The sequence below is a fragment of the Burkholderia sp. IMCC1007 genome (genome assembly GCF_027257875.1).
GTDB lineage: Bacteria > Pseudomonadota > Gammaproteobacteria > Burkholderiales > Burkholderiaceae > Burkholderia.
Window position 1 is genome coordinate 26324 of record NZ_JAPVQY010000033.1, and the last position, 56599, is coordinate 82922.

Here is a 56599-nt window from a genome sequence, read left to right on the forward strand (position 1 = left end):
GCCCGCCGGGCGCGCGGGCGGCCTTCAGGGGGGAACGCGCCGAGGAACGGTCCGGGGGCGCGCGGCGGATGCCGCGCGCCACGTCGATGCAAAAACGCGCGCGAAGGCGCGCGACAAGATCGTCAGGCCGCTCGCCTGAATAGCCGGATCACGGACAGCAGGATCACCGCGCCGATCACCGCCACGATGACCGAGCCGATGAAGCCGCTGCCGATACCGATGCCGAGCAGCGCGGCCAGCCAGCCGCCGATCACCGCGCCGACGATACCGACGATGATGTCGACGATCAGGCCGAACCCGCCGCCCTTGACGAGCACGCCAGCCAACCACCCGGCGATTGCGCCGATGATGAGCCACATAATCAAGCCATGAGTCATGGTGATCCTCTCCTATGTTGAGTCGAAATGACCGGACGTCGGCTTGCGACTGCCGCGCCGCCCACGCAATGTAACGCGATAGACGGGTCGGAATCGTTAAGTAATGTTATGCACGCTTAACGGGTTTTTCCAGGCGATTCGTCTGCCTACGGCGCGGCGCACGCGCAGGCTAGGCGAGATGAAATGAACTTGTAATGAACGGGCGGCGGAAGCGGCGCGATTGCGTCGCACGTCATCGTCCGGGTGCTGGCGCCGGTTCGGTTGGTGCGGGCAGGCCGTGGCCGGCCTCGTCGATCAATCGGGTGACGGTCGCGACGTCGCCGATCGTTTCGATTGCGAGCAGTGCGAAACGGGCAAGAAGCAGCGATGCGTCGGTTTCGCCGATGCGCGTCATCGTGCGGCACAGATCGGTATAGAGCATGTCGCGCTCGGTGTCGGTCATCATGCGTTCTCCTGAAGATCGGGCGACGTGCGCGGGTGCAGCGCGCGTTCGAGTGCGTTGCCGAGGTCGTCGGCGCGTGCGTCGTGCCAGCGGCCGAGGACATGGCCGTCGGGCCGCACGAGATAGACGGTGCCCTCGCGTGCGCCGTACAGGTCGAACAGCCGGCCGTCGGCATCGTAGCCGCGGCACGCGCGGTGTCGCGGTGCCGCCCCGCGCGCCAGCGTGACGAGCGAGAACGGTAGTCCGGTGCGCTGCAGGCGCCGTTCGAGGTCGACGAGAGGCGGGCGCGGCATGCCGTCTGACGTGAAGCAGAGCGCGGTGAAACGCGGGCCGACGAGTTCGGTCAGGTGGCCGCGGGTCGGGCTCGCGTCGTTGCCGTCGTCATGCGGTGCGTGCAGCATCAGCGGACATTCCGCGAGTACCGTGCCCGGGGCCGGTCCGGCCGAAAACGCATCGCGCTCGTGCGCATTGAGCGGCGACGCGGCATACGCGATCGCGGACGTCTGGCGCGGATTGATCAGCGAACGCAACGCCGGATGCCGGACCGCGAGCGTCAGCACGGCCTTGCGCATCAGGTCGAACGCAAACGACGGCGGCGCCATGAACTCGGTGCTTTTCGTGCCGTAGCGCAGGTTCTCGTGCGTCGCGAACACGCGTTCGTCCGAATAGCTGTCGAGCAGCGCATCCGACGCGAGGCCGCGGATCACGAGCGCCAGTTTCCACGCGACGTTGTCGGCGTCGTCGATACCCGAATTCGCGCCGCGCACGCCGAAGATCGGCACCAGATGCGCGGCGTCGCCGCAGAACAGCACGCGATCGTGCCGGTAGCGCTCGAGCGTCAGTGCGTTCGCCTTGTAGATCGTGATCCAGATCGGCGCCCACGCGCCGCGCTCGCCCATCATGTCGAGCAGGTTCTGCACGCGCGGGATCACGTTCTCGGGCTTCACCGCGACTTCCGGATCCTCGTCGTCGCGCAACTGGTAATCGATACGCCAGACGTTGTCGGGCTGCTTGTGGACGAGCACCGTCGAGCCGGGGTTCGACGCCGGGTCGAAATACGCGAGCCGTTCGGTCGGCCGGTCGCTGTCGAGCGCGATGTCGACGATCACATAGCGGCCCTCGTAGGTCGTGCCGCGCAGCGACAGACCGAGCGCATCGCGCATCGTGCTGCGTCCGCCGTCGCTCGCGACGATCCAGTCCGCGTCGAGCGCGTAGCCGCCGAGTGGCGTAGCGACGTCCAGACGCACGCCGTCCGGGTGCTGCGTCACGCCCGCGACCTTCGTCTGCCAGCGGATCTCGATGAGCGCGGGGCGGCGCAGCGCGGCATCGAGCAGGAACTGCTCGATGTGATATTGCGCGAGGTTCACCATCGGCGGCAGCTTCTGGTTCTCGTCCTGCGGCATCGTGAAATGCAGCACTTCGTCGTGACGGTAAAAGCTGCGCCCGCCGGTCCACGGCAGCCCGACGCGCAGGAAGTCGTCGAGCGCACCGAGTCGCTCGATGATCTCGAGGCTGCGTCGCGAAATGCAGATCGCGCGGCTGCCGTGGCAGACCGAATCGTCGGCTTCGAGCAGCACGCTGCGTATGCCGTGGTTCGCGAGGCCGAGCGCGACGGCGAGCCCGACCGGGCCGCCGCCGACGATCGCGACGCGGTGTCGCTGCGTATCGACGCCGTCGGTGCAGGCCGGCAGGTGCGCCGGGTAGCGTTCGGCGACGAACGGGTATGGCTTGAATTCGATGCCCATCGTTGGCTTCCAGGTTGCGGTGATCGAACGCGCACGCAATCACGCGATGCGGGCGGCAGGTCAATGCAGTATGGAAGCCGCGCGGGGCTCGGCTGTCCCCATTCCGGGTACGGCGAACGACAGTCGGCGGGCCGGGATTTACCCCGATACGGTCAGCGCGGGCAGGCCGTGTTCACGGTTGCAGGCACAGCGCAAACAGTTGGCGCTGGCTCGAGATGCCGAGGCGCCGGTACGCGCGCTTCTGGTAGGTGACGACGCTCGATGCCTTCACGCCGATCGTTTCGCCGATCTCGTGCGCGGTCTGGCCTTCGAGTACGCCGCGCAGCACGTCGAGCTCGCGCTTCGACAACGCCGGGCATGCGGCGCGCAGTCGCGCGAGCATCCGTTGCGGGATGCCGATCTGCGCCGAACCCGTGAGCGTGTAGTGATGCTGTGCGGCCTGCGCGATCAGCGGCGCGAGCGTTTCGACGGCCGCGATTTCGCGCGGCTGGAACGCACCGCTGCGATGCGCGCGATACAGGTTGATCGACAGCCACGCCGAATCGTTCGGCTGCATCAGCAGCGCGAGACGGTCGGAGACGTCGGGGCCGCGATAGCAGGCCGCGCGGTATGCGTCGTGGCCGATTTCGTCGCTGGCCTGCTGATGCAGCAGCACGTCGCGGCGACGCGTGCCGCGGTGTGCGGCCGATACGATCTTCTGATTGCCGTCGAGCGTGTAGAAATGTCGTGCATAGGTGTCGGCGACATCGCGCAGGTAGCGGCCGCCGCGATGATCGGCGACCGATATCGTGCGCGGCCGGTTGCCGAACTCGTACGCGAAGATCGTGCACTGCGTGACGGACAGCGCATCGTCGAACAGTTTCAGGACTTCGCCGGCGAACGCGTTCGGCTCGCTGCCGCCGATCGCGGCGACGAGACCAGTCGCGCGGGATACATCCAGCTGCCCGCTGAGGTTCGGTCGCTCGAGACGCCAGGTGCGCATGATGCTCGGGAAGGGCGGGTGATGCGGCGATTGTAATCGGCGGTGCGCGGCGCGTGAGTCGGGGGATGCCCGCAAGCGGTGTTGGCGGGGAGAGGGCGGGCGCACGATTTCGGGTAGCGGAAATCGCAGCCGGAAATGTGGTTTGAGTGGCTGGCCAGAGCAGCCGGAAAAGAGAAAAGGCCTGACAAGCATCACTTGTCAGGCCTTTATATCTTGGTGCCGGAGATAGGAGTCGAACCTACGACCTTCGCATTACGAATGCGCTGCTCTACCAACTGAGCTACACCGGCAGCAGAGAAATGAAATTATATGGTCAAATCCGAGATCTTGGCAATAGGTTTTGCGAAATTTTTTCAGCTTGCTGCTGCTGCTTCGCGAAACCATCGATCCGGCGGACTGCCCGCTTTCACTTCACTGCGATGCGGCCGGTTAGGGCCACATCGCGAAGGCGCGATTCTACTGACGTCTCGCACCTTCGTCTAGTGCTGCAGTGCAAATTTATTTGCCTTCGGTGTGATAGCCGGTCACACGCTCGACTTCGTTCTTCGAACCGAGGAACACCGGCACGCGCTGATGCAGGCCGGTCGGCTGCACTTCCATGATCCGCTGGGTGCCCGTCGTCGCGGCGCCGCCTGCCTGTTCGACGATGAACGACATCGGATTCGCTTCGTACATCAGGCGCAGCTTGCCCGGACGATCCGGCGTGCGCTTGTCGGCCGGGTACATGAAGATGCCGCCGCGGTTCAGGATCCGGTGCACGTCGGCGACCATCGATGCGATCCAGCGCATGTTGAAGTTGTCGCCGCGCGGGCCATCCTTGCCGGCATTCAGTTCGTCGACGTAGCGCTGGACCGGTTCGTACCAGTGGCGGGCGTTCGATGCGTTGATCGCGTATTCGCGCGTATCGGCCGGGATCTGCATGTTGCTCTGCGTGAGCACCCACGAGCCGACTTCGCGGTCGAGCGTGAAGCAGTTCACGCCGTTGCCCGTCGTCAGCACGAACACGGTTTGCGGGCCGTACACCGCGTAGCCGGCCGCGACCTGTTCCGTGCCGGGCTGCAGGAACGATTCCTCGGTGGCCTGCTTGCCGTCCGGGCAGCGCAGCACCGAGAAGATGGTGCCGATCGACACGTTCACGTCGATGTTCGACGAGCCGTCGAGCGGATCGAACACGAGCAGGTATTCGCCGCGCGGGTAGTTCGCCGGGATCGGGAAGAACGTTTCCATTTCCTCCGATGCCATCGCGGCGAGGTTGCCGCCCCATTCGTTCGCGTCGAGCAGGATCTCGTTCGACAGGATGTCGAGCTTCTTCTGCACTTCGCCCTGGACGTTTTCGCTGCCGGCGGTGCCCAGCGCTTCGCCGAGCGCGCCCTTCGACACGTTGTAGCTGATCGCCTTGCACGCGCGGGCGACCACTTCGATCAGCAGGCGCAGGTCGGCGGGGAGGTTGTTGGTCTCACGTTGCTGTTCGATCAGGAACTTGGACAGCGTGGTGCGGCGGGCAATGGACATGACTTGACTCCGAAAGGCCAAAAAACCTTGAATTGCCGCAATTTTACCTGCCGTGCTTCCCGACCCGCCGGCTTTTTTCGTCCCGTTACACGGCCGGGCGGCCGCATCGGGCGAGCTGCGGCCGAACTGCGGCAGGGTTGCGGCGGGGAAGACGCGGGGCTGACGCGGTGAATGCGCGCTGCGGCGGCGGGAAATCCGGGCGGCTGAAGCGGTGTCCGGCTCCGACCCCGCCCGCGTTCATGCAATCACTCGAGCAATAAAAAAGCCGGCGCCGCAACGGGGCGCCGGCTTCGTCGCGCACTCACGCGATGCGACAGTGCGCGTTACGCGAGCGCCTTCTCGACGATCTCGCGCACGTCGCGCGATTTCGCCCCGGCCGCGACCTGCTCGAGCGCTTCGCGCATCCGGTCGCGCAGCGCCGGCGTGAAGCGGCGCCACAGTTCGAGCGAGCGTGCGAGGCGCGCGGCGACCTGCGGGTTGATCGCGTCGAGCGCGAGCACCTGTTCGGCCCAGAACGCGTAACCGGAGCCGTCCGCCGCGTGAAATTGCGCGGGGTTCGCCGCGCAGAAGCTGAAGATCAGCGAGCGTGCGCGGTTCGGATTCTTCAGATTGAACGCGGGATGCGCCATCAGCCTGCGGACCTTCGCGAGCGTCGGCTGCGCGGGCGTGCCGCGCTGGGCGGCCTGCATCGCGAACCACTTGTCGATCACGAGCGCTTCCTTGTCGAAGCGGCGGTAGAAGTCGTCCAGCGCCCGTTCGGCCGCATCGTTCGCGCCCGAGGCCGCAGCCGACAGCAGCGCGCCGAGCGCGGCCGCGCGATCGGTCATGTTGTTGGCGTCGTCGTACTGCGCGGTCGCGATGCGCACGGCGTCGGCCGGATCCTCGAGTTCGGCGAGATACGCCAGCGCGAGGTTCTTCAGCCCGCGGCGGCCGGATGCTTCGGGAGTCGGCGCGTACGCGCCTGGCGTCTGGTGCTGCTCGTACGCGGCGAGCCACTCGGCGCGCAGCGCGGTCGCGAGCTGACGGCGCACGAACTGGCGTGCGCGGTGCACGGCAGCCGGATCGGCCTCGGCCATCTGGTCGGCCAGATAGGTTTCCGACGGCAGCGTCAGCGCGAGTTCACGGAACGCCGGCGACAGGCTCGCGTCGGTCAGCACGCGGCGGAACGCGGCGACGAAGTTCTCGCTGAGCGTGAGCGGCTCATGCGCGGCGGCGCGCGACGCGAGCGTCAGCAGCGCGCGCGTCGCGAGGCGCTGGCCGGCTTCCCAGCGGTTGAACGGGTCGCTGTCGTGCGCGAGCAGGAACGCGAGGTCGTCGTCGCTGTAGTCGTATTCGACGATCACGGGCGCCGAGAAATTGCGCAGCAGCGACGGCAGCGGCGCTTCCGGCACGTCGACGAACGTGAACGCCTGTTCGGCATCGGTGAAGTCGAGCACGCGCGTCGTGCCCGCCGCGGCCGCTTCGCCGTCGAGCCGCAACGGCAGGTCGCGGCCGTCGCGGCCGATCAGGCCGATCGCGAACGGAATCAGCAGCGGCCCTTGCTGCGTTTCGCGCGCGGCCGCCGACGCAGCGCCGTAGCCTTGCGCGAGCGTGACCGTATAGCGGCGCGCGGCTGCATCGTACGCGGTGCGCACCGACACGCGCGGCGTGCCGGCCTGGCTGTACCAGCGCTCGAACTGCGCGAGGTCGCGCCCGTTCGCATCGGACATCGCGTGGCGGAAGTCGTCGCAGGTCACCGCATGGCCGTCGTGGCGCTGGAAGTACAGGTCCATCCCCTTGCGGAACCCGTCGCGGCCGAACAGCGTCTGGTACATCCGCACGACTTCCGAGCCCTTCTCGTAGACGGTCATCGTGTAGAAGTTGTTGATCTCGACGTAGCTTTCCGGGCGCACCGGGTGCGCCATCGGGCCCGCGTCCTCGGCGAACTGCAGCTGGCGCAGCACGCGTACGTCCTCGATGCGCTTGACCGCGCGGGCCGCCGAGTCGACGTCGTCGCCCGCGGCCATGTCGGCCGAGAATTCCTGGTCGCGGAACACCGTCAGGCCTTCCTTCAGGCTCAGCTGGAACCAGTCGCGGCAGGTTACGCGATTGCCGGTCCAGTTGTGGAAGTACTCGTGGCCGACCACCGATTCGATGTTCGCGAAGTCGGTGTCGGTCGCGGTCTCGGGGTTCGCCAGCACGTACTTCGTGTTGAAGATGTTGAGCCCCTTGTTCTCCATCGCGCCCATGTTGAAGTCGCCGACCGCGACGATCATGAAGCGGTCGAGATCGAGCTCGAGGCCGAAGCGCTTCTCGTCCCAGCGGATCGAGTGGATCAGCGAATCCATCGCGTGACGGGTCTTGTCGAGATCGGCCGGTTCGACCCACACCTGCAGCAGCTTTTCCTTGCCGGAGCCGGTCGTGATCTTCTCCTCGATCGCGACGAGCTTGCCCGCGACGAGCGCGAACAGGTAGCTCGGCTTCCTGAACGGGTCTTCCCATTTCGCGAAGTGGCGGCCGTCGGGCAGCTCGCCCGAATCGACGAGGTTGCCGTTCGACAGCAGCACCGGGTACGCGGCCTTGTCGGCGCGCAGCGTGACCGTGTACGACGCCATCACGTCGGGGCGATCGAGGAAATAGGTGATGCGGCGAAAGCCCTCGGCCTCGCACTGCGTGAAGAAGTTGCCGCTCGACACGTAGAGACCGGACAGCGTCGTGTTCTGGTCCGGCGCGCATGCGCTGTCGAGCGTCAATTCGAATGCATCGGGCACGTTTTCGACCGTCAGCCCGTGTTCGTGCGCGCGCACCGCGCCGTACGGCGCCCCGTCGAGATGCGCGCCGACGAATTCGAGCGCTTCGCCCATCAGTTCCAGATGCGGGGCGGGTGCCGCGTCCGGATTGCGGCGCACGCGCATCGTATTCCTGACGATCGTACGGGCCGGCGCGAGATCGAATTCGAGTGCGACGGAATCGATGAGGAACGCCGGCGGCGTGTAGTCGGCGCGGCGGATCACGGTGGAGGAGGCGTTGTCGGACATGGTCGTCGAGATCGGTGGAGTGGGGATCGGGCCGGCAACACGGGCCGGGCGAATCGGCCCATTGTACAAAGGCTTGCGGCCGCGTGTCGGGCGAACTTTTTACCGGTTCCGGCAGTCCGCGTATTATCGGCATCCCGTGCGCTTCGCGCGGTGCGACGAACGGGTGACGGATCGACGAGGATCGACATGAAACGCGAATGGATTCAACGCGGTGCGGGCTGGGCGGCGGTGCTGTGCGTGGCGCTGCTGGCGGGCTGCACGAGCTACGTGACAACGCAGGTCACGGCCTTCTCCGACTGGAGCGGCAGCGACGCGACACGCACTTATGCCTTCACGCGCACCGATGCGCAGAAGCACAGCATCGAACAGTCGACCTACGAGCCGATCGTCGCGAACGAGTTGTCCGCGTATGCGTTCCGGCAGGTGCCGACCGCGCAGGCGCGCTACCTGGTCGGGCTGACGTACGGCGTCGGCAGCGATCTCGTGACGGTGCCGCAGCCCGTCTACTACGATCCGTGGTTCATGGGGCCGGGGCCGTACTGGCGAGGCGGGCCGTGGGGCCCGTGGGGGCCCTGGGGGCCGGTGCCGGCCGGCTACGTCGCGCAGACGTACCAGGTCTTCGACTACACGCTCGGCATCCGGATCACCGAGCGCGCGACCGGCAAGGAAGTCTATAACGTGACCGCGCGCACCACCGGCGACAACGGCGCGCTGATGTATGCGATGCCGTTCCTCGCGCGCAGTGCGCTTGCCGATTTCCCGCTCGCGAACGGCGCGATCCGCACGGTGCGGCTGCCGGTCGACAAGCGCGGCGGGCCGGCGGTGCCGCCGGCCGCGAACGAACGTGCGGTGCCCGCCGTGCCGGCATCGGGTGCGGCGGCCGCGAAGTAACGCGCGACATCGACATCGGCGCGGCCGCCCGGCCGCGCCACGCCCGCATGCGTCAGGTCCCGACGCCGAACAGCGCCAGTGCGCCGAGCACGACGAACAGCACGGCCGCGATGCCGTGCACGAGCTTCGTCGGCAGGCGGTGCGCGAAACGGTCGCCCAGCAGGATCGCGGGCACGTTCGCGAGCATCATCCCCAACGTCGTGCCGGCCACGACGCCGATGTAATCCTGGAAGCGTGCGGCAAGCGCGACGGTCGCAATCTGCGTCTTGTCGCCCATTTCCGCGAGGAAGAACGCGACGAGCGTCGCGCCGAACACGCCGAGGCGCGAGCGCGTCGCGTTGGCTTCGTCGGCATCGAGCTTGTCCGGCACGAGAATCCACAACCCCATCGCGATGAACGAGAACGCGAGCGCCCAGCGCATGATCGACGGCGTGACGAGCACGCCGAGCCATTCGCCGAGCGCGCCGGCGAAACCGTGGTTGACGAGCGTCGCGACGAGCACGCCGAGAATGATCGGCACCGGCTTGCGATAGCGCGCGGCCAGCACGAGAGACAGCAGTTGGGTCTTGTCGCCGATTTCAGCGAGGGCGACGGCGCCGGTGGAGATCAGGAAGGCTTGAGACACGTATGGGGTTCCACGGGCCGATGTTGTGCGTGCGAGCGACGATCCGCCGCGCGCCGGGCCCTGAAGCGGCGCGCAGTGAACCATCGGTCTCGCCAGGCCTTGGTGGCTGCGTCCGCCATGGCCGAACGGCCAAGTCTGTTGACGGACGCCTCCGTCACGATGCGCGCCGGGAGCGCGGGACATCGAGCGGAGCGGCTACTCCCCAATGAGGGCCGAATTCTAGCACGACGCGTGCCGCGCGCGGTGCGTCGCGCGAATCCATCGGCTCCGGCACGCGCGACAGCGTACGCTGGAGCAGGGGAAGGCAAACGGCGTTACGCGGCGGCGCCGCGTGCCGCGCCGCGCTCGTGCACGAGCCGGCCGGCCGCGTACGTGCGGTACACGGCGCGGTCGTCGCCGAGCAGCGCGAACGCGAACAGCAATTCCTCGAGGGAATCCGCGCGCTTGGTGCGGCGCGCGAGCAGCGGGGTCGCCTGCGGGTCGAGCACGACGAAGTCCGCTTCCGTTCGCGGCGCGAGCGTGCCGACCGTGTCGACGAGATCGAGCGCCTGCGCGGCGCCGGCCGTCGCGAGCCAGAACATCCGCGTCGCGGTCAGGTGGTGGCCCGACAGCCGCGCGACCTTGTGCGCCTCGTTCATCGTCTGCAGCATCGAGAACGACGTGCCGCCGCCGACGTCGGTCGCGAGCGTGACCGGCACGTCGTATTCGCCGGCCTTGTCGAAGTCGAACAGGCCGCTGCCGAGGAAGAAGTTCGACGTCGGGCAGTGTGCGACGACGGTGCGCGTTTCGGCCATCCGGCGGCGGTCTTCGTCGTCGAGGTGAATGCAGTGGCCGTACACCGCGCGCGGGCGCAGCAGCCCGTAGCGATCGTAGATGTCGAGATAGCTGCGGTGGCCGGGGAACAGCTCGGCCACCCATTTCACTTCATCGACGTTTTCCGCGACGTGACTCTGCACGAACACGTCCGGGTGGCGGCGCGCGAGTTCGCTGCACGCCTCGAGTTGCGCTTCGGTGGAAGTCGGCGCAAAGCGCGGCGTGAGCGCGTACATCTGGCGGCCGTTGCCATGCCAGCGGTCGATCAGCTCGGCGCTGTCGTCATAGCCCGATTGCGCGGTGTCGCGCAGGAACTCGGGACAGTTGCGATCCATCAGCACCTTGCCCGCGATCATCCGCAGATCGCGCGCGTCGCTCGCCGCGAACAGCGCATCGGCCGACTGCTTGTGCACGGTGCAGTAAACCAGCGCGCTCGTCGTGCCGCACGCGAGCAGTTCGTCGACGAAGAAATCGGCAACTTCACGCGCATGCTCCGGATCGCCGAACTGCCGCTCGGTCGGGAACGTGTACTTGTCGAGCCACGGCAGCAGGCCGGGCGCCGGCGACGCAATCATGTCCGTCTGCGGATAGTGGATGTGCGTGTCGATGAAGCCGGGCACGATCAGCTTGTCGCGCAGGTCGTGGACGATCGCGTCGCGCGCGAGCGTCGCGGCGAGCTTCGCATATGGGCCGGCCGCGACGACCTTGCCGTCGTCGACGATCAGCAGACCGTCGGTCTCGTAGTTCGCGGCCTGGCTCGACTGCGCCGGGTCGCCGTTGAAGGTCAGCAGCTGGGAACGGAAAGCGGTTTGCGTCATGACGAATGGTCCTGCATCAAGGTAAGGCGAACAGAAGAAAACGGTCGGCGCCGGGCGCGCGACAGGATGGACGGCGCAGCCGGTGTCCGCACGCGGCGACGATGCCGAGCGGCACGGGCGCGAAGCCTGACGCGCGGCTGGCTGCGACTGCACACCCGAGCGCAGCGGCCAGGGCAGCCGACACATGACGGCTGGGCGGCTGCGCCGCGATGGCAGCGGCAATCGCGACCGACACGGCGATGACCGGCACGGCGACGAACGGCACGGCGACGAACGGCACGACGGCCCGCAACGACAGGCGCGCGCGAGCGGCGGCGGACCGTGCCGCCGCCATCCTCGCGACGCACGCGATGCCCGCACGCGCGCACGGTGCACGGGCCGCGCGGCGCAATGCCGGGCCGGTCGGCGCGAGGCGGATGTCGTTGCGGTGTTTCATCTGTCTGGTGAACCTCGATGCCGGCGCGTTACGCGGACTGCCAGTACGTATCGAGACGCGCGATCAGCGCATCGCGCTGCGCGGCGTCGATGAACGACGCCTCGAAGCCGTTGCGGATCACCGTGTGCACTTCGGCGTCGGTCAGTTGCAGCCCGTCGACGGTGGCGAAGTAGTTGTCGTTGACGTAGCCGCCGAAATAGGCCGGATCGTCCGAGTTGATGGTCACCGCGACGCCGCGATCGAGCAGCGCCTTCAGCGTGTGCTTCGCCATGTCGTCGAACACGCACAGCTTCAGGTTCGACAGCGGGCACACGGTGAGCGCCGTGCGGGTGCGCGCGAGGCGTTCGACGAGTGCCGCATCCTCGATGCTGCGCACGCCGTGGTCGATCCGGTCGACCTTCAGCACGTCGAGCGCTTCGTGGATGTAGGCGGGCGGGCCTTCCTCGCCCGCATGCGCGACGAGCTTCAGGCCGAGCGCCCGCGCCTTCTCGAACACCCGCGCGAACTTCGTCGGCGGGTGGCCGAGTTCGGACGAGTCGAGGCCGACGCCGATCAGGCGATGGCGATAGCGCTCGAACAGCGGCAGCGCGGATTCGAACGTCGCGAGCGCGTCGTCTTCGGACAGGTGACGCAGGAAACACAGGATCAGCTTGCTCGACAGCCCGCGCTGCTCGGCATCGGCGAGCGCGCGGTCGATGCCCGCGACGACCGTTTCGATCGGCACGCCGCGCTCGGTGTGCGTCTGCGGATCGAAGAACAGTTCGGTGTGGACGACGTTGTCGGCGAGCGCGCGCTCGCAGTACGCGGCCGTCATGTCGTAGAAATCCTGCTCGGTCAGCAGTACGCTCGCGCCCGCGTAGTAGATGTCGAGGAACGACTGCAGGTCGGTAAACGCATACGCGGCGCGCAGCGCGTCGATCGAGTCGTATGCGAGCTTCACGCCGTTGCGCTGCGCGAGCGCGAAAATCAGTTCGGGCTCGAGCGAGCCTTCGATATGGATGTGCAGCTCCGCCTTGGGTGCGCGGGCAATCTTGTCCTTGAATGTCGGGGTCATGGCGTCGTTCTTGGTCGGTCAGAATGTGGGGGAAACCTGCGCGGGCGCATTCGCCTCGACGGCCTGCAGCAATTGCGCGGCCACCGAGATCGCGATGACTTCGGGCGCCTTGTCGATGATGCCTTCGACGCCGATCGGGCAGCGCATCCGCGCGACCTGCGCCGGGTCGATGCCGATCGCGGCGAGACGGTGATCGAACTGCGCGCGCTTGGCGTGCGAGCCGGTCATCCCGAAGTACGCATAGTCGCCGCGTCGCAGGATGCGCTCGGCCAGCATGAAATCGAGCGCATGGTCGTGCGTCATCACGACGAAGTACGTGTGCGGCGGCGCTGCGTCGACGGCATCGGCCGGGCTGGCCACCGCATCGATCGCGAGATTGCCGATGCCGGCGAGCGCGTCGGCCGGCGGGAACACCGCATCGGCCCCGTCGATCCAGCGCACGTGGCACGGCAGCGTCGCCAGCACCTTCACGAGCGCGGTGCCGATGTGCCCGGCACCGAACAGCATGACGGGGAACGCATACGGCGCGATCGTTTCGGTCATCAGCGACACGCCGCCCGTTTGCCACAGCAGGCAATCGGCACGCGCGGTTGCCGATTCGGGTTCGCTCAGCAGCGGCGCGCCCGGCGAGGGGCCGAATGATACGCTACGCACGGTCGCGGCGCCTGCCGCGACACGCTTCGCGAGCGACATGATCCAGCCGAGATCGCCGACGTCGAGCCGCTCGAACGCGAGCACGACCGCACCGCCGCAGCACTGGCCGAGGCTCGGCCCGAGCGCGAGCCGTTCGAGCCGGCGTGCGTGCGGCACGTGCGCGCCGTCCTTCAGCAGCTGCCGCGCGATCTCGATCGCCTTCCATTCCAGATGACCGCCGCCGATCGTATGGCGGGCCGTGTCGCGCGTGACGAGCATCTTGGTGCCGGCCTCGCGCGGCGCGGAGCCGTCGGTGTGCGCGACCGTCACGAGCACGGCCGCTTCGCCGTGCGCGAGCAGTTGCTGCAGATCGCCGAGCCACGCTTCCATCAGCACGCTCCGTTCGGGACGATGCGGCACGACGCGCGCGGGCTGGCGGGCGCGGCGGCAACGAGGACGGACGGGAGCGGCGCGGACCGGCCGCACGGCGGATGCGGGGCGGCGGTCGTGCGCCGACGGCGCGCGAGAACGACGCCGCGGGACGCGCGGACGCCATGAGGGTGACGGATGCGGATGGTTTGCGTTGTCATGATGAATCCAGTCGACATTGCGGATCGGGCGCGCGTTACGCAGGTGTTGAGACCGCCTAGCCTCGCGCACGTAGATCGCCATCCAGCCACGAAGATAGCACCGCAAAGCGACGGGAACATCGCCGGACGGTGATCCGGGCTATCAGACGGCGATCATGTCGATCATAGGCCCGCCGCGCGGGATCGGGGGCCCGATGCGCGTGCATCGGGCCGGAACGCTTGTGTGGCGGGGCGCGAGCGCGATGTCATGCGACGCGCGTTCGCCCGGGGATCCGGGCGGCGGCGGGGGTAGGTGTTTACGCGCGGCGTGCAGAACGCGCACCGCGCGGCGTGCTATCGGCGCTGCCGGGCGAGCGGGCGCTGCCGACGGCGCGGCGCCGGTCGGCGGGACTGTCCGCGCGGCGCGGATGGTCAGCCCGCGAGCTTGTGGCGATGGCGCCAGAGGCTCGACACGACGGCGATCAGGATCACCGCAAAGCCGATCAGCGCCCAGCCGGGCAGCAGGATGCCGAAAATCGGCGGGTAGACCGTCTCGCACAGGCCGGCGACCTTGAACATGCCCGGGAACCAATGTGCGGGCGGCAGGCTGTCGACGATCGGCTGCAGCGTGTCGAAGCCGCAGCTGAAGCCCGGATTCATCTGGATCGACAGATGGCGCGCGGCCGTGCCGACGCCGGCGGCCGCGGCGATCGCGATCAGCAGCTCGAGTGCCCAGACGCCGCGCCAGTTGCGTATTCCGGCGGCCAGGAACGCGAAGATCCCGATCGCCGCGAAGAAGTAGCGCTGGATGATGCACAGCGGGCACGGATCTTCGCCCTTCACGTACTGCAGGTACAGCGCGCCGGCCAGCAGGGCGATGCACACCCAGCCGAGCAGCATCAGCAAGCGGCGTTCACGGCGAAGGGCGAGCGGGTAGTCGTTCATGTCGGCGGGATTCCTGTCGTTGGTCGGTCCGATGATCAATCGCGCGATTTTAGCGCGAACGATCTGGCACGAAACTGACGGCGCGGGTGCGGCACCCCGCCGCACGTGTCGCATGCGCCGCCCCAGGCCCGCCCGTGATTGCGCTTGCGCGGTTACCGGATCGTGTTCAGCACGGCCTCGACCGACTGGCCGATCGCGAGCAGCGCGTCGTCGCGAAGCGGCGCCGCGGCGAGCATCAGGCCGACCGGCGCCGCGTCGCGCGGATGGCACGGCAGCGACAGTGCGCACGCGTCGAGGAAGTTGAATGCGCTCGGGTTGCGCAGGATCAGCGCGTTGGTGCGCGTGAATTCGGCGTCGTCGGCTTCGAGCTCGGCGATGCGCGGCGGCACGACCGGCACCGTCGGCGCGACGAGCGCATCGAAACGCGACCACACCGTGTGCGCCGCTTCGTCGAGCATGGCCGCGCGCGCGGCGAGCAGGTCGAGATAGTCCGCCGCGCTCGCGGGTTCGCCCTTCAGGATGCGCGACAGTACACGCGGGTCGTACTGGTCGCGATGCTCCGCGAGCAGCGGGCGATGCCACGCGTACGCCTCGATCGGCGAGAAGCCGAAGCGATTGATTTCCGGCAGGCGGTCGAGCGCCGAAAAACGCACTTCCGTGACGATCGCGCCGGCGGCTTCGAGGTGCTTGAGCGACACGTCGAGCGCAGCGGCGACGTCGGCATCGACGCCGTCCGTCACGTAGTTCGTCAGCACGCCGAGGCGGACGCCTTCGAGCGACCGCGCGGCCGGCACGTGCGGCTCGAGGCCGGCGAGCATCCGGTCGACGAGCGCGCAGCAAGCAACGGTCAGCCCGATCGGGCCGAACGAGTCGAGCGTGGTCGACAGCGGCACGCCGCCTCGCGTCGGGATCCGGCTCGCGGTCGGTTTGAAGCCGGTAAGCCCGCACAGCGCGGCCGGAATACGGATCGAGCCGCCCGTGTCGGTGCCGAGCGCAACCGCGGCCATCCCGTCGGCGACGGACGCGGCCGCGCCGGACGACGAGCCGCCCGAAATGCGTGCGTCGCCCGGCACGTCGCGATGGTACGGCGAGCGCGGCGTGCCGAAGTGCGGATTCAGCCCGAGCCCCGAGAACGCGAATTCGCTCATGTTGGTGCGGCCGACCAGCACCCCGCCCGCGCGCTTGAGGCGCGCGACGGCGACCGCATCGGCCTTCGCGGGCGGCGCGCCGGCGAGCACGCGCGAACCGGCGCGGGTCACCTGGCCTTCGACGTCGAACAGGTCCTTGACCGACACGGGGATGCCCGCGAGCGGCGACAGCACGGTGCCGGCGGCGCGCAGGCGATCGTGCGCATCGGCGGCCGCGCGCGCGTTGTCGGCATCGACTTCGGTGAAGACGGCGGCGCCCTGGCCGGACGGGTCGGCGATCCGGTCGAGCGCAACGTCGACGAGCGCGCGGCTCGTGGTCCGGCCGGCGGCGAGGTCGGCGGCGAGCTGGGCGAGCGGGGGGAAGGGCGTGAAAGTGGTCATGAGCGGCTCAGGGGCGAAGATGTTGGACAAGGGTGGCGCGAAACGAATCGATATGGCGTTCGACGGCCGCGCGCGCGCCGGCGGCGTCGCGCGCGGACAGCCGCTCGAACAGTTCCCGGTGTTCGCGCTGGACATCGGATAAATGGTGCGGCTCGGACAGCGTGACGAACCAGAAGCGCAGCGAGCGTTCGTGCAGCGCACGCAGGATTTCCGCGAGGACGGTATTGCGGGCCGCCGCGGCGATCGCCTGATGAAACGCGCGGTCGAGCTCCATCATGCCTTCGACGTCGTGCGTGTCGACACACGCCTGCCCGGCGTCGAGCAGCGCGGCCATGCGCGCGAGATCGTCGGGCGTCGCGTGGCGTGCCGCGAGTTCGACGCAGTGCGCTTCGTTGACGCGCCGCACGTCGATCACCGACACGATGTCGTCGAGCGACAGCGGCTGAACCATCAGTCCCTTGCGCGGCATCACGGACAGCAGCCCTTCGAGCACCAGCCGGTGCACGGCCTGGTGCACGGGCGTGCGCCCGATGCCGGTGCGCGCGACGAGGTCGGCTTCGTTGAGCGCGGCGCCGGGCTTCAGCCGCATCGTGATGATGTCGCGCTGGATCAGCGCATAGGCGCGATCGGCGAGGCTGATCGAAGAGGCGGCGGGCCGGTCGAGGAGGGCGTCGGTCAGGGCGTTCATGCGGACGGCGGCGCGGCGGCCGGGCGGGGCGCGATCATGGCGCTGGAATCGGGAGCGTGGACGATTCGTGAATATTATTGTGATATATCACTGATGTCCAGTGCGCTCCCGAAGGATCAGATCGCGGCCCAATAAGGGCCGGGGCGGTTGCGCTGCGGCATGCGACGACTTGCAACAATAGCGACAGGATGTTGCAGGTTTACCGCGCGATCGTGCCCTGAAGCATAATGAATCTTCGTCAATCCAATACGCGCGAGCGACGCACCAGACCATCGTCATGAGCGAAAACACGCCTTCCCCGGCCGGTCTGTCCGGCATCTCTTCCGCTTCTTCCGATTCTCCCCGTTCCGGTCCGGCGAAAACGCCCGACGTGTCCGCCACGCAGGCTGCTGTTGCGCAGGATGTTGCCGAGGACGGCGCATCGCCGGTCACGGCGGCGTCGGAGCCGGGCGCGCCCGGTGCGACCGGCGCCACCGCTGAAGGCAGTGCGGCAACGCCGAAACCCGGTGCAGCGCCGCCCGGGTTCGGCGCGCCGCCGGATTTCGACACACCGCGGCCGCCGCCCGCGAGCGCGCAGAATGTGCCGCCGGCGTACCTCCGGCAGAGCGACACGCCGTGGTCGGTATTCGGCCGGATCGTCGCGGCCCGCGCGCGCCGGCTGTTCGACCGTGCCGGGCAGCGCATCACGCAGCGCACGCTGCGTATCGGCGTGTCGGCGCGGATCTTCCATCCGGAGCCCGGCGCGAAAGGGCTGCGCGGCAAGACGCTGCAGTATCTCGAGGAATCGATCGCGCATTGGGTGATGTCGCGCGACGTGCTCGTGTTCATGATTCCGACGGTCGGGCATCAGGGCATGCTGCATCCGAGCAACATCCGCCTGCGCGACTACGCGAAACATCTCGACGGCCTGCTGCTGCAAGGCGGCGCCGACGTGTCGCCGCAAACTTACGCGGCGTCGGATGCGCGCCCCGAATGGCCGGGCGATCGCGTACGCGACATGTACGAGCTCGAGCTGTTTCACGAATTCGTCGAGTCCGGCAAGCCGGTGCTCGGCGTGTGCCGCGGCTGCCAGCTGATCAACGTCGCGTTCGGCGGCTCGCTGTACCAGGACATCGCGACCGACGTGCCGACCGCGAATGCGCACGTGAGCGAGCATTACGACCAGCATCGCCACGCGATCCGCTTCCCCGACTCGTCGACGCTCGCGAGCATGTTCCCCGGACGCAGGGAGGCGATCGTCAACTCGATCCACCATCAGGCGATCCGCGATCTCGGCCGCGATCTGAACATCGAGGCCGTGTCGGCCGGCGACGGGATCATCGAAGGCATTCGCTACCGGCGCGCGCCATTCGTGGTCGGTGTGCAATGGCACCCGGAGTTCCATCGCGCGGGCGGCGCCGAACTGCTCGACTGCACGCCGTTGCTCGATGCATTCCTGCGCGCGGCACGCGAAACGCGTCTGTAGCAAGCGTTTGCAGCGCGTCGCAGGCTGGCTGGCCGCATCCCGTTTAATTCGAGATGCGGCCATTTCGTTTTGACTGATAATCGCGACTCCCGATTCATTCGCCGGAGTCTGACGTTGGTCTTCCGAGATTTTTCCCCTGCACGATGCGCAACGTGGATCGTTGCGATGGCCGCCTGCGTGCACGCAGGCGCGGCATGGTCCGCCGACGCGACCGCGCCCGTCGCGGGCACCCGTCCCGCGGTGACGAGCCTGAGCGGCCGTGCGGCGCCCGCCGCATCGGCGTCGTCCTCGTCGGCGACGGATACCGCCGCGCAAGGCAATGTCGCCGAGCTCACGCAGATGCTGCACGACGGGCGGATCGTCGAGATGCGCACCACCTACAACGGCAGCTACGGCGCGAGCCTGATGTTCGATCCGGGCGAGATGACGTACTACGTCGCGCTGTTCCAGGACAAGCATCTTTGGCGCGTGATCAAGTCGCAGGAGAAGGGTCGCGCGGAGATGGTGTACGCGAACTTCGTGCAGCAGACGCTGCAACTGTCGGAAGCCGAGATTCATCGCACCGAATTGCAGGCGCAGAAGCGGTTTCTCGAGCGCGTGATCGCGCTGCAGGCGAGCCGGGCCCAGCAACTGGAGGCCGACCTGAGCGTCGCGCGCAGCCAGCAGGCCGAGGTCGCGCAACGACAGCAGTCGATACAGGAGCAGACGCAGGCGCTGCAGGTCGAGAAGCGGGCGGCGCAGGTGCAGTTGCGCGATCTGCAGGAGCAGGTCCGGCAACTCGAGCGGCAGGCCGAAACGGGGTTGCCCGCACGCAAGTGACGACGCGTCGGTCCGGCAGGATCGGCGGACGAACGAAACCCGGCGAAGCCTGCTTCGCCGGGTTTTTTGTTGTGCGCGCGTCAGCGGGTGAAGGTGTCCGGCGCCGTGGCCGACGCTTCGGTCAGGCGGCGGTGAGATAGTTGCGCGGTCCAGTCGAAACCGGCGGCGGGCGCGTTTGCCGCTCGCGCGGGGCGTTCGGCATCCAGTGCGTTCGCGAGTGCGATCAGCGCGAGCGGATTGTCGAGCGGGTCGCGATGCGTGCCGCCCGGCAGCGACGGCGGCGCGACGCGATCGAGGATCGGCGTACGCGATGCGAGGTGCGTGACTGGCGGGCGGGCCGCGAGCCGGGAAGAAGCGGCGGGCGACGCGGCAGGCGAAGCGCCCGGCGCGCGAACGGGTGCGGCGGTCGTGCGCGCGCCGGCCGGCCGATGCGGTGAGGGTATGGACGCGTCGGCGACGCGCTGCGGGTCGGATGCCGTGTCGTGCGGCGGCGACGTGCGGGCCGGCGTCGCGACGGGGGTGGCGTTCTGTGCCGGAGCAAGGGGCGGCGCAGCGGCAACTCGGACCACACCGGTGGCTTGCGTGGCGGGCTCGTCAATGACGCGGGTGGCGTGAAGCGCGGGTGCGGCCGTGAAACCCGTGAGCGGTTCGTGCGCGACGATCAGCCAGCCGATGATCCCGAGCGCGCCGACGCTCCAGCAGGCGGCATCTATTGCACGCCGGCCATGCGGGCGCGGATACGGACCGTGGCCCGGGCGGCGGAGGACGGCCGGGGTGGCCGGCAGGTCCGCCGACGACGATCGCGTCGCGGACAGCGGTTGCCAGCGACACATGCGATGCGGGGCGTCGACATCGATGCACGAAGTCGTCAGCGTGGCGACGCACCGCTCGCCGGGCCGGTCGCCGGCTACGCCGCGGAATGTCCATTCGCGGCCGAACGGCGGCACGCCGTCGAGCGGGGCGACGCGAGGGCGGGCGAGCTGGCCTTCGACGGAAACAAGGGGCGATGGGGTCATGAGAGCGGTGCGCCGCGCGACACGAGCAACCGTGTCGGCGCGTGGCGCGCATATCGTCGTTGATCGTGCCATTGTGGTCAGCCGTCTGTGATCGGTCGATCAGATCAATCTGATTTTGGCGTGACTTTCGATGGGATTAGTACGAGGCGAATGCGGCGACTGCGACCGCAGGCCCGCCACAAGGCAATTGTCGGTTTCGCGTGGCATCATCCGAGAACCTCGCCGGCGTGCGCATGGTGGCGCGACGTGCCGCCGGCAGGCTGCGATGTCCGTGCGCGCCGGCCGGCGCGATACGCATCGCCGGATCCACACGGCGCGGAGGTCGCGCCATCCGAGCTGAGAGAAAAATATGTCCACAGCATCACACGCCGTCGCGCAGGAATCGAAGGTCCGCACCGTTTTCCGGGTCGTCAGCGGCAACTTCCTGGAAATGTACGACTTCATGGTCTACGGGTATTACGCGTCGGCCATCGCGAAAACCTATTTTCCGAGCGGCGATGCGTTCGCGTCGCTGATGCTGTCGCTGTCGGTATTCGGCGCGGGCTTCCTGATGCGGCCGGTCGGCGCGATCGTGCTCGGCGCGTACATCGACCATCACGGCCGCCGCAAGGGGCTGATCCTGACGCTCGGGCTGATGGCGGTCGGCACGCTCGCCGTCGCCGCGGTGCCCGGCTACGCGACGATCGGCGTGCTCGCGCCGGTGTTCGTGCTGCTCGGCCGGCTGCTGCAGGGCTTTTCGGCGGGCGTCGAGCTCGGCGGCGTGTCGGTCTACCTGTCCGAGATCGCGACGAAGGGCCACAAGGGGTTCTATACGTCGTGGCAATCGGGCAGCCAGCAGGTCGCCGTCGTGTTCGCCGCGTTCGTCGGCGTGCTGCTGAACCGCGCGTTGCCGGCCGAAGAAATGAGCGCGTGGGGCTGGCGCATTCCGTTCCTGATCGGCTGCCTGATCGTGCCGTTCCTGTTCCTGATCCGGCGTTCGCTGAAGGAGACCGACGAGTTCCTCGCGAAGCGCCATCGCCCGACGATGGGCGAGATCATGCGTTCGATGCTCGAGAACTGGGGCGTCGTGATCGCCGGCATGGGGATGGTCATCATGACGACGGTGTCGTTCTACATGATCACCGCGTACACGCCGACGTTCGGCAAGGAAGTGCTGCACCTGTCGTCGCTCGACGCGCTCGTCGTGACCGTCTGCGTCGGCCTGTCCAATCTCGTCTGGCTGCCGCTGTCCGGCGGACTGTCGGACCGTATCGGCCGCCGCCCGGTGCTGATCACGTTCACGGTGCTCACGCTGCTGTCGGCTTATCCGGCGGTGCAGTGGCTCGTCGCCGATCCGTCCTTCCTGCGGCTGCTCGGGGTCGAGCTGTGGCTGTCGTTCCTGTACGGTTCGTATAACGGCGCGATGGTCGTCGCGCTGACCGAAGTGATGCCGGCCGACGTGCGCACCGCCGGTTTCTCGCTCGCATACAGCCTTGCGACGACGATCGGCGGCTTCACGCCGGCGATCTCGACGTTGCTGATTCACCAGACCGGCAACAAGGCGGCGCCGGGGCTGTGGCTGAGCGTCGCCGCGATTTGCGGGCTGATCGCGACGCTCGTGCTGTATCGCACGCCCGAGTCGCGCAACCAGTACAAGGCGGCCTGACACTGCAAGCGACGCATCGGAGCATCGCGTCGAATGAAAAAGGGAGCGCACTGCGAATTGCGCTCCTTTTTTCGTATGCGATCGGCCGCTCGGGCATTCAGCCGTCGCGCAGCGCGGCGGCCACCGCCGTCGCCACGTCGAACCATTGTCCCGGCGCGGGCTGACGGACGAGCGTGGCGTGCGGATACCACGGGCAGTCGCCGCGGGTGAACCATCGCCAGTCGGCCGCGAACGGCAGCATGATCCACAGCGGCTTGCCGAGCGCACCTGCCAGATGCGCGACGGCCGTATCGATCGTGACGACGCCGTCGAGCCGTTCGATCAGCGCGGCCGTGTCGGCGAAATCGTTCAGGCGCCCGTCGAAACGATGCACGCGCGGGTGCGCATCGACGCGCGCCCGTTCGGCGTCGTCGAGGGCCGGCTGCAGCACGACCCAGTCGATGTCGGGCAGCGCGAGCAGCGGCGCGAGTGCGTCGAACGGCATCGAGCGGTTTTCCTGCGCCTGCCGGCGCCCCGACCACGCGAGGCCGAACTTGCGCTTCGACTGGCCGCCGAGCGAGCCGCGAAAGCGCCGGCGCGCGCTGTCCGGCGCGCCGAGGTAGCGCGTGCCCGCGACGATCTCGTCCGGCTGCAGCCCGAGCAGGAACGGCAGGCTCATCAGCGTGCAGGCGACGTCTGCTGCCGGCAGTTTCGCGGCGTCCTGCGCGACGAGCGTCACGCGCCAGTGCGCGGCGGCCGGTGCGAGCAACGCGACGAGCTCCGGCTGCACCTCGAGCACCACGCGGGCGCAGCGCGCGCGCGCCAGCGGCACGAAGCGGACGAACTGCAGCGTGTCGCCGAAACCCTGTTCCGCGCGGATCAGCAGCGTGCGCGATGCGATCGGCTCGCCTTGCCAGCGCGGCAGCGTGCCGAGCGTCGGTGCGCCCGGCGTGTCGTGACGCGTTTCGTAAGCGGGCAGGCCGCGGGTGAAGTCGCCCAGCGTCAGCAGCGTGACTGCGCGGTGCAACTGCGCGAGCTTCAGGTCGGGCGCGACGCGCAGCGCCTGGTCGAATGCGCGCAGCGCCATTTCGTGCGCGCGGAGCGCGTGATGCGCGTTGCCGAGGTTCAGCCACGCGAGTCCGAACGACGGATCGAGCCCGACCGCGCGTTCGTAGTAGGGCAGCGCATCGCGCTGGCGGCCCTGCGCGCTCAGCGCGTTCGCGAGCCCGAAGAGGGCGAGCGGAAACGGCGGGTGCAGTGCGAGTGCGGCTTCGAACGCAGCGGCGGCTTCGACGTGACGGCCGACCGCCTCCAACGTGTTGCCGAGATTGAAATGCGCGGCGACGAAGCGCGGCTGCGCGGCGATCGCGGCGTGGAAGTGCGCGATCGCGTCATCGGCCCGGCCCATCGCGCTCAGCGCCATCGCGAGATTGTTGTGCGCGCCGGCGTGTCCCGGCCGCAGCTCGAGTGCGCGATGGAATGCGGCGAGCGCATCGTCGTGGCGGCCGAGCGCGTTCAGTGCGTTGCCGAGGTTGTTGTGGATCGAAGCATCGTCGGGCGTGAGGCGCAGCGCGCGGCCGAACGCGTCGATCGCATCCTCGTGGCGTTGCAGTGCCGCATACGCGTTCCCGAGGTTGTAGTGCGCGAGCGGAAATTCGGGCGCGAGCGTCAGTGCGTTGCGAAAGCGGTCGATCGCTTCGTCGAGCCGGCCGAGTGCCTTCAGCGCGTTGCCGAGGTTGAGCTGCAGTGCGGCGTCGCCCGGGCGCAGCGCGACCGCGCGGCCGACGAGATCGGCCGCCTCGGCATGCTGACCCTGCTGATGCCGCAGCACGCCGAACAGATGGAGTGCGTCGGCGTCGACGGGGTTGGTGGCGAGCGCGGCACGGTAGCCGTGCTCGGCCTCGGCGAGGTGGCCCGCGCGGTGCGCGGCGTACGCTCGATCGAATGCGGAATCCATGACGCGAAAACTGACGGAAAGCGCGCATTTTCCCACACTGCAGCGAGGCCATCCCAGATCGGCCGGTCGGCATATGGCCCCGTCACGCGGAGCGGCGTAGACTTGCAGCATCTCGTGTCATCGAGGTTCTCATGGCCGACACACTGCTCGACATTCCGCCCGTGCTGATCGTCGGCGCCGGGCCGACTGGCCTTGCCGCCGCAATGAGCCTCGCGCGGGCCCGCGTGCCGGTGCGCATCATCGACCGGCTCGTCACGCCCGCGCCGTATTCGCGAGCGATCGGCATCCAGGCGCGCACGCTCGAATTGCTGGAGCAGCATCGCGCCGTCGAACCGTTCCTCGCGCTGGGCCATCGCGCGCACGCGGCCGAGCTGCATGCGGACGGCCGCGTGATCGCGCGGCTCGATTTCGACCCGCTGCAAACGCGCTATCCGTATCTGCTGTTTCTCGACCAGAGCATCACCGAGCGGTTGCTCGCCGAGCATCTCGCCGGGCTCGGGGTGACGATCGAGCGTGGCGTCACGCTCACCGCGTGCGACGCGCGCGGCACGTCGCTCGACGTGAAGATTCGCGACGCCGACGGCCGCGAGCACGCGTTCGCGCCGTCTTACCTGATCGCCGCCGACGGCGCGCACAGCACGGTACGCCATCTGCTCGGGCTCGGTTTCGCCGGGCATGCGTTCGAACAGACTTTCCTGCTTGCCGATTTCGCGGCGATACCCGACTGGCCGGAAGAGGAGATTCACCTGTTCGCGACGCCCAACGGCATCGCGGGGCTGTTCCCGATGGGCGGTGGTCGCTTCCGGCTCGTCGCCGACCGGCCGCCCGGCAGCGATGCATCGTCCGATACGTCCGCGCCGTCGCTCGCGGAATGCGAGGCGATCATCCGTGCGCGCGTAGGCGCGTCGATTTCGCCGAGCGATCTCGCATGGTCGTCGTATTTCCACCTGCACAGCCGGATGGTCGATCGATTGCGTCACGGGCGCGTGTTTTTCGCGGGCGACGCCGCGCACGTCCACAGCCCGGCGGGCGCGCAGGGCATGAACACGGGCATGCAGGAAGCATTCAATCTGGGCTGGAAGCTCGCGCGCGTGCTCGGCGCGGGTTCGCCGGAGCGGCTGCTCGACACGTATCACGCGGAGCGCCATCCGATCGAGCGCGACGTGTTGCGGCAGACGGGCCTCGTCACGCAGCTCGTCGAAGCCAACCACGGCGCGATGAAGCTGCTGCGCGATCATGTCGTGCCGCTGCTGGCGTCGTTCGGGCCGGTGCGCGACGCGGTGCGGCGCACGGTCAGCGAACTCGGCGTGCAATACCGGAAAAGTGCGCTCACGCTCGAGCGCGTGCTCGATGGCGGCCCGCGAGCCGGCGAGCGTGCGCCCGATGCGCTCGTGCACGTGGTCGACGGTCCGCTCGGTCAGGCCCCCGGAACCGCGCGGCTGTACGACCTGCACGATCCGGCGAACTTCACGCTGCTGCTGCTCGAGGAACCCGTGAATGGAGAAGCGGGCGAGCCGGCCGAGGTGCCGCCGATGCCCGCGGATGCGCAGGCGCTCGTGCAGGGACTGGAGCGGATCATGCCGGGCGCCGTGCGTGCGTGGCGCGTCGCCGATGCCGAAAGCGACGGGGAGGACGGGCTCGCGCAGGGATACGGCCGCTCGCGGCCGTCGTTCTATCTGCTGCGGCCCGACGGCTACATCGCGGCGCGCGGCCGCACCGCAACCGATGCGAACGCGCTGCTGCGCCATTGCGAAAGCTGGTTCGCGGGCATGTCGCAGCCCGCGTAGCGGGGCGCTCAGGCAGACGCGGCGGCCGGCACGAGCGAAGCGCGGTGCGCGGCGATCGCGGCGAGCACGATCGGCGCCGCGCGTTGTGCGGCTGCGCTCGACGGATCGTCGAGCGCGGCGAGAAACGCGCGGCGCATGCGCGGCTCCCAGAAGCGCCGGATATGCTCGGCGATCCCCGTCAGCGCTTCTTCGCGATCGGGCATCGATTCGAAGAAAGCGCCGATCTGGTTGGCCATGTCGATCAGGTGTCCGGTGTCCATCGCGTCCTCACTTGCCCGTCGTCACGGCGGCCTGCGCGCCCGCGCGGCGCTCGAGCAGGTCGAGCTGCTCCGAATTGAAGCGCGCATACGCACGCTGCCAGTCGGACGGTTGCGCCACCGGCATCACCTGCACGGCCGTCACCTTGTATTCCGGGCAATTCGTCGCCCAGTCGGAGCTCTCAGTCGTGATCACGTTCGCGCCCGATTCGGGGAAGTGGAACGTCGTGTACACGACGCCCGGCTGCATGCGGTCGGACACGAGCGCGCGCAGCACCGTCTGACCGGCGCGCGATTCGATGCCGACCCAGTCGCCGGTGCGGACCCCGCGATCCTCCGCATCGTGCGGATGGATCTCGAGGCGATCCTCTTCGTGCCACTGGACGTTCTCGGTCCGCCGTGTCTGCGCGCCGACGTTGTATTGCGACAGGATGCGGCCCGTCGTCAGGATCAGCGGATAGCGCTGCGTGACCTTTTCCGGCGTCGGGATGAACTTCGTGATCACGAACCGGCCTTTGCCGCGCACGAACGCGTCGATGTGCATCGTCGGCGTGCCTTCCGGCGCGTGTTCGTTGCACGGCCACTGAATGCTGCCGAGTGCGTCGAGCTTCTCGTACGACACGCCCGAGAAGGTCGGCGTGAGCCGCGCGATCTCGTCCATGATTTCCGACGGATGCGTGTAGTGCATGTCGTAGCCGAGCGCCTGCGACAGCAGCAGCGTGACTTCCCAGTCCGCATAGCCCGCGAGCGGCGGCATCACCTTGCGCACGCGCGAGATCCGCCGCTCCGCGTTCGTGAACGTGCCGTCCTTCTCGAGGAAGGTCGAGCCGGGCAGCAGCACGTGCGCGTATTTCGCGGTTTCGTTCAGGAAGATGTCCTGCACGACGATGCATTCCATCGCCGACAGCGCGGCCGCGACATGCTGCGTGTTCGGGTCCGACTGGACGATGTCCTCGCCCTGGCAGTAGAGCCCCTTGAAGCTGCCGTCGAGCGCCGCGTCGAACATGTTCGGGATCCGCAGCCCCGGTTCCGGCTGCAGCGTTGCCGACCATGCTGCCTCGAACTGCGTGCGGACGACTTCGTCGCTGATGTGACGATAGCCAGGCAATTCGTGCGGGAACGAACCCATGTCGCACGAACCCTGCACGTTGTTCTGGCCGCGCAGCGGATTGACGCCGACGCCTTCGCGGCCGATGTTGCCGGTCGCCATCGCGAGGTTCGCGATGCCCATCACCGTCGTCGAGCCTTGCGCGTGTTCGGTCACGCCGAGGCCGTAGTAGATCGCGGCATTGCCGCCCGTCGCATAGAGGCGTGCGGCCTCGCGTACCAGCTCCGCCGGCACGCCTGTCACGTCCGCGGTTGCTTCGGGCGAATTGTCCGCCTGCGCGACGAAATCGCGCCATTGCTCGAACGCGCGCGTGTCGCAGCGCTCGGCGACGAACGCGTCGGCGACGAGCCCTTCGGTCACGATCACGTGCGCGAGCGCGTTGACCATCGCGACGTTCGTGCCCGGGCGCAGTTGCAGGTGGTGCGTGGCCTTCACGTGCGGGCCGTCGACCACGTCGATGCGGCGCGGGTCGATCACGATCAGCTTCGCGCCTTCGCGGATGCGCCGCTTCATGCGCGAGCCGAACACCGGGTGGCCGTCGGTCGGGTTTGCGCCCATCACGACGATCACGTCGGCGTGGCCGACGGACGCGAAGGTCTGCGTGCCGGCCGATTCGCCGAGTGTCGTTTTCAGCCCATAGCCGGTCGGCGAATGGCACACGCGGGCGCAGGTGTCGACGTTGTTGTTGCCGAACGCGGCGCGCACGAGCTTCTGCACGAGGTAGGTTTCCTCGTTCGTGCAGCGCGACGACGTGATGCCGCCGATCGAATCGCGGCCGTACTTCTGCTGCAGCTCGCGGAACTGCGTCGCCGCGTAGGTGAGCGCTTCTTCCCAGCTCACTTCGCGCCACGGATCGGTGATCTTCTCGCGGATCATCGGCTTCGTGATGCGGTCCTTGTGCGTCGCATAGCCCCACGCGAAGCGCCCTTTCACGCACGCGTGGCCTTCGTTCGCGAGGCCGTTCTTGTGCGGCGTCATGCGCACGACCTGCGTGCCCTTCATCTCCGCCTTGAACGAGCAGCCGACGCCGCAGTACGCGCAGGTGGTGACGACCGAATGCTCGGCCTGGCCGAGCTGGACGACGGACTTTTCCTGCAACGTGGCGGTCGGGCACGCGGCGACGCACGCGCCGCACGATACGCATTCCGATGCCATGAACGATTCGCTTTCGCCGGCGGCGACGCGCGACTCGAAACCGCGCGCGGCGATCGTCAGCGCGAACGTGCCTTGCGTTTCCTCGCACGCGCGCACGCAGCGGTTGCACACGATGCACTTCGACGGGTCGTACGTGAAGTACGGATTCGATTCGTCCTTCGTGTCCTTCAGGTGATTCGCGCCGTCGAAGCCGTAGCGCACTTCGCGCAAGCCGACCACGCCCGCCATGTCCTGCAGCTCGCAGTCGCCGTTGGCGGGGCAGGTGAGGCAGTCGAGCGGGTGGTCGGAGATGTACAGCTCCATCACGTTACGGCGCAGCGACTGCAGCCGGTCCGACTGCGTGCGCACCTTCATGCCGGCTTCGGCGGGCGTCGTGCACGACGCCGGATAGCCGCGCCGGCCTTCGATCTCGACGAGGCACAGGCGGCACGAGCCGAACGGCTCGAGCGAGTCGGTCGCGCAGAGCTTCGGCACATTGACGCCGGCTTCGATCGCGGCGCGCATCACCGACGTGCCGGCCGGCACCGTGACCGGCTGGCCGTCGATTTCGAGCGTGACGTCGGTGTCGGCATGGCGTTGCGGCGTGCCGTAGTCGGTATCGTCGAGCGGATCGAACGCGCGCGCCTGTGCAGCGCTCTTGCACGCGCATTGGCCCGAGCCGCAGCCGCCTTGGCGGACGTTGTTCGTGTCGAGTGACATGCAGGGCTCCTTCTGGGTCAGGCCGCAGCCTTGACCGGACCCGACGCGGCTTGCTTGCCGGCGGCGAGCCCGAAATCTTCGGGGAAATGGTCGAGCGCGGACAGCACCGGGTACGGCGTCATCCCGCCCATCGCGCACAACGAACCGGCGAGCATCGTGTCGCACAGGTCGCGCAGCAGCGTGACCTGCCGCTCCGACGTGTCGCCCTGGCGGATGCGCGCGATCGTCTCGACGCCGCGCGTCGAGCCGATCCGGCACGGCGTGCACTTGCCGCAGGATTCGATCGCGCAGAACTTCATCGCGTATTCCGCGAGTTCGGCAAGATTCGACGTGTCGTCGTGCAGCACGATGCCGCCGTGACCGACCACCGCGCCGATCGCCGTGTATGCCTCGTAGTCGAGCGGCACGTCCCACTGGTGTTCGGGCAGGTAGGTGCCGAGCGGGCCGCCCACTTGAGCGGCGCGCGCGGGGCGGCCGCTTGCCGTGCCGCCGCCGTAGTCGAACAGCAGTTCGCGCAGCGTGACGCCGAACGCGAGTTCGACGAGCCCGCCGTGACGGATGTTGCCCGCGAGCTGGAACGGCAGCGTGCCGCGCGAGCGGCCCATCCCGTAGTCGCGATAGAACGCGGCGCCACGCGCGAAGATCACCGGCGCCGTTGCGAGCGTGATCACGTTGTTGATCACGGTCGGCTGGCCGAACAGGCCGGCGAGCGCGGGCAGCGGCGGCTTCGCGCGCACGACGCCGCGCTTGCCCTCGAGCGATTCGAGCAGCGCCGTTTCCTCGCCGCACACGTAGGAGCCCGCGCCTTTCGCGACGTGCAGGTCGAACGCATGCGCGGAGCCGAGCACGTGCTCGCCGAGCCAGCCGGCTTCACGTGCGCGGACGATCGCGGCTTCGAGCGTGGCGATCGCGTGCGGGTATTCGCTGCGCACGTAGATGTAGCCGACCGTCGCGCCGGTGGCAACGCCTGCGATGATCATCCCTTCGATCAGGCAGTACGGGTCGCTTTCCATGATCAGGCGGTCGGAGAACGTGCCCGAATCGCCTTCGTCCGCGTTGCAGACGATGTACTTTTGCGCGGCGCTCGCGTGCCGGACCGTGCGCCACTTGATGCCGGCCGGGAAGGCCGCGCCGCCGCGGCCGCGCAATCCCGACTCGATCAGCGTCTCGCACGCGGCGTCGCCGTCAAGCGCGAGCGCGTTCTTCAGGCCGGCGAGGCCGTCGTGCTTCAGGTAGTCGTCGATCGACAGCGGATCGGTCAGGCCGATGCGCGCGAAGGTCAGGCGCTGCTGGCGCGCGAGATACGGCAACGCGTCGACGAGGCCGACGCCGCTCGGATGCGCGCCGCCGTCGATCCAGTTCGCGTCGAACAGGGCCGGCACGTCGGTGACCGACAGGTTCGCATAGCCGACGCGTCCGGCGGTCGTGCCGACCTCGACGAGCGGTTCGAGCCAGAGCAGCCCGCGCGTGCCGTTGCGGATCAGCTCGATGTCGATGCCGCGCCGTTCGGCCTCCGCGACGATCGCGCTGGCCAGCGCGTCGGCGCCCAGCGCCAGCGCGGACGAATCGCGCGGTACGTAGATGCGGGTCGTCATGCGGCCTCCGGGGTGTGAGCGGCCGCGTCGGCGAGCAGCGTGTCGAATTTCTCCGGCGTGACCTTGGCGTGCAGCACGCCGTTGACCGTCATCGACGGAGATTGCGCGCACAGCCCGAGGCAGTAGACCGATTCGAGTGCGACTGCGTCCGGCGCGTGCGCATCGGCACCGTTGCCGTGTGCAGCGTCGAACCGGCAACCCGTGCGTGCTTCCGCGTGCGCGGCCAGTGCTTCGCAGCCCATGCTGCGGCACGCTTCGGCGCGGCACATCTGGATCGTCACGCGCGCGGGCGGCGCGGTGCGGAAGTGATGGTAGTAAGTGAGCACGCCGTGGACTTCCGCGCGCGACAGGTTCAGCGCCTTCGCGAGCGGTGCGACGCAGCCCGCCGGCACGTAGCCCGCGTCGTCCTGGATCGCGTGCAGGATCGCGACGAGCGAGCGGCCGGCGCGCGCATGGCGCTCGACGAGCGCGTCGGGCGCATGGGAATTCGGGGACATCGGTTATGCTCCTCCAAAGTCTCATATGCGCTCGAAATTCATATAGTGGCGCACCGGGACTTCGTTCTGATAGATTTTGACCAACGATAAGCGGAAGATCTGCCGGTCGCAATAGGAAATCGGAGTGCATAATTGATTCGAATCGAATGCGACGCGTATCTGACCGTACGCGACACCGAGGGCCGCACGGCGAGTCTGTCGGACGTCGCGCCGTTGCTGGAACTCGTGGCCGACACGGGCAGCATCGCGCAGGCCGCGCAGGCGAAAGGTCTGTCGTATCGGCACGCGTGGGGCATGCTGCGCGCGCTGGAGGCGTGCGTCGGCGCGGAGTTGATCGAAACCGCGCGCGGCAAGGGATCGACGCTGTCGGAGCTCGGGCAGGCAATCGTCGATGCGCAGCGCCTTGCGCGCAGCCGTCTCGACGGCAACCTGCGCGCGCTGGCGGCCGAAGTAGCGAGCGACCTGAACCGGCGGCTCGCGCAGCGCGACGGCGCCGTGCGCATTCATGCGTCGCACGGCTACGCGGTCGCGACACTCGTTTCCGCGCTCGTCGAGGCGCACGCGGCCGTCGACATCAAGTATCGGGAGAGCGTCGAGGCCGTCCAGGCGCTCGCGCGTGGCGAATGCGAGCTGGCCGGCTTCCATCTGCCGCGCGGTGCGTTCCGCGAGCAGTGCGCGCAGATCTACCGGCCGTGGCTCGACGATACGCGTCACGTGCTCATTCATTTGACGCGTCGCCAGCAAGGGCTGTTCGTGCCGCGCGGCAATCCGAAGCAGGTCCGCGGGCTTGCCGATCTCGCTCGCAGCGACATTCGCTTCGTCAACCGGCAGCCGGGGTCCGGCACCCGGATGCTGCTCGATCTCGCGCTGCGCGCGATCGGCATCGATCCCGAGCGCATCGACGGCTATGCGTCGGCCGAGCTTACGCACTCGGCGATCGCGGCGTTCGTCGCGAGCGGGATGGCCGATCTCGGCTTCGGCGTCGAGCCGGCCGCGCATCATTTCGGGCTGGATTTCATCCCGGTCGTCGACGAGGACTACTACTTCGCGTGCGAGCGTGCGCGGCTCGACGCGCGGCCGCTCGCCGGCGTGCTGGCATTGCTGCGCGATGCGCGTTTCGTCGAGCGCGTCGCGCATCTCGACGGCTACGATCCGGCCGCCTGCGGGACGCTGACCGGCATCGCCGCGGGGCTGGCCGGCAGCGACGGCGCGGCCGCGCCGGACGGCAATACACGGTAACGCGGCGCGGAGCGGACCGCGCTGCAGCAGCGGGGGATTTGCGCTACGCTTGCCGCTTGATCAACGTTCCAACAAGCACGCCGTTCAGGCGTCATCCCGCCATGAAATTTTCCGTTCCCCTCGCCGCGGCAGCGTTGACCGCGGGGCTTCTGGTCGCCGTATCGCCGTTTGCAGTTGCGCAGAATTCGCCGGGCGTACCCGGCGGCATCCTGAGCGACCAGTTTCGCCTGAACGAGCATCCGCAGATGCCGTTCGCTGCGTCGACGCCGTCGCAGAAGTACCAGTCCGGCAAGAAGTCGTCGCTGCGTCGCAAGGGTGACATGGGCGACCCGAACGGCTGCAACCTGAAGTGCCCGATGGATAGCCAGTAAACACAGACTCAGGCGCGCTCCACGATTGGCGGCGCGCGTCTGACCGATGGCCGCACGCGGTCTGTGCGGTTATCTTCGAGCCCCGCGAAGCGTGCTGTTTCGCGGGGCTCGTGCGTTGTGGCGCATGGCCGTGCAATGCGATGATCGGGGCGGGGTGCCGTCTAGGGTTAACCCTAGATTCAGGAAGTATGTGTTCCACAAACCTGCCTTATTCTTAAGCACTCACCTACATAAACTTCGGTTTGTCAGCGGTGAACGAGGTGTCCACCGCGAAAACAGACAAATGTGGAGGTAGGTCATCATGAAGTCGCTCGTTCAAGCCGTTGTCGTTGCTGCCGCTCTCGTTGCCCCGGTCGTGTCGTTCGCGCAGTCCGGCTCGGCACTCACCCGCGCACAGGTTCGCGCCGAACTGGTTCAACTGCAGCAAGCGGGTTACAACACGGCCCGCGGCGAAGATCCGCACTATCCGGAAGCCATCCAGGCCGCCACCGCGCGTGTCGCAGAGCAGCAGCGCCTCGCCCAGGCACAGGGCGCCGACGCCAGCGGGTACGGCGCGCAAGCGCACGGCGCATCGGCATCGGGTTCGCGCGCCATCGGCGTGCGTCCGGCGAGCGCTGAAGAAATGAAGTCGCTGTATCGCGGCAGCTAAGCCGCGCATCGCCCGGCAGGCCGCGAGCCGGGTGCGACGACGCGTCGCGCCCGGTCGCGGTGCTGGGCGGCAAGCCGTTCGGCGGGCGATGACCGTGCGGGCGGCACCGAACATCCGTCACCTCCTGTCGCCGGAACGCCGGCGGCATTCCGCCTGGCCCGCCCGTGGCTGGGCGCTTTTTCGGAAGGAGCGGGACGTATGATTTCGCAGGCAACAAAAAACCCCGCAGACTCGCGTCGTGCGGGGTTTGTGCGTCAAGCGCGGAATTTGGTGGAGGCGGCGGGAATCGAACCCGCGTCCAGAAGCGCTCCACGACTAGTTCTACATGTTTAGTTCAGTCATTTGATTTAACCGCAGCGACGCGGACGAACACGCTGCACTACGGCGATTCGCTAGGTTTTCGACCCTGGCGTCGCGACGCCGACAGGGCTTAACTGACGTAAATGACCTCTGGCGGTATTGCTACCGGTCTTGCGACACTAGCCCGTCAGTGAACTAGGCAGAGGACGGCGGCCGTTAGGCTGCCAGTGCGAACGTATCGTCGTTTGCAGTTACGATTTTCCCATTGATTAACGAGGTGACGGGTCCTCGACATGCCCTAGCCGCTTCACAACCCCTGTCGAAACCAGGTCGCCCCCGCGGATAAGATCAATCATTATATCCCAACATCGCGCAGCAGTTCGCGCAGTTGCTGCGTCGTGCCGACCAGATGTTGTGCTTGCCAGTCGGCCGGTGCGGCGCCGTCGCCGCAGTAGCCGTACGCGGCCGCGACCGTCGCCATGCCTGCCGCGCTGCCGGCCTGGATGTCGCGAAGATCATCGCCGACATAGACGATGCGCTCCGGCGCGAGCGACAAGCACTCGGCCGCATGCAGCAGCGGGGCCGGATGGGGCTTCGAGTGCGGCGTCGTGTCTCCGCCGACGACGCAGGCCGCGCGCTGCGCGAGGCCGAGCAACTCGACGAGCGGGGTGGTGAGGCGGATCACCTTGTTCGTGACGATGCCCCAGCGTACGCCGCGCGCGTCGAGTTCGTCGAGCACGTCGCCGATGCCGGGGAACAGCGCCGTCTGCACGCAGATGTCCGTCGCGTAATTGGCCAGGAACTCGTCGCGCATCGCTTCGTAGCCGGGCGTTTGCGGGTCGATACCGAATGCGCCGCCGAGCAGGCCGCGCGCGCCGGCCGATGCCAGCGGCCGCAGCAGGTCGAGCGGCGTCTCCGGCAGCCCGCGCACACGCTGCATCTTGTGAACGGCCGCCGCCAGATCGGGCGCCGTGTCGGCGAGCGTGCCGTCGAGGTCGAACAGCACCGCATCGCAGTGCAGCAGGCGCGGCGCGTCGAGGGCGGCCTGCACGGTCGAAAGGGGAGTCGTCATGCCGGTCGGAAGGTCACGCGCCGCGGCGGCACGCGACGAGGTAGTTGATGTCGGTGTCGTTCGACAGCGCGAAGCGCTTGCCGATCGGGTGATAGGTGATGCCCTTGATGTCGACGATGTGCAGATCCGTCGCGCGCACGAAGCCGGCCAGTTCCGACGGGCGGATGAAGCGCGCGTAGTCGTGCGTACCCTTGGGCAGCATTTGTGCGATGTATTCCGCGCCGATCACGGCGAACAGGTACGACTTCAGGTTGCGGTTCAGCGTCGAGAAGAACACCCAGCCGCCCGGTTTCACGAGCGTCGCGCATGCGGACACCACGCCGGCGGGCGACGGCACGTGCTCGAGCATCTCCATGCAGGTGACCACGTCGTAGCTGCCCGGCTCGCGTTCGGCGATTGCTTCGGCGGCGATCGCCTCGTAGTCGACCGTGATGCCGCTTTCGAGGCTGTGCAGGTCGGCGACGCCGAGCGCTTCGGTCGACAGGTCGATGCCTTTCACCTGTGCGCCCAGCCCGGCCATCGATTCGGACAGGATGCCGCCGCCGCAGCCGATATCGAGCGCGCGCTTGCCGGCCAGGTGGGCATGTGCGTCGATCCAGCCAAGCCGGACCGGGTTCAGGTCGTGCAGCGGCTTGAATTCGGCATTCGGATCCCACCACCGGTGGGCGAGGTCGCTGAATTTCTGGAGTTCGTGCGGATCGGCGTTGGTCATGTCGGCAAACGGGCTACGGAAGGAGGGCGGTACGTCGGTACGTCAGCCCCGAGTATATAAGCGGGCGGACGGCGAGGCCAGCGAGCGCCAGCGCGGGCGTCAAAGAAAAAGCCCCGCCGGAGCGGGGCTTTGAAGCAGTCGAAAACCGCGGCTTACTGTGCCGGAACGGTCGTCTTCTGAACTTCTTGCGTACCGACCACTTCGACTTCCACGCGGCGGTCCGGTGCGAGGCAGGCGATCAGCTGCTTGCGGTTCTTCTGGTTGCAGCCAGTCGTAACCGGGTTGCGCTTGCCCTTGCCTTCCGTGTAGATCTTGTTCGCCGGAACGCCCTTGCTGACCAGGTACGACTTGACAGCTTGCGCGCGGCGCAGCGACAGACGGTCGTTGTACTTGTCCGAACCGATGCGGTCCGTGTAGCCCGTAGCGACGACCACTTCCGTGTTCATGCCCTCGATCTTCGATGCGAGTTCGTCCAGCTTCTGCTTGCCGGCCGGCTTCAGCGTTGCCTTGTCGAAGTCGAACAGTGCGTCGGCTTGGTACGTGATCTTCTGGCTCGTGATGGCCGGAGCAGGGGCCGGAGCGACCGGCGGCTGCGGTGCCTGGGCGACCAGTGCGCCATCGCACTTTGCGTTGGCGGTGGCCGGCGTCCAGAAGGCGTCACGCCAGCAGAGCTCGTTCGTGCCGTTCATCCACACCCATTCGCCCGTGCCGTTCACCCAGTTGTCGTTGACGGCTTGACGCGACGCCGGCACGGATTGTGCCGAAGCGGATGCAGCCATAACTGCGGTAGCTGCAATGAACGCGAGCTTTGAAAGTTTATTCATATTTCTCCTCTCGAAATTGAGATTACCGCAGGTTTACTGCGAGCCTGTTTGACGGTGACAAGTCATACATTGCTCGGAGTATAACATTGGTGCGGCACAAAAAACGCGGCACCGCTCTGTGTAGACTTCGAGCAGCGTCTAACCTTCAGTGCGTTGGCATTTTGCCATATCGTTCCCTTCCCACGAAAAAAAATCCTCCCCACCCCAAGATCGCTTCAACTTTGTGGCGCATGCGCAACACCGGCCTGCCGTAACTTTTAGAGATTGTCAAGAGCAGGCGCGCGAAATTGCGGGAAACCCGGCAAATGGTTTACTCGCGGGCGTGACGCGGGATCCGGTGCAACCACGGATGCGTGTTGAAGGGTACGATCGCTGTCGATCCGGCCCGGATCGACGCGGCTGCGAATTTTGCTGTTTACATATAGTGTGTGGCGGGCGAATTGGCGGCTGATGGGCGCATGTTAGAATCTCGCGTTGCGTTGCGCATGCAGCGCCCACGCGAAAGGCGTTCGCCGTCTTCGCTCCGAAACGATACGGATACATGGATCAATTCGCCAAAGAGACCCTGCCCACCTCCCTAGAGGAGGAAATGCGCCGTTCGTATCTCGATTACGCGATGAGCGTGATCGTCGGACGTGCCCTCCCGGATGTCCGCGATGGCCTCAAGCCCGTGCACCGGCGCGTGTTGTTCGCGATGCACGAACTGAACAACGACTGGAACCGCGCGTACAAGAAGTCGGCGCGTATCGTCGGTGACGTGATCGGTAAATACCACCCTCACGGCGATACCGCGGTCTACGACACGATCGTGCGGATGGCGCAGGACTTCTCGCTGCGCTACATGCTGATCGACGGGCAGGGCAACTTCGGCTCGATCGACGGCGACAACGCCGCGGCAATGCGTTACACCGAAATTCGCATGGCGAAGATCGGTCACGAGCTGCTTGCCGACATCGACAAGGAAACGGTCGATTTCGAGCCGAACTACGACGGCAACGAAATGCAGCCGTCGGTCCTGCCGTCGCGCATTCCGAACCTGCTGATCAACGGCTCGTCGGGCATCGCGGTCGGCATGGCGACCAACATCCCGCCCCATAACCTGAACGAAGTCGTCGACGCGTGCCAGCATCTGCTCGGCAACCCGGAAGCGACGATCGACGAGCTGATCGAGATCATCCCGGCGCCGGACTTCCCGACGGCCGGCATCATCTACGGCGTCGCCGGCGTGCGCGACGGCTACCGCACCGGGCGCGGCCGCGTCGTGATGCGCGCGGCCACGCACTTCGAGGAGATCGACCGCGGCCAGCGGATGGCGATCATCGTCGACGAGCTGCCGTACCAGGTGAACAAGCGCTCGCTGCTCGAGCGGATCGCCGAGCTCGTCAACGAGAAGAAGCTCGAAGGCATCTCCGACATCCGCGACGAGTCCGACAAGAGCGGCATGCGCGTCGTGATCGAGCTCAAGCGCGGCGAAGTGCCGGAAGTCGTGCTGAACAACCTGTACAAGGCGACGCAGCTGCAGGACACGTTCGGCATGAACATGGTCGCGCTCGTCGACGGCCAGCCGAAGCTGCTGAACCTGAAGGAAATCCTGCAGTGCTTCCTGTCGCACCGACGCGAAGTGCTGACGCGCCGCACGATCTACGAACTGCGCAAGGCCCGCGAACGCGGCCACGTGCTCGAAGGTCTCGCGGTCGCGCTCGCGAACATCGACGAGTTCATCGCGATCATCAAGGCCGCGCCGACGCCGCCGATCGCGAAGCAGGAACTGATGGCGAAGCCGTGGGATTCGTCGCTCGTGCGCGAGATGCTCACGCGTGCCGAGACGGACAACGCCGCGGCGGGCGGGCGCTCCGCGTATCGTCCGGAAGGCCTGAACCCGGCGTTCGGGATGCAGACCGACGGGCTGTATCGCCTGTCCGACACGCAGGCGCAGGAAATCCTGCAGATGCGTCTGCAGCGCCTGACCGGCCTCGAGCAGGACAAGATCATCGGCGAGTACCGCGAAGTGATGGCGCAGATCGCCGACCTGCTCGACATCCTCGCGCGCCCCGAGCGGATCACGACGATGATCGGCGACGAGCTGACCTCGGTGAAGGCCGAATTCGGCGACGCGCGCCGCTCGAAGATCGAGCTGAACGCGACCGAGCTGAACACCGAGGATCTGATCACGCCGCAGGACATGGTCGTCACGATGTCGCACGCGGGTTACGTGAAGTCGCAGCCGCTGTCCGAGTATCGCGCGCAGAAGCGCGGCGGTCGCGGCAAGCAGGCGACGCAGATGAAGGAAGACGATTGGATCGAGACGCTCTTCATCGCGAACACGCACGACTACATCCTGTGCTTCTCGAACCGCGGCCGCGTGTACTGGGTCAAGGTCTATGAAGTGCCGCAGGGTTCGCGCAATTCGCGCGGCCGTCCGATCGTCAACATGTTCCCGCTGCAGGAAGGCGAGAAGATCAACGTCGTGCTGCCGGTCAAGGAATTCTCGGCCGACAAGTTCATCTTCATGGCGACGTCGCTCGGCACCGTGAAGAAGACGCCGCTCGAAGCATTCAGCCGCCCGATGAAGAAGGGCATCATCGCGGTCGGCCTCGACGACGGCGACTTCCTGATCGGTGCGTCGATCACCGACGGCGCGCACGACGTGATGCTGTTCTCCGACGCCGGCAAGGCCGTGCGTTTCGACGAAAACGACGTGCGCCCGATGGGGCGCGAAGCACGCGGCGTACGCGGCATGCAGCTCGAGGACGGGCAGCAGGTCATCGCGATGCTGGTCGCCGGCAGCGAAGAGCAGACCGTGCTCACCGCGACCGAGAACGGCTACGGCAAGCGCACGCCGATCACCGAGTACACGCGTCATGGCCGCGGCACGAAGGGGATGATCGCGATCCAGACGTCGGAGCGCAACGGCAAGGTGGTCGCCGCGACGCTCGTCGACGCCGAGGATCAGATCATGCTGATCACGACCGCGGGCGTATTGATTCGTACGCGAGTGTCCGAGGTGCGCGAGATGGGGCGCGCTACGCAAGGTGTTACACTCATCAGTCTCGATGAGGGCACCAAGCTCTCCGGCCTGCAGCAGATCGCGGAAGCCGAAGAGGGCGATGGCGAGGCCGACGAGGCGTCGGACGACGAAGCCTGAGAACGGATGAGACTCGAGCCGCCGCAGGCGTAAAACGCCGCGGTCGGCGAGCAACCACGCATATTTCCAAGAGGGAGTGATGATGCAAAAGCAATTCAAGCAACTGGTTCTGCTGGCTGCACTGGTGCCGACGTTCGCGATGGCGCAAGCGCTGTCGAATTCCGCACCGGCAGCAACCGCAGCAGCTGCGCCGATCGACGCCGACAAGAAGGCGGCGATCAAGGATCTGCTCGACGCGATCGACGCGCCGAAGCTCGTGTCGGCTATCGGCAACAGCGCCGAAATGCAGGCAAAGCAACTCGTCCCGGCGATCCTGTCGGACGCACTGTCGGAAAACAAGTCGCTGAACGACAAGCAGAAGCAAGCCGCCGTGCCGACGCTGCAGAAGAACGCAGTGCCGAAGCTGGTCGACGGCGCAGGCAAGGTATTCGGTACGCAGCAGTTCCAGAACGACGCGATGTCGGCTCAGTACGACGCATACGCGAAGTACTACAGCACGTCGGAGATCAAGGATCTGACGACGTTCTACAAGAGCCCGACGGGCCGCAAGTTCATCCAGGTTCAGGATCAGGTTGGCCGCGACGTGGTCAACGGTCTGATGCAGAAGTACATGCCGCAAGCGATCCAGGCAACGCGCGCGCAGGCTGACAAGGAAGTCGCGGCAGTCAAGCCGGGCAAGTAAGCCGTCCGGGCACGCGCCCGGCCGTTCGGCCGGGTTTGGCGGGAGCCTGATGACAGTGCGATAATGGCCGTTTGCGCGCGAGCGCAAGCGGCCATTCCTTTTCTGGCGCGGCCCGATTGCAACTGACATGCGGCGGCAAGCCGCCGGTCGCGTCCCTCCCGAGGTTTTCACGATGCGCGTCTTTAATTTCTCCGCCGGTCCTGCGGCGCTGCCCGAGGAAGTGCTGCGGCAGGCTGCCGACGAAATGCTCGACTGGCACGGCAGCGGCATGAGCGTGATGGAGATGAGCCATCGCGGCAAGGAATTCATGTCGATCCACGAGGCGGCGCTGGCCGACCTGCGCGAACTGCTCGACGTGCCGGCGAGCCACCGGATCCTGTTCCTGCAGGGCGGCGGCATTGCCGAGAACGCGATCGTGCCGATGAATCTGCTCGGCTCGCGCAAGACGGCCGACTTCGTCGTGACGGGCTCGTGGTCGCAGAAGTCGTTCAACGAGGCGAAGAAATACGGCACGCCGCATCTGGCCGCATCGGGCAAGACGGCCGACGGCTTCACCCGCGCGCCGGGCCGTGCCGAATGGCAGCTGTCGGACGATCCGGCCTACGTGCATCTGTGTACGAACGAGACGATCGACGGCGTCGAGACGTTCGAGATTCCGGATCTCGGCGACGTGCCGCTCGTCGCGGATGTCTCGTCGCACATCCTGTCGCGCCCGATGGACGTCGCGAAATACGGCGTGCTGTTCGGCGGCGCGCAGAAGAACATCGGGATGGCCGGGGTGACGGTGCTGATCGTGCGCGAGGATCTGCTCGATCGCGCTCAGCCGATTTGCCCGTCCGCATTCGAATGGAAGACCGTCGCCGCGAACAACTCGCTGTACAACACGCCGCCCACCTATGCGATCTACATCGCGGGCCTCGTGTTCCAGTGGCTGAAGCGGCAGGGTGGCCTCGGCGCGATGGAGGCACGCAACACCGAGAAGGCGAAGCTGCTCTACGACACGATCGATGCGAGCAGCTTCTATCTGAACAAGGTCGAGCCGGCGGTGCGTTCGCGGATGAACGTGCCCTTTTTCCTGGCCGACGAAACGCGCAACGAAGACTTCCTTGCCGGCGCGAAGGCGCGCGGGCTGCTGCAGCTGAAGGGCCACAAGTCCGTCGGCGGCATGCGGGCGTCGATCTACAACGCGGTGCCGCTCGAGGGCGTGCAAGCGCTCGTCGAGTACATGAAGGACTTCGAGCAGCGCGGCGCCTGACGGCGACGCTGCTCAAACAGCACGGCAAAACGCATGGACGACGAACTGAATTCCCGCCTGAAACCGCTGCGCGATCGCATCGACGCGATCGACGCGCAGCTGATCGCGCTCCTGAACCAGCGTGCCGCGGTGGCGCTCGAGGTGGGCGAGGTCAAGAAGCATTTCAACGCGCCGGTGTTCCGGCCGGAGCGCGAGCTGCAAGTCATCGCGCGCCTGCAGGACATGAGCGCGGGCCCGCTCGCGAGCGAGCACATCAGCGCCATCTGGCGCGAGATCATGGCCGCGAGCCGCGCGCTCGAGCAGACGATCCACGTCGCGTTCCTCGGGCCGGTCGGCACGTACAGCGAACAGGCGATGTTCGAGTATTTCGGCCAGTCGATCGAAGGGCTCCCGTGCCCGTCGATCGACGAGGTGTTCCGCTCGGTCGAGGCAGGCGCGTCCGCGTTCGGCATCGCGCCGGTCGAGAATTCGACCGAGGGCGCCGTGTCGCGCACGCTCGACCTGCTGCTGCAGACGCAATTGCTGATCAGCGGCGAGCTCGCATTGCCGATCCATCACAACCTGCTCACGCAGAACGGCACGCTCGAAGGCGTGACGCGCGTCTGCGCGCATGCGCAGGCGCTCGCGCAATGCCAGCAGTGGCTGGCCGCGAACGCGCCGCAACTCGAGCGGCAGGCCGTGTCGAGCAACGCGGAAGCCGCACGTCTCGCCGCGGCCGACCCGAGCGTCGCGGCGATCGCCGGCGATCGCGCGGCTGCGCACTACGGGCTGCAGATCGCGTTCGCGCTGATTCAGGACGATCCGCACAATCGCACGCGCTTCGTGATCGTCGGCAAGCAGCCGGCGGGGCAGAGCGGTCACGACCAGACGTCGCTGATCGTCTCGGTGAAGAACGAGCCGGGCGCCGTATTCAAGCTGCTCGAACCGCTCGCGCGGCACGGCGTGTCGATGACGCGCTTCGAGTCGCGTCCCGCGCGCGTCGGCACGTGGGAGTATTACTTCTACATCGACATCGAAGGGCACCGGGACGAGCCGGCCGTGGCTGCCGCGCTCGCGGAGCTCGGCCAGAAGGCCGCGTTCCTGAAGATACTCGGTTCGTATCCGCGCGCGCGCTGACGCGCGGCTGCCCGTCGCCTGCCCCGCGCAGGCGGCGCGGCGAAGCGGGCAAGGCAGGCCGGGCGGCGCTGCCGAAGGCGGGTTCGGGCGGTATCCGGTGCAGGTCGCGCCGGATACGGGCCCGTTGCCCGGAATCTGGACTTCCGTGCGCGGGGCGTCGTTCCGCGCGCGTCACTTGGCTCTTGTCGTGTCAGGCTTTGCATTCAACAAACTGGTCATCTTCGGCGTCGGCCTGATCGGCGGATCGCTCGCCCGCGCATTGCGCGAGCGCACGCCGGGCAGCGCGGGCGAGGTCGTCGGCGTCGGCCGCTCGCGTGCGTCGGTCGAGCGCGCGCTGGCGCTCGGCGTGATCGATCGCGCGGCCGCGCTCGACGACGACGCGCAATTGCGCGACGCGCTTGCCGGCGCCGATCTCGTGCTGCTGGCCGCGCCGGTCGCGCAAACGGGCCCGCTGCTCGCGCGCATCGAACCGTGGCTCGACGGCGCGACGATCGTGACCGATGCGGGCAGCACCAAGTCCGACGTCGTCGCGGCCGCGCGCGCCGCGCTCGGCGAGCGGATCGCGCAGTTCGTGCCGGGGCATCCGATCGCCGGACGCGAGTCGAGCGGCGTCGAAGCCGCGCTGCCGGATCTGTACGTCGGTCGCAACGTCGTGCTGTGCCCGCTGCCGGAGAATGCGCACGAATCCGTCGCGCGGATCGACGCGATGTGGCGGGCGACCGGCGCCGACGTGCGCACGATGAGCACCGCGCAGCACGATCGCGTGTTTGCATCGATCAGCCATTTGCCGCACGTGTTGTCGTTCGCGCTGGTCGAGCAGATCCTCGGCGAGGCGGATGCCGAACTGAAATTCTCGTACGCGGCTGGCGGTTTCCGCGATTTCACGCGGATCGCGGCGTCGAGCCCCGAAATGTGGCGCGACGTGTGCGTCGCGAATCGCGCGGCGCTGCTCGACGAACTCGACGGTTATACGCGCGTGCTCGCACGGCTGCGTGAAGCGATCGACGCCGGCGACGGCGCGGCGCTCGAAGCCGTGTTTACGCGCTCGCGCGCCGCACGCAAGGCATGGCAGGAGCGCGGTGCGCAGCCCGCTGCCGAACCGGTCAAGAAATAACAGGACGATTCCCATGGACTATCTCGATCTCGGCCCGTATTCCAGCGCATCGGGCACCGTGCGCCTGCCCGGCTCGAAGAGCATCTCGAACCGCGTACTGCTGCTCGCGGCGCTCGCCGAAGGCGATACGACGATCACCAACCTGCTCGATTCCGACGACACGCGCGTGATGCTCGATGCGCTCGGCAACCTCGGCGTGAAGCTCGCGCGCGAAGGCGACACCTGCGTCGTCACCGGCACGCGCGGCGCATTCACCGCGAAGACCGCCGATCTGTTCCTCGGCAATGCGGGCACGGCCGTGCGGCCGCTGACGGCTGCGCTGGCGGTCAACGGCGGCGACTATCGCGTCCACGGCGTGCCGCGCATGCACGAGCGGCCGATCGGCGATCTCGTCGACGGCCTGCGGCAGATCGGCGCGCAGATCGACTACGAACTGAACGAAGGCTACCCGCCGCTGCGGATCAAGCCCGCGACCGTCACGGTCGACGCGCCGATCCGCGTGCGCGGCGACGTGTCGAGCCAGTTCCTCACCGCGCTGCTGATGACGCTGCCGCTCGTGAAGGCGAAGGACGGCAAGACCGTCGTCGAGGTCGACGGCGAACTGATCTCGAAGCCGTACATCGACATCACGATCCGGCTGATGGAGCGCTTCGGTGTGAGCGTCGAGCGCGACGGCTGGCAACGCTTCATCGTGCCGGCAGGCGTGCGCTATCGTTCGCCGGGCCGGATCATGGTCGAGGGCGATGCGTCGTCGGCCTCGTACTTCCTCGCGGCCGGTGCACTCGGCGGCGGACCGCTGCGCGTCGAGGGCGTGGGGCGCGCGAGCATCCAGGGCGACGTCGGCTTCGCGAACGCGCTGATGCAGATGGGCGCGAACGTGACGATGGGCGACGACTGGATCGAGGTGCGCGGCATCGGCCACGATCACGGCAAGCTCGAGCCGATCGACATGGACTTCAACCTGATTCCCGACGCGGCGATGACCATCGCGGTCGCGGCGCTGTTCGCGAGCGGCACGAGCACGCTGCGCAACATCGCGAGCTGGCGCGTGAAGGAGACCGACCGCATCGCCGCGATGGCGACCGAACTGCGCAAGGTCGGCGCGATCGTCGAGGAGGGCGCCGACTATCTCGTCGTCACGCCACCGGAAAAGCTCACGCCGAACGCGGCGATCGACACGTACGACGATCACCGGATGGCGATGTGCTTCTCGCTCGTCAGCCTGGGCGGCGTGCCGGTGCGGATCAACGACCCGAAGTGCGTCGGCAAGACGTTCCCCGACTATTTCGACCGCTTCGCCGCGCTCGCCAAGGCCTGACCCGACTGACCCGATGAAATCGACCCGACCCTTTCACCCGACTCCCGTCATCACGATCGACGGCCCGACTGCTTCCGGCAAGGGCACCGTCGCGGCGCTCGTCGCGGCCCATCTGGGCTTCCACCTGCTCGACAGCGGCGCGCTGTATCGTCTCGCGGCGCTCGCGAGCATGCGCTACGGCATCGCGGCGGAGGACATCGACGCGCTTGTAAAACTGATCGACGATCTCCACATCACGTTTCGCGAAGGCTGCGCGCAGCTCGACGGCGTCGACGTGTCGAACGACATCCGCGCCGAAGCGGTGGGCAACCGCGCGTCCGCCATCGCCGTGCACGGGCCGGTGCGCACCGCGCTCGTCGCGCGCCAGCGCGCGTTCCGCAAGACGCCGGGCCTCGTTGCCGACGGGCGCGACATGGGTACCGTGATCTTCCCGGACGCCGTGCTGAAGGTGTTCCTGACGGCCAGCGCCGAGGCACGCGCGACCAGGCGGCATAAGCAATTGATGCAAAAAGGTTTTTCTGCTAATATAGATGACTTGCTCCGGGATCTACGTGAACGTGACGCGCGCGACAGCAATCGCGCAGCCGCGCCGCTGAAGCCCGCGGCAGATGCCAAGCTGCTCGATACGTCAGCACTTTCGGTCGATGAAGCCGTCGACGAGGTGCTGCAGTGGTACCGGGCGCTCGGCCAGCCGGCCTGAGAAGGGCGGCAGCGGTAGGTGCTCCGCGCCGCAAGCGTGGAGCGTGTTTCAAACCCTTAACCCCGTATGGCGTCGATCTGGCCCTTTCAGCCTGCCATTCCGGCCGGCGTGGCACAGCGATCCATGCACAATCAGATTTTTATGTCCGACCTGCAAACCTCCACCCCGAATACCGAATCCTTTGCGGCTCTGTTCGAAGAGTCGCTGACCCGCCAAGACATGCGCGCCGGCGAAGTGATTTCCGCCGAAGTCGTGCGCGTCGACCACAACTTCGTGGTCGTCAATGCAGGCCTGAAGTCCGAGGCTTACATTCCGATCGAGGAATTCCTGAACGATCAGGGCGAGGTTGAGGTGCAGTCGGGCGATTTCGTGTCCGTCGCGATCGACGCACTCGAAAACGGCTACGGCGACACGATCCTGTCGCGCGACAAGGCGAAGCGCCTTGCATCGTGGCTGTCGCTGGAAAAGGCCCTCGACAACAACGAACTCGTCACCGGCACGATCACCGGCAAGGTGAAGGGCGGCATGACCGTGATGGTCAACGGCATCCGCGCGTTCCTGCCGGGTTCGCTGGTCGACACGCGTCCGGTCAAGGACACGACCCCGTACGAAGGCAAGACGCTCGAGTTCCGCGTGATCAAGCTCGATCGCAAGCGTAACAACGTCGTGCTGTCGCGTCGTGCAGTGATCGAGGCAACGCAAGGCGAAGAGCGCGCGAAGCTGCTCGAAACGCTGAAGGAAGGCGCGATCGTCAACGGCGTGGTCAAGAACATCACCGATTACGGCGCGTTCGTCGACCTCGGTGGCATCGACGGCCTGCTGCACATCACCGACATCGCATGGCGTCGCGTGCGTCACCCGAGCGAAGTCCTGTCGGTTGGCCAGGAAGTCACCGCGAAGATCCTCAAGTTCGACCAAGAGAAGAACCGCGTCTCGCTGGGCATCAAGCAACTGGGCGACGATCCGTGGGAAGGCATCTCGCGCCGTTACCCGTCGGGCACGCGCCTGTTCGGCAAGGTCACGAATATCACCGACTACGGCGCATTCGTCGAAGTCGAATCGGGCATCGAAGGCCTGGTTCACGTGTCGGAAATGGACTGGACCAACAAGAACGTTGCGCCGTCGAAGGTTGTCCAGCTGGGCGACGAAGTCGAAGTCATGGTCCTCGAGATCGACGAAGACCGTCGTCGTATCAGCCTCGGCATGAAGCAGTGCAAGCCGAATCCGTGGGATGACTTCAGCCGCAACTTCAAGAAGGGCGACAAGATCACGGGCGCAATCAAGTCGATCACCGACTTCGGCGTGTTCATCGGTCTGCCGGGCGGCATCGACGGCCTGGTCCACCTGTCGGACCTGTCGTGGAGCGAAGCCGGCGAAGAAGCCGTTCGCAAGTACAAGAAGGGCGACGAAGTCGAAGCAATCGTGCTCGGTATCGACGTCGAGAAGGAGCGTATTTCGCTCGGCATCAAGCAGCTCGAAGGCGACCCGTTCAGCAACTACGTTGCAATGAACGACAAGGGTTCGATCGTCGACGGCGTGGTGAAGTCGGTGGATGCGAAGGGCGCGGTCATCACGCTGACGGGCGACATCGAAGGCTACCTGCGTGCATCGGAAATCTCGCAGGATCGCGTCGAAGACGCACGCAACGTGCTGAAGGAAGGCGACAAGGTCAACGCGATGGTGATCAACATCGATCGCAAGTCGCGTGGCATCAACCTGTCGATCAAGGCGAAGGATTCGGCTGAACAACAGGAAGCGATCCGCGGCCTGCAGTCGGACACCAGCTCGGCTGCGACCGGTACGACCAACCTCGGCGCGCTGCTGAAGGCGAAGCTCGACGGCCAGAACCAGTAAGCCTCACGAGGTCTGCTGAAGTATGACCAAATCCGAGTTGGTCGCGCAGCTGGCATTGCGATTTCCGCAACTTGTCCTCAAGGATGCGGATTTCGCAGTGAAAACGATGCTCGATGCGATGTCCGACGCCCTGGCGAAAGGGCATCGCATTGAAATTCGGGGTTTCGGCAGCTTCGGCCTCAACCGTCGTCCGGCGCGCGTCGGACGCAACCCGAAGTCGGGGGAGAAAGTGCAGGTGCCCGAGAAGTTCGTGCCGCACTTCAAGCCCGGCAAGGAATTGCGTGAACGCGTCGACGGCCGCGCCGGTGAGCCGCTGAAAGCTGACGATCCGGACGACGAGCGTTGAGCGTCGTTCGGTGTACCCGGAACCCATCCGGCGAAGGCTGAAGAAAAAAAGCGCCCCCAGTGGGCGCTTTTTTCATTTCCGGTGACAGCGTGACAGCCCTCGCGCGCAGGATGTGCGGTGACGCGGAAACGCTTCCTTTACAATACGGGTCGATTCGGCGCCGCGAAGGGGAGTCGCGCGCCGCGGCACACCTCAACAAAGAGAGGGCTACATGAAGTTTATCGTCTGGCTGATCCGGGTATTGGTGTTCGTGCTGCTGCTGGTGCTCGCGCTGGCCAATACGCAAACCGCGACGCTGAATTTCCTTGCCGGCTACACGTGGCAAGCGCCGCTGATCCTGATCGGTCTCGCGTTCTTCGGAGTAGGGCTGCTCGCTGGCCTGCTGTCCGCGTTGCCAGCGATCTTCCGTCTGCGTCTCGAGAACGGGCGCCTGAAGCGCGATCTGCGCGCGGCGCGCGAAACCCCGGTCGTCGTCGACCAGCCGCCGATGCCGCCCGTCATTTAACACGGACGCCGCGCGAGTCTCGCGCGGTTTTCGTCTCTGCTTCGATATTTCGCATGGATCTGGATTTCTGGTGGTTGCTCGCGATTCCGGTGGCGTTTGCGCTCGGCTGGGCGGCGTCACGCTATGACCTGAAGAATCTCCTGTCGGAGAGCGCCAACCTGCCGCGATCGTATTTTCGCGGCCTCAATTTTCTGCTGAACGAACAACCGGACAAGGCGATCGATGCGTTCATCGAAGTCGCGAAGCTCGACCCCGAGACGGTCGAACTGCACTTCGCGCTCGGCAACCTGTTTCGCCGCCGCGGCGAAACCGACCGCGCGATCCGCGTGCACCAGAACCTGCTGAGCCGCACTGACCTGCCGGTCAACGAGCGCGATCACGCGCTGTACGAACTCGGCCAGGATTTTCTGAAGGCCGGCCTGCTCGATCGCGCCGAAGAGGCGTTCCATCGGCTCGCCGAAGGCGACTACGCGCTGGGCGCGCAGCGGGCGCTGCTGACGATCTACGAGATCGAGAAGGACTGGAACAAGTCGATCGATACCGCGAAGCGCATCGAGTCGATGAGCGAGAAGTCGCTCGGCACCGAAATCGCGCAGTTCCATTGCGAGCTTGCGCAGGACGCGCTGCAACGCAAGAACGCCGCGGCCGCGGCCGAGCAGCTGAAGCTCGCGCTGGTCGCGAACCCGCAGAACGTGCGCGCGACGATCCTGTCCGGCGATGCGGCCGCAGCGGCCGACGATCCCGCGGCGGCGATCGAGCACTGGAAGCGTGTGGAAAAGCAGAATCCGGCCTATCTGCCGCTCGTCGCCGACAAGCTGATGAAGGCCTACGTCGCGCTTGGCAAGACGGTCGAAGGTGCCGAACTGCTGATGGACTACGTCGACCGTTATCCGTCGAACGACCTGCTCGATATCGCGTACCAGCACATCGCCGGGCTGCGCGGCCAGGAAGCGGCGCATACGCTCGCGCGCGCGCAGATGGAGAAGTCGCCGAACCTGTCGGGCATGCTGCATCTGCTCGATGCGCAGATCGCGGCCGCCGACGAGCCGCGCCGCAAGGAACTTGAAATGATGCGCACGCTGATCCGGCAGCGCACCAAAAATCTGCCACGCTATACGTGCCAGAATTGCGGTTTCCGCGCACGGCTTTTCTACTGGCAGTGCCCGGGATGCAGCGGCTGGGAAACCTATGCGCCGCGCCGCGTCGAACCTGCGATGCCGGGCTGATCCCGGCGTACGGCGCCGACGCGCAGCGGTTGCCGCCGGGTTCCGCCCGGCGGCCAAGTTAGTCAATTACCGGGAAGTACCGGAGCATCTATGAAAATCACCATCATCGGCACCGGCTATGTCGGCCTCGTCACGGGTTCGTGTCTCGCCGAGATCGGCCACGACGTCTTCTGTCTGGACGTCGACCCGCGCAAGATCGAAATCCTTAACAACGGCGGGATGCCGATTCACGAACCCGGTCTGCTGGACATCGTTGCACGCAACCGCGCCGCAGGACGCCTGCAGTTCTCGACCGACATCGAAGCAAGCGTCGCGCACGGCGAGATCCAGTTCATCGCGGTCGGCACGCCGCCCGACGAGGACGGCTCGGCCGACCTGCAATACGTGCTCGAGGCCGCGCGCAACATCGGCCGTCACATGACGGGCTTCAAGGTCATCGTCGACAAGTCGACGGTGCCGGTCGGCACCGCGCAACGCGTGCGCGCCGTGGTCGACGAGGCGCTCGGCGCACGCGGGCTCGCGGGCAGCGTCGCGCATCGCTTCTCGGTCGTGTCGAATCCGGAGTTCCTGAAGGAAGGGGCGGCCGTCGAGGACTTCATGCGTCCGGACCGGATCATCATCGGCGTTGCCGACGACGAGACGGGCGCGATCGCGCGCGAGAAGATGAAGAAGCTCTACGCGCCGTTCAACCGCAATCACGAGCGCACGATCTACATGGACGTGCGTTCGGCGGAATTCGCGAAATATGCGGCGAACGCAATGCTGGCAACGCGTATCTCGTTCATGAACGAGATGTCGAATCTTGCCGACAAGGTCGGCGCCGACATCGAGGCCGTGCGCCGCGGGATCGGCTCCGATCCGCGCATCGGCTATCACTTCCTGTACGCGGGCGTCGGTTACGGCGGCTCGTGCTTTCCGAAGGACGTCCAAGCGCTGATTCGCACGGCCGGCGAGAACGGCCAGCCGCTGCGCATCCTGGAGGCCGTCGAAGCGGCCAACTCCGCGCAGAAGGACGTGCTGATCGGCAAGGTCGAGCAGCGCTTCGGCGCGGATCTGACCGGCCGCGAATTCGCGGTCTGGGGCCTCGCGTTCAAGCCGAACACGGACGACATGCGCGAGGCGCCGAGCCGCCGGCTGATCGCCGCCTTGCTCGGGCGCGGCGCGACCGTCCGCGCGTACGATCCGGTCGCGATCGACGAGGCGCGCCGCGTGTTCGCGCTCGACCTCGGCGAAAATTCCGATGCGCTCGCGCGCCTGCATTTCGTCGATACGCAGGATGCGGCCGTGACGGCAGCGGACGCGCTCGTGATCGTCACCGAGTGGAAGGAATTCAGGAGCCCCGATTTCACGCGCCTGAAAGCGGAATTGAAGGCACCGGTGATCTTCGACGGGCGTAACCTGTACGAGCCGGATGCGATGGCCGAGCTCGGCATCGATTACTACGCGATCGGGCGCCCGCATGTCGATCCCGAGTCGCGCTCCCGTGGATGATCGCACGATGACTATTCTTCGCGAAGTGGTGCCGGTACCGCGCGAGCAACTTGCGCGTTCGCGTGTGCTCGTCGTCGGTGACGTCATGCTCGACCGCTACTGGTTCGGCAACGTCGACCGTATTTCCCCGGAAGCGCCGGTGCCGGTCGTGCACGTGCAGCGTCAGGAAGAGCGGCTCGGCGGTGCGGCCAACGTCGCGCGCAACGCCGTCACGCTCGGCGCTCAGGCCGGGCTGCTGTGCGTCGTCGGCTGCGACGAGCCCGGGGAGCGGATCGTGGAGCTGCTCGCCAGCAGCGGCGTGACGTGCCATCTCGAACGCGACGCCGCGCTGCCGACGACGATCAAGCTGCGCGTGCTCGCGCGCCAGCAGCAACTGCTGCGCGTCGACTTCGAGGCGATGCCGACGCACGAGGTGCTGCTCGCCGGGCTCGCGCATTTCGATGCGCTGCTGCCGCAGCACGACGTCGTGCTGATGTCGGATTACGCGAAAGGCGGTCTCACACACGTGACGACGATGATCGAGAAGGCGCGCGCGGCCGGCAAGACCGTGCTCGTCGATCCGAAGGGCGGCGACTGGGCGCGCTATCGCGGCGCATCGCTGATCACGCCGAATCGCGCCGAGTTGCGCGAAGTCGTCGGTCAGTGGAAATCGGAAGACGACCTGCGCGCGCGCGTCGCAACGCTGCGCCAGGAACTCGACCTCGAGGCATTGCTGCTCACGCGTTCGGAAGAGGGGATGACGCTCTTTTCCGCCACGGGCGAACTGCATGCGCCGGCGCTTGCGCGCGAGGTGTACGACGTATCCGGCGCGGGCGATACCGTGATCGCGACGGTGGCGACGATGCTCGGTGCGGGCGTGCCGCTCGTCGATGCCGTCGTGCTGGCGAACCGCGCGGCGGGCATCGTGGTCGGCAAGCTCGGCACGGCTACCGTCGATTACGACGAACTGTTTCACTGAGCGCATTCGGGCGGCGCCGTCGGTGCGTCGCCCGCATCTCTCGCATTTTTAGGCAGGACGGTCATGACCATTATCGTTACCGGCGCAGCCGGCTTTATCGGCGCGAACATCGTCAAGGCGCTCAACGAGCGCGGCGAGACGCGCATCGTCGCAGTCGACAATCTGACGCGCGCGGACAAGTTCCGCAACCTCGTCGATTGCGAGATCGACGACTATCTCGACAAGACGGAATTCGTCGAGCGCTTCACGCGCGGCGATTTCGGCAAAGTACGCGCGGTGTTCCATGAAGGCGCCTGTTCGGACACGATGGAAACCGACGGCCGCTACATGATGGACAACAACTTCCGCTACAGCCGCGCCGTGCTCGACGCATGCCTCGCGCAAGGCGCGCAGTTCCTGTACGCGTCGTCGGCCGCGATCTACGGCGGCTCCACGCGTTTCGTCGAGGAACGTGAAGTCGAAGCGCCGCTGAACGTCTACGGCTATTCGAAGTTCCTGTTCGACCAGGTGATCCGTCGCGTGCTGCCGAGCGCGAAGAGCCAGATCGCCGGGTTCCGCTATTTCAACGTGTACGGCCAGCGCGAGACGCACAAGGGCCGTATGGCGTCGGTGGCGTTCCACAACTTCAACCAGTTCCGTGCGGAAGGCAAGGTCAAGCTGTTCGGCGAGTACAACGGTTATGCGCCGGGCGAGCAGACGCGCGACTTCGTGTCGGTCGAGGACGTCGCGAAGGTGAACCTGTTCTTCTTCGATCATCCGGAGAAGTCGGGCATCTTCAATCTCGGCACCGGCCGTGCGCAACCGTTCAACGACATCGCATCGACGGTCGTGAACACGCTGCGCGCGCTCGACAACCTGCCGCCGCTGACGCTCGCGCAGCAGGTCGAGCAGGGCCTGATCGAATACGTGCCGTTCCCCGATGCACTGCGCGGCAAGTACCAGTGCTTCACGCAGGCCGACCAGACGAAACTGCGCGCGGCCGGCTACGACGCGCCGTTCTTCACCGTGCAGGAAGGCGTCGATCGCTACGTACGTTGGCTGTCCGGCCAGGTTTAAACGCAAGCATTGCATCGATAGACTGGGTCTCACGGTCGGCAGCCGCCGGCCGTTTTCATCGGAGATCCAGCACATGATCAGGAAATGGTTTGCTGCAGCTGCCATGCTCGGCGCGATCGCGTCGGCCTGGGCAGCCGTCGACGTCAACACTGCGAACGAGGATGCGCTCGTGGGCATCAAGGGCATCGGTCCCGCGCGGGCTAAGGCGATTCTCGACGAGCGCGGCGCACGCGGCCCGTTCAGGAATGCAGAAGATCTCGCGTCGCGCGTGAAAGGCATGGGCGGCCATACGGTCGAGCGCCTTCAGCAGGAGGGCTTGACGATCGGCGCGGCGGGTTCGGCGGCGCCGGCGCCTGCCGCCGGCAAACCGGCTGCGGCGAAACCCGCCGCGGCGCCGGCTCGCACCGCACAAAAGTAACGCGCACCCGACGAAAGGCTCCTTCAGTCGCCGTCGTTGCGGCGGTTTCCCGCGGCGTGCCGCGGGCTTTTTGCGTGCGTGCCGTGCGCGTGCCAGCGCGGATCGTCCGACCGGTCTATTCCATCGGCGCAATGGGGTTGCCGGCGCTAGCCGCGGCACTGGTTTACAATCGATCGATTGATCGGCCTCGTACTCACGGTATCTCCATGGCTTACAAAACTATCGAAGACACGATCGGCAACACGCCGCTCGTGCAACTGGTCCGCCTGCCGGACGACGAGATTCGCGCACGCAACAACGTGTTGCTCGCGAAGCTGGAAGGCAACAACCCGGCCGGCTCCGTGAAGGATCGTCCGGCGTTGTCGATGATCAGCAAGGCCGAAGCGCGTGGCCGGATCAAGCCGGGCGATACGCTGATCGAGGCGACGAGCGGCAACACGGGCATCGCGCTCGCGATGGCGGCGGCGATCCGCGGCTACAAGATGGTGCTGATCATGCCGGAAGACCTGTCGGTCGAGCGCCGCCAGAGCATGGCCGCCTACGGTGCGGAGATCATCCTTACGCCGGTGAAGGGCGGGATGGAGCTGGCACGCGATCTCGCGGAGCAGATGCAGCGCGAAGGCAAGGGCGTGATCCTCGATCAGTTCGGAAACCCCGACAATCCGATCGCGCACTACGAAACGACGGGCCCGGAGATCTGGCGCGACACCGAAGGCCGCGTCACGCACTTCGTGTCGGCGATGGGCACGACGGGCACGATCATGGGCACGTCGCGTTATCTGAAGGAACAGAATCCGGCGATCGAGATCATCGGCGCGCAGCCGGAAGACGGCTCGCGTATTCCCGGTATCCGCAAGTGGCCGGAAGCCTATATGCCGACGATTTTCGATCGCAGTCGCGTCGATCGCGTCGAGAACGTGAGCCAGGCTGCGTCCGAAACGATGGCGCGGCGGCTCGCGGCCGTCGAGGGCATTTTCGCCGGCATTTCGTCGGGAGGCGCATGCGAAGTCGCGCTGCGCATCGCGCGTCAGGTCGAGAACGCGACGATCGTGTTCATTGTGTGCGATCGCGGCGACCGCTATCTGTCGACCGGCGTGTTTCCTGCCTGAGCCCAGGCGGCACGCCCTCGGGCACGCAATAAAAAGCGCCGCATCTGCGGCGCTTTTTATTTGGGCAGTTGCGCTTATTGCGCCTGCGTGTCGACGGGGGGCAGCGGGAGTGCGCCGTCCGCTTCCATCTGCGCCTTCACGGCTTCGCCGAGCTGATACACGGCGAGCGCATAGAAGAAGCTGCGGTTGTAGCGCGTCAGCACGTAGAAATTCTTCAGGCCGAGCATATACTCGGTCGCGCGTCCCGGCGACGGCAGATCGACCACGGTAACCGGCGTGCCGGCTTCGGTGGTGATGTTGACTGCCGGCTCGTTGAGCGTCATGCCTGCGCGCAGCAGTTGCGACAGTGCCCAGTGCGGCTCGGGCTGACCGTCGGCCGCGGCTTGCGCGATGCCGAGGCTGCCCGTATCGGGCGTGATGCGCCAGACCACCGGACGATCGGTTTCCCAGCCGTGCTGCTTCAGATAGTTCGCGACGCTGCCGATCGCATCGGCAGGACTGCTGCGCAGGTCGACGTGGCCCGTGCCGTCGAAATCGACTGCATATTCGCGGATGCTGCTCGGCAGGAACTGCGGGATGCCGATCGCGCCCGTGTAGGAGCCGAGCACGGTGGTCGGGTCGAGTTGGTTGTCGCGCGTCCAGACGAGGAAATCCTCGAGATTCTTGCGGAAGGTCGCCTGGCGGCTCTCGCGATTCGGCGTGTCCGGATAGTCGAACGTGAGCGTCGTCAGCGCGTCGAGCACGCGGAAGTTGCCCATGTAGCGGCCATAGATCGTTTCGACGCCGATGATGCCGACGATCACCTCCGGCGGCACGCCGAATTCCCGGGATGCGCGCTGCAGCGTCGCCAGGTTCGCTTTCCAGAATTTCACGCCCGCATTGATGCGGATCGGCTCGATGAAGCGCGATCGATAGACGCTCCAGTTCTTGATCGACGGCGTCGGTGCGGGCCGCACGAGCTTGACGGCGGTTGCCGAGTAGCTGATGCGCGAGAACAGCGCATGCAGGCTCGCGGCATCGAAGCCGTCGCGGCTCACCAGCTCGTCGATGAATGCGTCGACCTGCGCGTTGTTCGCGTAACGCTGCGGGACGATTTCCTCTTCGAATGTCTGACCTTGCGGTGCAGGCTGCTGCGGTTGTGCCTGCGCGCCCTGCGTGCCGGCCGGCGTCGCAGGCTGCGTCTGCGCAATGGCGGGCGCGGTGGCCAGCGCGGCGGCGACGGCAGCCGCAACGAGCGGAACGCGAACGCGCAACAGCGCGGAAAGTCGGGCGGCAGGCTTGCTGGAATTCATGTCGAAGCGGGCGGACAAGGCGATGGGGTTCGGCGCAGTATACCCGAGGCATCCCGCGTGCCGGGGCGAAGCAGCGCACCGTTGTGGTAAGTTAGCGGCGAATTCGCGGCAGACGATGGACATCATTGATGGAGACGTGCGGCGCCCCCGGCGCCGCAGATGACAGCTTATGGCAACCGCCTTCTATACGCACCCCGACTGCATGCTGCACGAGATGGGAGAATGGCATCCGGAATGCCCGGCGCGACTGTCGGCGATCCAGGATCAGCTGATCGCGAGCCGCATCGACGATCTGATCGTGCACGAGACCGCGCCGTTCGCGAGCGAGGTCGCGCTGGGCCGCGTGCATACGCAGGCCCATATCGATTACATCCGCAGCCTGACGCCCGTCGACGGCTATGCCGAGATCGATCCCGACACGCTGATGAATCGCGACACGTGGCGGGCCGCGTTGCGTGCGGCCGGCGCCGCGATCGCGGCGACCGACGCTGTGATCGAGGGTCGCTACGCGAATGCGTTCTGCAGCGTCCGGCCGCCCGGCCATCACGCGGAACCCGCGCGCGCGATGGGCTTCTGCTTCTTCAACAACGTCGCGATCGCCGCACGGCATGCGCTCGACGTCCATGGCATCGAGCGCGTCGCGATCATCGATTTCGACGTGCACCACGGCAACGGCACCGAAGCCGCGTTCGCGAACGACGAGCGCGTGCTGATGTGCAGTTTCTTCCAGCATCCGCTGTACCCGTTCTCGGGCGCCGATCATCAGGCGCCGAACATGGTGAACCTGCCGAT

At 66.9% G+C, this 56599-nt stretch carries 49 protein-coding genes, 1 tRNA gene, 1 other RNA gene and 1 riboswitch (1 of these 52 only partly in view); of the genes, 25 read left to right on the forward strand and 26 right to left on the reverse strand.

What is annotated here, in order from left to right; translation table 11 throughout:
• Positions 1–122: 122 nt before the first annotated feature.
• From O1Q03_RS24845 to pepN, 7 genes are all read right to left on the reverse strand, one after another.
• The gene (locus O1Q03_RS24845) at positions 123–377 is read right to left on the reverse strand and encodes a GlsB/YeaQ/YmgE family stress response membrane protein (protein WP_269506664.1); all 255 of its coding nucleotides are present in this window, start codon (positions 375–377) and stop codon (positions 123–125) included.
• Positions 378–609: 232 nt separating this feature from the next.
• The gene (locus O1Q03_RS24850; RefSeq protein WP_269506665.1) at positions 610–822 is read right to left on the reverse strand and encodes a hypothetical protein; all 213 of its coding nucleotides are present in this window, start codon (positions 820–822) and stop codon (positions 610–612) included.
• On the reverse strand, positions 819–2564 hold the full coding sequence (locus O1Q03_RS24855) for an FAD-dependent oxidoreductase (protein ID WP_269506666.1): 1746 nt from the start codon (positions 2562–2564) through the stop codon (positions 819–821). Before O1Q03_RS24855 ends, O1Q03_RS24850 begins: the two co-directional genes overlap by 4 nt.
• A 172-nt stretch (positions 2565–2736) precedes the next feature.
• Positions 2737–3546, reverse strand: a complete 810-nt coding sequence (locus O1Q03_RS24860) for a helix-turn-helix transcriptional regulator (RefSeq protein ID WP_269506667.1) — start codon at positions 3544–3546, stop codon at positions 2737–2739.
• A gap of 214 nt (positions 3547–3760) precedes the next feature.
• Positions 3761–3836: transfer RNA gene (locus tag O1Q03_RS24865), tRNA-Thr, on the reverse strand.
• 208 nt (positions 3837–4044) lie between these two features.
• Positions 4045–5058, reverse strand: coding sequence for a class 1 fructose-bisphosphatase (locus O1Q03_RS24870; RefSeq protein ID WP_269506668.1), 1014 nt, complete (start codon positions 5056–5058; stop codon positions 4045–4047).
• 323 nt (positions 5059–5381) lie between these two features.
• Positions 5382–8075 carry an aminopeptidase N gene (pepN, locus tag O1Q03_RS24875; RefSeq protein WP_269506669.1) on the reverse strand — a complete coding sequence of 898 codons (2694 nt, stop codon included), beginning with the start codon at positions 8073–8075 and terminating at the stop codon, positions 5382–5384.
• A gap of 186 nt (positions 8076–8261) precedes the next feature.
• Between pepN and O1Q03_RS24880 the strand changes: the two genes are divergently transcribed.
• Positions 8262–8966, forward strand: coding sequence for a DUF4136 domain-containing protein (locus O1Q03_RS24880; protein ID WP_269506670.1), 705 nt, complete (start codon positions 8262–8264; stop codon positions 8964–8966).
• 52 nt (positions 8967–9018) lie between these two features.
• Here the strand turns inward: O1Q03_RS24880 and O1Q03_RS24885 are convergent, their stop codons facing one another.
• From O1Q03_RS24885 to O1Q03_RS24920, 8 genes are all read right to left on the reverse strand, one after another.
• On the reverse strand, positions 9019–9591 hold the full coding sequence (locus O1Q03_RS24885; protein ID WP_269506671.1) for a TMEM165/GDT1 family protein: 573 nt from the start codon (positions 9589–9591) through the stop codon (positions 9019–9021).
• Between the two features lie 78 nt (positions 9592–9669).
• Positions 9670–9807: riboswitch (yybP-ykoY riboswitch) on the reverse strand.
• A gap of 98 nt (positions 9808–9905) precedes the next feature.
• On the reverse strand, positions 9906–11222 hold the full coding sequence (guaD, locus tag O1Q03_RS24890) for a guanine deaminase (RefSeq protein WP_269506672.1): 1317 nt from the start codon (positions 11220–11222) through the stop codon (positions 9906–9908).
• Positions 11223–11238: 16 nt separating this feature from the next.
• A complete protein-coding gene (locus O1Q03_RS24895; RefSeq protein ID WP_269506674.1) occupies positions 11239–11658 on the reverse strand; it encodes a hypothetical protein in 420 nt (139 codons plus the stop codon).
• A 28-nt stretch (positions 11659–11686) separates the two neighbouring features.
• The gene (locus O1Q03_RS24900) at positions 11687–12712 is read right to left on the reverse strand and encodes an adenosine deaminase (RefSeq protein ID WP_269506675.1); all 1026 of its coding nucleotides are present in this window, start codon (positions 12710–12712) and stop codon (positions 11687–11689) included.
• An 18-nt stretch (positions 12713–12730) separates the two neighbouring features.
• Positions 12731–13735, reverse strand: a complete 1005-nt coding sequence (xdhC, locus tag O1Q03_RS24905) for a xanthine dehydrogenase accessory protein XdhC (protein WP_269506677.1) — start codon at positions 13733–13735, stop codon at positions 12731–12733.
• Between the two features lie 611 nt (positions 13736–14346).
• Positions 14347–14859, reverse strand: coding sequence for a disulfide bond formation protein B (locus tag O1Q03_RS24910; protein ID WP_269506679.1), 513 nt, complete (start codon positions 14857–14859; stop codon positions 14347–14349).
• Between the two features lie 152 nt (positions 14860–15011).
• Complete coding sequence (locus O1Q03_RS24915; RefSeq protein WP_269506680.1) at positions 15012–16388, reverse strand: amidase; 1377 nt, start codon at positions 16386–16388, stop codon at positions 15012–15014.
• Positions 16389–16395: 7 nt separating this feature from the next.
• On the reverse strand, positions 16396–17076 hold the full coding sequence (locus O1Q03_RS24920; protein WP_269506682.1) for a GntR family transcriptional regulator: 681 nt from the start codon (positions 17074–17076) through the stop codon (positions 16396–16398).
• 277 nt (positions 17077–17353) lie between these two features.
• Here O1Q03_RS24920 and O1Q03_RS24925 point away from each other — a divergent pair, with 277 nt between their 5' ends.
• Positions 17354–18541, forward strand: coding sequence for a gamma-glutamyl-gamma-aminobutyrate hydrolase family protein (locus O1Q03_RS24925; protein WP_269506683.1), 1188 nt, complete (start codon positions 17354–17356; stop codon positions 18539–18541).
• A 165-nt stretch (positions 18542–18706) separates the two neighbouring features.
• Complete coding sequence (locus tag O1Q03_RS24930; RefSeq protein WP_269506685.1) at positions 18707–19360, forward strand: DUF2968 domain-containing protein; 654 nt, start codon at positions 18707–18709, stop codon at positions 19358–19360.
• Between the two features lie 80 nt (positions 19361–19440).
• On the opposite strand, the gene O1Q03_RS24935 is transcribed toward O1Q03_RS24930, so the two are convergent.
• Positions 19441–20376, reverse strand: a complete 936-nt coding sequence (locus tag O1Q03_RS24935) for a hypothetical protein (protein ID WP_269506687.1) — start codon at positions 20374–20376, stop codon at positions 19441–19443.
• A 349-nt stretch (positions 20377–20725) separates the two neighbouring features.
• Here O1Q03_RS24935 and O1Q03_RS24940 point away from each other — a divergent pair, with 349 nt between their 5' ends.
• Entirely contained in the window at positions 20726–22021 is a 1296-nt protein-coding gene (locus O1Q03_RS24940; RefSeq protein ID WP_269506689.1) for an MFS transporter, read from the forward strand.
• A 97-nt stretch (positions 22022–22118) separates the two neighbouring features.
• Here the strand turns inward: O1Q03_RS24940 and O1Q03_RS24945 are convergent, their stop codons facing one another.
• Positions 22119–23957: a tetratricopeptide repeat protein gene (locus O1Q03_RS24945; protein WP_269506690.1), complete on the reverse strand. Its 1839-nt coding sequence runs from the start codon at positions 23955–23957 to the stop codon at positions 22119–22121.
• Positions 23958–24088: 131 nt separating this feature from the next.
• Between O1Q03_RS24945 and O1Q03_RS24950 the strand changes: the two genes are divergently transcribed.
• Complete coding sequence (locus O1Q03_RS24950; protein ID WP_269506691.1) at positions 24089–25744, forward strand: FAD-dependent monooxygenase; 1656 nt, start codon at positions 24089–24091, stop codon at positions 25742–25744.
• Positions 25745–25752: 8 nt separating this feature from the next.
• On the opposite strand, the gene O1Q03_RS24955 is transcribed toward O1Q03_RS24950, so the two are convergent.
• Genes O1Q03_RS24955 through O1Q03_RS24970 form a run of 4 tightly spaced genes read right to left on the reverse strand, consistent with a single transcriptional unit; the run spans position 25753 to position 31055 of the window.
• On the reverse strand, positions 25753–26004 hold the full coding sequence (locus O1Q03_RS24955; protein WP_269506692.1) for a formate dehydrogenase subunit delta: 252 nt from the start codon (positions 26002–26004) through the stop codon (positions 25753–25755).
• A gap of 7 nt (positions 26005–26011) precedes the next feature.
• A complete protein-coding gene (fdhF, locus tag O1Q03_RS24960) occupies positions 26012–28963 on the reverse strand; it encodes a formate dehydrogenase subunit alpha (protein WP_269506693.1) in 2952 nt (983 codons plus the stop codon).
• A gap of 17 nt (positions 28964–28980) precedes the next feature.
• Positions 28981–30558 (reverse strand): formate dehydrogenase beta subunit, encoded by a 1578-nt coding sequence (locus tag O1Q03_RS24965; RefSeq protein WP_269506694.1) that lies wholly within the window; start codon positions 30556–30558, stop codon positions 28981–28983.
• Entirely contained in the window at positions 30555–31055 is a 501-nt protein-coding gene (locus O1Q03_RS24970) for an NAD(P)H-dependent oxidoreductase subunit E (protein ID WP_269506696.1), read from the reverse strand. The genes O1Q03_RS24965 and O1Q03_RS24970 overlap by 4 nt, the downstream gene beginning before the upstream one ends.
• Before the next feature lie 132 nt (positions 31056–31187).
• Between O1Q03_RS24970 and O1Q03_RS24975 the strand changes: the two genes are divergently transcribed.
• The 3 genes from O1Q03_RS24975 to O1Q03_RS24985 all read left to right on the forward strand — a co-directional run bounded on the left by O1Q03_RS24975 (position 31188) and on the right by O1Q03_RS24985 (position 33314).
• Positions 31188–32294: a substrate-binding domain-containing protein gene (locus tag O1Q03_RS24975; RefSeq protein ID WP_269506698.1), complete on the forward strand. Its 1107-nt coding sequence runs from the start codon at positions 31188–31190 to the stop codon at positions 32292–32294.
• A gap of 101 nt (positions 32295–32395) precedes the next feature.
• Positions 32396–32665 carry a hypothetical protein gene (locus O1Q03_RS24980; RefSeq protein ID WP_269506699.1) on the forward strand — a complete coding sequence of 90 codons (270 nt, stop codon included), beginning with the start codon at positions 32396–32398 and terminating at the stop codon, positions 32663–32665.
• A gap of 301 nt (positions 32666–32966) precedes the next feature.
• Entirely contained in the window at positions 32967–33314 is a 348-nt protein-coding gene (locus O1Q03_RS24985; RefSeq protein ID WP_269506700.1) for a DUF4148 domain-containing protein, read from the forward strand.
• A gap of 268 nt (positions 33315–33582) precedes the next feature.
• Here O1Q03_RS24985 and ssrA read toward each other — a convergent pair.
• From ssrA to ompA, 4 genes are all read right to left on the reverse strand, one after another.
• Positions 33583–33952: a transfer-messenger RNA gene (gene ssrA, locus O1Q03_RS24990) on the reverse strand.
• Positions 33953–33969: 17 nt separating this feature from the next.
• A complete protein-coding gene (gph, locus tag O1Q03_RS24995; protein ID WP_269506702.1) occupies positions 33970–34686 on the reverse strand; it encodes a phosphoglycolate phosphatase in 717 nt (238 codons plus the stop codon).
• A gap of 13 nt (positions 34687–34699) precedes the next feature.
• The gene (gene ubiG, locus O1Q03_RS25000) at positions 34700–35398 is read right to left on the reverse strand and encodes a bifunctional 2-polyprenyl-6-hydroxyphenol methylase/3-demethylubiquinol 3-O-methyltransferase UbiG (RefSeq protein ID WP_096503730.1); all 699 of its coding nucleotides are present in this window, start codon (positions 35396–35398) and stop codon (positions 34700–34702) included.
• Between the two features lie 152 nt (positions 35399–35550).
• The gene (gene ompA, locus O1Q03_RS25005; RefSeq protein ID WP_269506705.1) at positions 35551–36222 is read right to left on the reverse strand and encodes an outer membrane protein OmpA; all 672 of its coding nucleotides are present in this window, start codon (positions 36220–36222) and stop codon (positions 35551–35553) included.
• Between the two features lie 541 nt (positions 36223–36763).
• Here ompA and gyrA point away from each other — a divergent pair.
• From gyrA to cysM, 16 genes are all read left to right on the forward strand, one after another.
• Positions 36764–39367, forward strand: coding sequence for a DNA gyrase subunit A (gyrA, locus tag O1Q03_RS25010; protein WP_269506706.1), 2604 nt, complete (start codon positions 36764–36766; stop codon positions 39365–39367).
• A gap of 82 nt (positions 39368–39449) precedes the next feature.
• Positions 39450–40049, forward strand: a complete 600-nt coding sequence (locus O1Q03_RS25015) for a DUF2059 domain-containing protein (RefSeq protein WP_014897732.1) — start codon at positions 39450–39452, stop codon at positions 40047–40049.
• A gap of 172 nt (positions 40050–40221) precedes the next feature.
• Positions 40222–41304: a 3-phosphoserine/phosphohydroxythreonine transaminase gene (gene serC, locus O1Q03_RS25020; protein WP_269506708.1), complete on the forward strand. Its 1083-nt coding sequence runs from the start codon at positions 40222–40224 to the stop codon at positions 41302–41304.
• A 33-nt stretch (positions 41305–41337) separates the two neighbouring features.
• Positions 41338–42420 carry a prephenate dehydratase gene (gene pheA / locus O1Q03_RS25025; RefSeq protein ID WP_269506709.1) on the forward strand — a complete coding sequence of 361 codons (1083 nt, stop codon included), beginning with the start codon at positions 41338–41340 and terminating at the stop codon, positions 42418–42420.
• 187 nt (positions 42421–42607) lie between these two features.
• On the forward strand, positions 42608–43534 hold the full coding sequence (locus O1Q03_RS25030; RefSeq protein ID WP_269506710.1) for a prephenate dehydrogenase: 927 nt from the start codon (positions 42608–42610) through the stop codon (positions 43532–43534).
• Between the two features lie 13 nt (positions 43535–43547).
• Positions 43548–44852, forward strand: a complete 1305-nt coding sequence (gene aroA / locus O1Q03_RS25035) for a 3-phosphoshikimate 1-carboxyvinyltransferase (RefSeq protein ID WP_269506711.1) — start codon at positions 43548–43550, stop codon at positions 44850–44852.
• A gap of 13 nt (positions 44853–44865) precedes the next feature.
• Positions 44866–45552, forward strand: coding sequence for a (d)CMP kinase (gene cmk, locus O1Q03_RS25040; protein WP_269506712.1), 687 nt, complete (start codon positions 44866–44868; stop codon positions 45550–45552).
• 141 nt (positions 45553–45693) lie between these two features.
• Positions 45694–47406, forward strand: a complete 1713-nt coding sequence (gene rpsA, locus O1Q03_RS25045) for a 30S ribosomal protein S1 (RefSeq protein WP_096503780.1) — start codon at positions 45694–45696, stop codon at positions 47404–47406.
• A 22-nt stretch (positions 47407–47428) separates the two neighbouring features.
• On the forward strand, positions 47429–47752 hold the full coding sequence (locus O1Q03_RS25050; RefSeq protein WP_034187427.1) for an integration host factor subunit beta: 324 nt from the start codon (positions 47429–47431) through the stop codon (positions 47750–47752).
• 211 nt (positions 47753–47963) lie between these two features.
• A complete protein-coding gene (locus tag O1Q03_RS25055) occupies positions 47964–48257 on the forward strand; it encodes a LapA family protein (protein WP_269506713.1) in 294 nt (97 codons plus the stop codon).
• A gap of 53 nt (positions 48258–48310) precedes the next feature.
• A complete protein-coding gene (lapB, locus tag O1Q03_RS25060) occupies positions 48311–49483 on the forward strand; it encodes a lipopolysaccharide assembly protein LapB (RefSeq protein WP_269506714.1) in 1173 nt (390 codons plus the stop codon).
• A 90-nt stretch (positions 49484–49573) separates the two neighbouring features.
• On the forward strand, positions 49574–50974 hold the full coding sequence (locus O1Q03_RS25065; protein WP_269506715.1) for a UDP-glucose dehydrogenase family protein: 1401 nt from the start codon (positions 49574–49576) through the stop codon (positions 50972–50974).
• Between the two features lie 7 nt (positions 50975–50981).
• Entirely contained in the window at positions 50982–51932 is a 951-nt protein-coding gene (gene rfaE1, locus O1Q03_RS25070; RefSeq protein WP_269506716.1) for a D-glycero-beta-D-manno-heptose-7-phosphate kinase, read from the forward strand.
• A gap of 63 nt (positions 51933–51995) precedes the next feature.
• Positions 51996–52988 carry an ADP-glyceromanno-heptose 6-epimerase gene (rfaD, locus tag O1Q03_RS25075; protein ID WP_269506717.1) on the forward strand — a complete coding sequence of 331 codons (993 nt, stop codon included), beginning with the start codon at positions 51996–51998 and terminating at the stop codon, positions 52986–52988.
• 73 nt (positions 52989–53061) lie between these two features.
• Positions 53062–53406 carry a ComEA family DNA-binding protein gene (locus O1Q03_RS25080; protein WP_269506718.1) on the forward strand — a complete coding sequence of 115 codons (345 nt, stop codon included), beginning with the start codon at positions 53062–53064 and terminating at the stop codon, positions 53404–53406.
• A gap of 206 nt (positions 53407–53612) precedes the next feature.
• Positions 53613–54515: a cysteine synthase CysM gene (cysM, locus tag O1Q03_RS25085; protein ID WP_269506719.1), complete on the forward strand. Its 903-nt coding sequence runs from the start codon at positions 53613–53615 to the stop codon at positions 54513–54515.
• A 74-nt stretch (positions 54516–54589) separates the two neighbouring features.
• Here cysM and mltB read toward each other — a convergent pair whose 3' ends face one another.
• Entirely contained in the window at positions 54590–55933 is a 1344-nt protein-coding gene (mltB, locus tag O1Q03_RS25090) for a lytic murein transglycosylase B (protein WP_269506720.1), read from the reverse strand.
• Between the two features lie 43 nt (positions 55934–55976).
• Here mltB and O1Q03_RS25095 point away from each other — a divergent pair, with 43 nt between their 5' ends.
• On the forward strand, positions 55977–56599 hold the 5' portion of the coding sequence (locus O1Q03_RS25095; RefSeq protein ID WP_269506721.1) for a histone deacetylase family protein. Its footprint extends 301 nt past the window's final position; the window shows 623 of its 924 coding nt (coding positions 1–623); the start codon lies at positions 55977–55979; the stop codon falls past the right edge of the window.

What these genes read in the sequence shown, in the direction of transcription:
- O1Q03_RS24965 (WP_269506694.1), bottom strand. Translation starts at nt 30,558, where the DNA reads ATGACGACCCGCATCTACGTACCGCGCGATTCGTCCGCGCTGGCGCTG.
- O1Q03_RS24845 (WP_269506664.1), bottom strand. Translation starts at nt 377, where the DNA reads ATGACTCATGGCTTGATTATGTGGCTCATCATCGGCGCAATCGCCGGG.
- cysM (WP_269506719.1), top strand. Translation starts at nt 53,613, where the DNA reads ATGGCTTACAAAACTATCGAAGACACGATCGGCAACACGCCGCTCGTG.
- O1Q03_RS24860 (WP_269506667.1), bottom strand. Translation starts at nt 3,546, where the DNA reads ATGCGCACCTGGCGTCTCGAGCGACCGAACCTCAGCGGGCAGCTGGAT.
- O1Q03_RS24910 (WP_269506679.1), bottom strand. Translation starts at nt 14,859, where the DNA reads ATGAACGACTACCCGCTCGCCCTTCGCCGTGAACGCCGCTTGCTGATG.
- cmk (WP_269506712.1), top strand. Translation starts at nt 44,866, where the DNA reads ATGAAATCGACCCGACCCTTTCACCCGACTCCCGTCATCACGATCGAC.
- mltB (WP_269506720.1), bottom strand. Translation starts at nt 55,933, where the DNA reads ATGATGTCCATCGTCTGCCGCGAATTCGCCGCTAACTTACCACAACGG.
- O1Q03_RS24900 (WP_269506675.1), bottom strand. Translation starts at nt 12,712, where the DNA reads ATGACCCCGACATTCAAGGACAAGATTGCCCGCGCACCCAAGGCGGAG.
- O1Q03_RS24935 (WP_269506687.1), bottom strand. Translation starts at nt 20,376, where the DNA reads ATGACCCCATCGCCCCTTGTTTCCGTCGAAGGCCAGCTCGCCCGCCCT.
- O1Q03_RS24955 (WP_269506692.1), bottom strand. Translation starts at nt 26,004, where the DNA reads ATGGACACCGGACACCTGATCGACATGGCCAACCAGATCGGCGCTTTC.
- O1Q03_RS24945 (WP_269506690.1), bottom strand. Translation starts at nt 23,957, where the DNA reads ATGGATTCCGCATTCGATCGAGCGTACGCCGCGCACCGCGCGGGCCAC.
- O1Q03_RS25050 (WP_034187427.1), top strand. Translation starts at nt 47,429, where the DNA reads ATGACCAAATCCGAGTTGGTCGCGCAGCTGGCATTGCGATTTCCGCAA.
- O1Q03_RS24970 (WP_269506696.1), bottom strand. Translation starts at nt 31,055, where the DNA reads ATGTCCCCGAATTCCCATGCGCCCGACGCGCTCGTCGAGCGCCATGCG.
- guaD (WP_269506672.1), bottom strand. Translation starts at nt 11,222, where the DNA reads ATGACGCAAACCGCTTTCCGTTCCCAGCTGCTGACCTTCAACGGCGAC.
- O1Q03_RS24925 (WP_269506683.1), top strand. Translation starts at nt 17,354, where the DNA reads ATGAGCGAAAACACGCCTTCCCCGGCCGGTCTGTCCGGCATCTCTTCC.
- O1Q03_RS24870 (WP_269506668.1), bottom strand. Translation starts at nt 5,058, where the DNA reads ATGTCCATTGCCCGCCGCACCACGCTGTCCAAGTTCCTGATCGAACAG.
- xdhC (WP_269506677.1), bottom strand. Translation starts at nt 13,735, where the DNA reads ATGGAAGCGTGGCTCGGCGATCTGCAGCAACTGCTCGCGCACGGCGAA.
- O1Q03_RS24940 (WP_269506689.1), top strand. Translation starts at nt 20,726, where the DNA reads ATGTCCACAGCATCACACGCCGTCGCGCAGGAATCGAAGGTCCGCACC.
- O1Q03_RS25080 (WP_269506718.1), top strand. Translation starts at nt 53,062, where the DNA reads ATGATCAGGAAATGGTTTGCTGCAGCTGCCATGCTCGGCGCGATCGCG.
- fdhF (WP_269506693.1), bottom strand. Translation starts at nt 28,963, where the DNA reads ATGTCACTCGACACGAACAACGTCCGCCAAGGCGGCTGCGGCTCGGGC.
- O1Q03_RS25055 (WP_269506713.1), top strand. Translation starts at nt 47,964, where the DNA reads ATGAAGTTTATCGTCTGGCTGATCCGGGTATTGGTGTTCGTGCTGCTG.
- O1Q03_RS24915 (WP_269506680.1), bottom strand. Translation starts at nt 16,388, where the DNA reads ATGACCACTTTCACGCCCTTCCCCCCGCTCGCCCAGCTCGCCGCCGAC.
- O1Q03_RS24880 (WP_269506670.1), top strand. Translation starts at nt 8,262, where the DNA reads ATGAAACGCGAATGGATTCAACGCGGTGCGGGCTGGGCGGCGGTGCTG.
- O1Q03_RS24930 (WP_269506685.1), top strand. Translation starts at nt 18,707, where the DNA reads ATGGCCGCCTGCGTGCACGCAGGCGCGGCATGGTCCGCCGACGCGACC.
- rfaD (WP_269506717.1), top strand. Translation starts at nt 51,996, where the DNA reads ATGACCATTATCGTTACCGGCGCAGCCGGCTTTATCGGCGCGAACATC.
- O1Q03_RS24850 (WP_269506665.1), bottom strand. Translation starts at nt 822, where the DNA reads ATGATGACCGACACCGAGCGCGACATGCTCTATACCGATCTGTGCCGC.
- pheA (WP_269506709.1), top strand. Translation starts at nt 41,338, where the DNA reads ATGGACGACGAACTGAATTCCCGCCTGAAACCGCTGCGCGATCGCATC.
- O1Q03_RS24895 (WP_269506674.1), bottom strand. Translation starts at nt 11,658, where the DNA reads ATGAAACACCGCAACGACATCCGCCTCGCGCCGACCGGCCCGGCATTG.
- gyrA (WP_269506706.1), top strand. Translation starts at nt 36,764, where the DNA reads ATGGATCAATTCGCCAAAGAGACCCTGCCCACCTCCCTAGAGGAGGAA.
- O1Q03_RS24920 (WP_269506682.1), bottom strand. Translation starts at nt 17,076, where the DNA reads ATGAACGCCCTGACCGACGCCCTCCTCGACCGGCCCGCCGCCTCTTCG.
- lapB (WP_269506714.1), top strand. Translation starts at nt 48,311, where the DNA reads ATGGATCTGGATTTCTGGTGGTTGCTCGCGATTCCGGTGGCGTTTGCG.
- O1Q03_RS25065 (WP_269506715.1), top strand. Translation starts at nt 49,574, where the DNA reads ATGAAAATCACCATCATCGGCACCGGCTATGTCGGCCTCGTCACGGGT.
- O1Q03_RS24950 (WP_269506691.1), top strand. Translation starts at nt 24,089, where the DNA reads ATGGCCGACACACTGCTCGACATTCCGCCCGTGCTGATCGTCGGCGCC.
- serC (WP_269506708.1), top strand. Translation starts at nt 40,222, where the DNA reads ATGCGCGTCTTTAATTTCTCCGCCGGTCCTGCGGCGCTGCCCGAGGAA.
- O1Q03_RS24985 (WP_269506700.1), top strand. Translation starts at nt 32,967, where the DNA reads ATGAAGTCGCTCGTTCAAGCCGTTGTCGTTGCTGCCGCTCTCGTTGCC.
- pepN (WP_269506669.1), bottom strand. Translation starts at nt 8,075, where the DNA reads ATGTCCGACAACGCCTCCTCCACCGTGATCCGCCGCGCCGACTACACG.
- aroA (WP_269506711.1), top strand. Translation starts at nt 43,548, where the DNA reads ATGGACTATCTCGATCTCGGCCCGTATTCCAGCGCATCGGGCACCGTG.
- ubiG (WP_096503730.1), bottom strand. Translation starts at nt 35,398, where the DNA reads ATGACCAACGCCGATCCGCACGAACTCCAGAAATTCAGCGACCTCGCC.
- O1Q03_RS24980 (WP_269506699.1), top strand. Translation starts at nt 32,396, where the DNA reads ATGAAATTTTCCGTTCCCCTCGCCGCGGCAGCGTTGACCGCGGGGCTT.
- gph (WP_269506702.1), bottom strand. Translation starts at nt 34,686, where the DNA reads ATGACGACTCCCCTTTCGACCGTGCAGGCCGCCCTCGACGCGCCGCGC.
- rfaE1 (WP_269506716.1), top strand. Translation starts at nt 50,982, where the DNA reads ATGACTATTCTTCGCGAAGTGGTGCCGGTACCGCGCGAGCAACTTGCG.
- rpsA (WP_096503780.1), top strand. Translation starts at nt 45,694, where the DNA reads ATGTCCGACCTGCAAACCTCCACCCCGAATACCGAATCCTTTGCGGCT.
- O1Q03_RS25015 (WP_014897732.1), top strand. Translation starts at nt 39,450, where the DNA reads ATGCAAAAGCAATTCAAGCAACTGGTTCTGCTGGCTGCACTGGTGCCG.
- O1Q03_RS24855 (WP_269506666.1), bottom strand. Translation starts at nt 2,564, where the DNA reads ATGGGCATCGAATTCAAGCCATACCCGTTCGTCGCCGAACGCTACCCG.
- ompA (WP_269506705.1), bottom strand. Translation starts at nt 36,222, where the DNA reads ATGAATAAACTTTCAAAGCTCGCGTTCATTGCAGCTACCGCAGTTATG.